Raw genomic sequence first — 55,361 nt, forward strand, 5'->3', positions numbered from 1 at the left:
CCGCACGCCCGAGAGGGAAAATCCAACCGTCAGGGCGAACTCACAGCTGGATAGAAGTTGGGGGCAACGTCACGACGATCCCAACAGGCGGGTCCAGCCAGTACCGAGCTGCCGTCTCACTCATATAATCCACGTAGGCGGTGGTTGGATTGCCGCTGGAAATGAGATCAAAATCCCCGCGATGCAGTGGGGCGTCGCTGCCAAATTCTACCGCCAGAATCGCCGCCTCTGGACCACGCCGCTCGCGAAATAAGCGCGCGGCCTCAAGCGTTTCCCAAGCATAGACACTTGCGAGGCGTGAGGGTTTGTTCGGAGCTCCAGCAGCACGCGCAGCCTCCAGCGCCAACTCCCATAGAAGGTTCGCGATGAAATCCGGTGCCGGCATGGGCCCGCCTGGCCGAAACTGCCGATAAAGGGCTGCGTGACGCTCCGGCCTGATGACGTCGCCGGGGAACAGGCTCGCTATCGTGACGTGATAGGCGTTGCGTTTAGACATCTGCTATTCGCCACGCTGCGTTATCATCGCTCGATAATGCGTGAGTGGAGAAAACTCGCCTCACTTAGCTAAACAGTACCCGCTTGTATCTCCGCAGCAAGAGATAATATTATTGCTTTGGCCTCTTCTCTCAATCGACTACGCTCGTGATCGTTTGTTTCGCTCCCGACAACTGGCGTCATTATCTTTACAGTTACTGACGATCCCGTTGTGCCTGATGGGGACTTTACTTGAAATTTAACGTTACCATGGCGACCTAAAATCTCTGAAAACTGGATGGTGGGGCCTGAAAATTTGTATGTCATACCTGTCCTCCGTCAGAGGTAGCAGCGTGCCACGTCTGCAACCTGGTGGGAAGGGGGCGGAGTACCTGCTCGCGGACTGATTCGGGGGTGAAGCGGTCGGCTTTGGCAGAGTCGCCATTATGGCGACTCTGCTGGTGTCCGCCGCCTATGGCGCCATGCACCGTCTCCGGATGGATCAGTTCGTAAAGCTCCTTCCGGCGGGGCGTGGCGTAGGCTCCAGGTGCGCCGACTCTGCTATCCCTCCCGCTCCATACAGGAGCGCGCCATGGCCAACCCCGCCCCCAACCAGATCCGCTTTGCCGTAGAGCCGCGTCTCGTGCCGCCGACGAAGGCGGCGCGGCGGCTGCATCTCACGCTTGCCGAGTTCAACCTGAAGCGGGAAGCTCTGTACCGCGCCGGCTTCCCGCAGGCGTGCAGCGTCACGGGGCACTACGACCTGGTGGCGATCGACGCCTGGCTGGATCGGCGGAGTGGTGTTGGCGCCGTCGAAGATGTGATGGCGGAGGCGCGGCGGAAGCTGGACGCGAGGCGAGCGGCACGTGGCTAACATCAAGCTCCCCCACTACGTCGTCCGCAAGGGCAAGTACGGCTATTGGCTGCCGACACCGAAGATGAAAGCGGCCGGCTAGCTTCGCAGCGCACAACGCAAGCCCGCCGCCCATTTAGGGCAGCGCTTGCGCAATACGAGAATCGGGTTGAATGTGTCCGTGGGCTTGGAAACCCGGACGAAAGCTATAGCGCGACACCCTTGGCGGGGCTTAGCGCCGAAGCACGACGCCTCTTGGCGGAGGCATTGTGCACATGACGGCGCCTTGGCGGGCGCGTCGACCTAGCCATATTGGCCGGGAGCGATGCGCTATGTCCAGAGGGTTCGCCCTTAAAAGCGCGTTGGCCTGTCGCTTTCGCAGGTTTCCAACTCCCGGCTGCCGGTCTGTCACCGGCAACGGCCTTGGAAAGCCGATACGAAAGCCAACTCCCATGCTAATCGACCCTGACTTCGGGCAAGCCCCGATCATCGACCGCGCCAGCACACGGCGCGACCTGTCCCTCATCATCGAACGCGCCATCGAGGCTCTGGACGCCATGGATGGCGACTTGGACTTCGAGCCGGACGATGACGCCGAGGACGACGACCCGGCCGGCTGCGATATCCTCGACGAGCCGCACGACCCAGCCGACGACCTCGCTGCGGACCCGGACGCCGCTCACCTTCTGCGAGACGAATTCTGGTTCGGCCAGCGGATGTATGACACCCGCGAGGAGCGCCGGCAGGCCGCCGAACAGACGCTACAGCATCTCGCTAACATCACGGGCCGTCCGTTTCAGGCGACCAGCTTCCCGCGGGTGACGTTCTATCCGCCGCGCCGCCCCAGAGGTGACGTGCCGCTGCGCGAAGCCGTGCTGGTCAACGGCGTGCTTGTGGAGGTGCGGAAATGAACGTTCACGCCCCCATAGACGCCGACAACGGCACGATGGCGCGCGCCACGCAGAGCGAGCTCGCCGCCATCGCGAGCCGCGTGAGGTCGGCCATCCGCCTCGCCAAGCTCGCTTTGGATGACGGGCAGGATCGTAGCGACGCCTGGAACCTTATCGACGACGCCCTGGCTTTTGCCGTCGAGGAGGCGCAGAGGATGGAAGACACGGCCTTCAAGGGCCTCTGACCGGCCGGCGGGCCACCGAACGGACGTATCCCATTGCCGGCGTGCCCGCCTGCTGCACCCCGTCGCTCGAAAGGGCGGCGGGGTTTTCTTTTCGGTTCGACTCCCATGCGGAGCCAAAAGTGCGTGGGAGGGGATGTGTCCGGCGTCAGAGCCAGCAGATTCGCTACTTCAAGCGGGGCATACGCCGTAGGGAAATCGATAGGGTTGCGCCGAGGACGATCGGCGAAAACTCAACAATATCAATGTCTTGTAGAGAAAGATTGGCTCCCTGAGCAGGACTCGAACCTGCGACCATTCGATTAACAGTCGAACGCTCTACCAACTGAGCTATCAGGGACCGGGGACGCCGGGGCGTCTCGGAGGCCGGCGATATAGCAACGCGGGACCGGTTTGTGAAGCCGGTTCCGCGTGGCATGTGGATATCCTCACGCGCTGAGGCGTTCCTGCTGCCCGGCGAACTGCAGCTGGTGGAAGGTGAAATAGCGCCCGCGCTTGGTGATCAGCTCGTCGTGGCGGCCGCTCTCGACCACGCGGCCCTTCTCCACCACGCAGATGCGGTCGGCGTTGATCACGGTCTGCAGGCGGTGCGCGATCACTAGCGTGGTGCGGTTGCGCTGCAGCTCGTAGAGCGCCTTCTGCACCTCCGCCTCGGATTCGCTGTCGAGCGCGGCGGTAGCCTCGTCGAGCAGCAGGATCGGCGCGTCCTTCAGGAAGGCGCGGGCGATGGCGATGCGCTGGCGCTGGCCGCCCGACAGCTCGGCGCCGTGCTCGCCGACGCGGCTGTTGTAGCCGTCCTTGAAGCCGGTGATGAAGTCGTGCGCATGCGCGGCCTTGGCGGCGGCGACGATCTCCTCCTCGGTGGCCGAGGGGCGGCCGGCCGCGATGTTGTCGCGCACCGAGCCGGAGAACAGGAACACGTCCTGGCTCACGAAGCCGATGGCCTGGCGCAGCGAGCGGCGCGTCACCTCAGTGATCTTCTGCCCGTCGATGGCGATGGTGCCCGATTCGATCTCGTAGAAGCGCTCGAGAAGGCTCATGACTGTGCTCTTGCCGCCGCCCGAGGGGCCGACCAGCGCCGTCGTGCGGCCGGGCTCGGCGATGAAGCTCAGGCCGCGCAGCACCGGCTCGTCGGCGCGGTAGCCGAAGAACACGTCGTCGAACTCGATCTTGCCGCCCTCGACCCTGAGCGCCGGCGTGCCGGGCGCGTCGACCTCGACCGGCGGGCGGTCGAGCAGGTCGAACAGCATGCGCGCGCCGAGCAGATGGGTGGTCAGGTCGATGTTGAGGCGGGCCAGCCGCTTGGCGGGCTCGTAGCTGAGCAGCAGCGCGGTGATGACCGAGAAGAACTCGCCCGGCGTGCGCCCGCCATGCAGCACGCCCCAGCCGGCATACATGACGACGAGGCCGATCGCGACGCCGCCGAGCGCCTCCATCAGCGGACCGGACTGCGACTGGGCGCGGATCATCCGGTTGGAGGCCTTCTCCAGCCGGTCGATGCGCTCGTAGATGCGGGTGCGCTGGTCGTCCTCCATGGTGAAGGACTTGATCGTGCGGATGCCCTGGAAGGCCTCGATCGACTCCGTCATGATCTGGATGGCGGTGTGGAACTCGCGGCTGAAGATCTTCTGCACCTTGCGGATCAGCGAGCGCACGCCGACCACCGCGATGGGCATGACGACCAGGCCGATGCCCGCCATGAACGGGTCCTGGATGATCATCACGGCGGTCAGGCCGATCACCGACAGCAGGTCGCGGCCGAGGCTGGTGATGATGAGGTTCAGCACGTTGCGCGCCGCCTGCGCGCCCGTGTTGAAGCGCATCATGATCTCGGCGGTGTGGCTGCGGGTGAAGAAGGCGACGTCCTGCGAAAGCAGTCGGTCCAGAACCTTCTTCTGGTTGTCGGCCACGATGCGGTTGCCGACCCTGGCGAGCGTCACCGCCTGCCCATAGGCGGAGAAGCCCTTGACGAGGCTGAGCAGCACCACCGCGCCGGACAGGATCCAGATCGCCGACGAATTCTGCTCGACGAAGATGCGGTTGATGACAGTGCCCATCAGATAGGCAAGCCCCGAGGTCGTCCCGGCCATGATGCCCATGAAGAGGAAGGAGAGCGTGTAGCCCTTCCAGTGCCGGCGGCCATCGGTCATGAACAGCCGACTGACCGTATCGCGGGTCTCCGCGCTGACCATGTTGCGAAGCGCGTTGGCCGTCTTGGGGGGCAGCATCAGGCTCTTTCCTTTGTACATCGGCCCGGATCGGCGCCCGGGCAGTCCCGTGTCGGCACGCCGAAAGGGCGGGCGCGGAACGGCGGGATCATCAACGACGAACCCGGCGTGTTGTCAAACCGAGCGGTTCTGCCGGCCGGCAAACCCTGATCGACACTAGCTTTCATGCGGCATCGGAATATGTCGGCAACCTTGACTTGCCGGGGCCAGCGACACGCGCCGCCGGCGCGGTAAGCAGCCGGCGGCGCGTGCGTGAACTGGAGGCCACGCCCGGAATCGAACCGGGGTGCACGGATTTGCAGTCCGCTGCGTAACCACTCCGCCACGTGGCCGACCGGGCGTGCGAGGCATCGCCCGATGGACCGGCGGCCTCATAACAGAGCTGTTCGCGATGAGCAACGCGCTCCGTCGGGAAGCGCGCCGCATGTGCCTCTGGACGACGCTGCCTGTGGATGGCGCCGCCGGGCGCTCTCCCGCCTCTGCGGCAGCTTGGCGCGGCGAGGGGGCGCGAGGCTGGAAATCTTCGAGACAGGGCCGTCACGACGCTTGCATTGGGCGCGCTGCTGCCGCAATTCTGCGCTCGCGTCCCGCTGCGCCCTGCGGCGCGGTGGCCCGTGGGCGCTCGTGGGCGCCATGCCCGTTTCGTTTCGAGGTTGTCGCCGAATGATCGATTTCGCCGAGATGCGCCGCGCCATGGTCGACGCGCAGGTCCGCGCCAACGACGTCACCGACCTGCGGATCGTGGCTGCCATGCTGGAGACCCCGCGCGAGCGCTTCGTGCCGGCGGCCCTGCGCAACTTCGCCTACATCGACGACGATCTGCTGGTGAAGGAAGGCGCGCCCGCGCGCTACCTGATGGAGCCGATGGTGCTGGCCCGGCTGCTGCAGGCGGCCGAGATCGGGCCGGACGCGCTGGTGCTCGACGTGGGCGCGGCGAGCGGCTACTCGACCGCCGTGCTGGCGAAGCTGGCCGGGCAGGTCGTGGCGCTCGAAGAGGACGCCGAACTGGCGGCGCAGGGCTCGGCGGAGCTCGTCGGGCTCGGCCTGCTCAATGCGGCCTATGTGCAGGGCCCGATGACCGCCGGCTGGCCGGCGGAGGCGCCCTATGACGTCATCCTGCTCAACGGCTCGATCGATTCGGCGCCCGAATCGCTGCTGGCGCAGCTCAAGCCGGGCGGGCGTCTCGTGGCGGTGGTCGGGCGCGGCCGGGCCGGGCGCGCGACCGTGTTCACGCACACCTCCGGCGGCATCGGCTCGCGCGTGGTGTTCGACGCCGCCGTGCCGCCGCTGCCGGGCTTCGAGGCGCGGCCGGGCTTTGTTTTCTAAGGGTTTTCGTCCACCCCTGTGGCTGATCTGCCGCGTGTCCGATTAAATCGCTCGTCTAACCAAACCGAACGGTTCACAGCCCCTCTCCGAGCACCTATCCTGCATACGCGTCATCAGAGACAAGAGAGTCGCGGGGCAGGCGACTCCACCCAGTGAAGCGTTCGCAGAGGTTTGGACCATGTGGCTGTCGGCTACCGGGGGTAAGGTCGTCGCATTCGCGGCGGTCATTTTTGCCATGGGCATTTCAGTTCCGGCGACGGCTCAGACTCTTGAGCAGGCCTTGGTGGCCGCGTACCGTAACAATCCCACACTCAATTCGCAGCGCGCCGCGACGCGCGCCACCGACGAATATGTGCCGATCGCCCTGTCGGGCTATCGTCCGCAGATCTTCGGCAGTGCCTATGCGGGGCAGCAATGGACCGAGACGCGGCTTGATCCGGGTTCGGCGGCGGCGCTGAGCGGGGGCTCGCTCTCCGTCACCAAGACCTCGCCGACCGGCTTCGGCATCACGATCAGCCAGACCATCTACAACGGCCTGGCGACCGCGAACTCGGTGCGCAGCGCCGAATCGCAGGTGCGCGGCCAGCGCGAGCTGCTGCGCAACACCGAGCAGCTCGTGCTGCTCGACGCCTCCACCGCCTATATGAACGTGCTGCAGAACGCGGCGCTGGTGGACCTGCAGAAGCAGAACCTCGAAGCGCTGAAGGAAGAACTGCGCGCGGCCCGCGACCGCTTCTCGGTGGGTGAGATCACCCGGACCGACGTCGCCCAGGCGGAAGCCTCGGTCGCCAATGCGCAGAGCGACCTCGCGCTTGCCGATTCCAACCTGAACACCGCCAATGCCGTGTTCTTCCGCGTGATCGGCCTCAAGCCGGTCAAGCTGTCGCCCGGCCGGCCGATCGACCGGCTGCTGCCCAGGAACCTCGACGCCGCCATCGCGCAGGGCATCGGCCACCATCCGGCGGTGAAGGCGGCGGAATTCGCCGTCGATGCGGGCCTGTCCAACGTGAAGGTCGCCGAGGCGGCTCTGTCGCCCACGCTCAGCCTGAACGGCTCGGCGTCGTCCGACTACAACAGCTCGACCAATACCGAGCGGCAGACCTCGGCGGCGGCGACGCTGAACCTCACCGTGCCGATCTATCAGGGCGGCGCCGAATACGCGACGATCCGGCAGTCCAAGGAGACGCTGGGCCAGCTGCGTATCGAGGTCGACGTGAATCGCGACCAGGTGCGCTCCAATGTGGTGCAGTACTGGGGCGCGCTGGAAGCGGCCAAGGCGGCCATCGAATCGGCGCAGGCCTCCGTCGCCGCCAACGAGATCGCGCTGCGCGGCGTGCGCGAGGAATGGCGCGTCGGCCAGCGCACTACGCTCGACGTGCTGAACGCGCAGACCGCGCTGTTCGACGCCCGCGCCAGCCTCGTCATCGCCCAGCGCGACCGCGTGGTGGCCTCTTATGCGGTGCTCTCCGCCAGCGGCGAGCTGAACGCCGTGCGGCTCGGCCTCAAGGTGCCGGTCTACAATCCGCAGGTTCACTACAACCAGGTCCGCGACGCCTGGATCGGCGTGCGTACGCCCGGCGGCCAGTGAGGGCGCCACCGGCCCCGATCCGCGTTCCGGGGCCGGTTAACCATACGCACCAATCTCCGGGGGGCGTCGAGATGTTACGGCTTGGCGCGCGACGCCGGGCAGTACACACTTTACGAAGTCTTAACGCATGATTCGCGCGACGCGGCTGCTGGGCCTGCGCCGTGTCGGCTCGATGATCGGAATCAGCGCAATGTCGGCGAATGCGAGGGCGAACGAACCGTCCATGGAGGAGATACTGGCCTCCATCCGGCGCATCATCTCCGACGAGGTGGCCGCCGAGCCGATGCCGCAAGCCTCAGTCCGCGCCGAGCCGGCGCGTTCCGAGTTCTCGCGTTCCGAGTTTTCACGCAGCGAGCCGTCGCGCCCTTCGTCCGGGCGGGACAATTATGTCCCCCGCGAGATGTCGGGTCGTGACGCCTCCCGCGAGGCGCCTCGCGATCCCTATGCGCGCGATTCCTATGCGCGGGAGCCGTTCGGCCGCACGGCGACACCCGGCCGCGAGGGGCTTGCCGGCTCGTCTTCGCGCGCCGCACCGCCGGTCCCTGCGCCGCGTAGCCGCGCGTCCGAGCCTTTCGCGCCCGCGCCGGCCGCCTCCCCGACGACACGGCCGGTGCCGCCCTCGGGCAGCTTTGCCGCGCCGTCCAGCGCTGCGCTGCGCCCCGGCGCGGCCCCGGTGAACTATGTGCCGCCCGGCCGCGCCCCGGCCGCCGACCCGTTCATGCCGCGTGCGCGCGGTGTCGCTACCTCCGCCGCGTATGCGATGGCGCCGGAGCCCGCGTTCGATATGCCGGCGGTCGGCACCCGCGCTTCCGATCCGCGCCCGTCTGACCTTCGCGCCCCCGATCTCCGCGCGGTGGAGCCGCGCCCGTCCGTCGTGCCGCGTGCGCCGCTGCCTGACACCAGCGGTCTCGACGCACCGCTGGCGAGCGCGCTGCTCGATCTGGCGCTGGTGGAGCAGGCGGTGCAGGCCGAACTGGCGCAGGTTCCGTTCGCCGCCGCCCGCACCGCCGTGTCTCAGCCCGTCGCGTCCCGGCCCGCCGAGGCGCCTGTGCGCCCGGCGGCCGTCGAGGCGAAGACCGCCCCGGCGGAAGTGAAGGCCGTATCCGCCGAACCGCAGGCCTCGCGTGCGGCCGAGCCGGTGGCGCCCGTTCTGCCGTCCGCGCCGTCCGACGCCTTTTCCGCCGTGCCGGCCGTCGCGGCGCCTGCCGAGACCGTGGCCGTCGTGGGGAGCGTGCCTCCCGCCTCTGCCGAGAGCGCGCCGGCGGTTGCCGCGCCGGTGGAGGCCGCGTCTGCGGTCATCATCGCTGCGTCGAAGCCCGCCGAATCCGCTCCGGTGGTGGCGCCTGCGGCCGGGCTTGAAGATGCCGCTCCGGCGCCTGACGCGTCCGTACGTACCGAACTCCCGGAAGAGCCGGCTTCCGTGCCGGCCGCCGAAGCCGCTTCTGTTGAAACCCCGGCGGCGTCCGTGCCGGCAAGCGTTCCCGTGCAGACAAGCGTTCCCGCGCCGCGTTCATCGGCGCCGCTGTCGCGACTGGAGGCCCGCCTGGTGGAATCTCGCCTTTCCGAACCCCGCCATTCCGAGACCCGTCCCGCCGAGCCGCGCTACAGCGCTGCCCGCCATGCCGTCGCCGAGGCGCCGGCCTCCGCCGGGGAGGGCGCGCGCGAGCGTCTCGTATCGACGCCGGCCAGCACGGCGGTGTCGGCCGCCTTCGGCTCGCTGCAGCGCTCGGTCGCCGCGCCCGCGCGTACGGTCGACGATCTCGTCGCCGAGGCGCTCAAGCCCATGCTGAAGGCGTGGCTCGACGAGAACCTGCCGGCGCTGGTGGAGCGCCTGGTGCGCGCCGAGATCGAGCGCGTCGCCCGCCAGGGCCAGTGAGCGCCGGCGCGCCGGCGCCGCCCGCCTTCCGCCCCTCTTCCTGACAGCTCTAGCCGCGCGAAGCCACGCGCGGCGCGCGGGCCAGCCCGATCGCTTCGCTTGGGTTGACTTGCGCCACCGGCTCCGCTTTCTCTCGCACCCGTTCACAGGAAGGTGCCGGAGCCAAAATGCTCGATAACAGGTTCGATCCCGCTGCCGTCGAAGACCGCATCTACCAGGCATGGCTGGAGGCGGGCGCCTTCAAGGCCGGGCGGCCGGAGCGGGCCGGGGCCGAGCCCTACTGCATCGTCATTCCCCCGCCCAACGTCACCGGCTCGCTCCATATGGGGCACGCGCTCAACAACACGCTGCAGGACATTCTCTGCCGCTTCGAGCGCATGCGCGGCAAGGACGTGCTCTGGCAGGTCGGCACCGACCATGCCGGCATCGCCACCCAGATGGTGGTCGAGCGCCAGCTCGCCGAGCGCAAGCTCCCCGGCCGGCGCGAGATGGGCCGCGAGGCCTTCGTCGAGCGCATCTGGGCGTGGAAGGAAGAATCCGGCGGCACCATCATCAACCAGCTCAAGAAGCTGGGCGCCTCGGCCGACTGGTCGCGCGAGCGCTTCACCATGGACGAGGGCCTGTCGCGCGCCGTCCTCAAGGTGTTCGTGCGGCTCTACAAGGAAGGGCTGATCTACAAGGACAAGCGGCTGGTGAACTGGGACCCAAAGTTCCAGTCCGCCATTTCCGATCTCGAAGTGCTGCAGGTCGAGGTGAAGGGGAATCTCTGGCACCTGCGCTACCCCCTCGCCGACGGCGTCACCTATGAGCACCCCATCGCCTTCGACGAGAACGGGCTGCCCTACGAGTTCGAGACCCGCGACTACATCGTCGTCGCCACCACGCGGCCCGAGACCATGCTGGGCGACACGGCGGTCGCGGTGCACCCGGAAGACCCGCGCTATCAGGGACTTGTCGCGGCGAACGCGAAGGTGCGCCTGCCGCTGGTCGGCCGCCTCATCCCTATCGTGCCCGACACCTATTCCGACCCGACCAAGGGCACCGGCGCGGTGAAGATCACCCCGGCGCACGACTTCAACGATTTCGAGGTCGGCCGCCGGCACGGCCTGCCGATGATCAACGTGCTCGATTCGGAAGCGCGCGTGACGCTCGTCGGCAATGAGGACTTCCTCGCCGGAACGTTCCCGGGCGCCGATCTGGACGCCGCGCTGGCGCTCGACGGGCTGTCGCGCGAGGCGGCGCGCAAGGCCATTGTTGCGCTGCTGGAGGAGCGGGGCGTGCTCGACCGCATCGAGCCGCACACCCACATGGTGCCGCATGGCGACCGTTCGAACGTTGTCATCGAGCCGTGGCTGACCGACCAGTGGTATGTCGATGCCCACACCCTCGCACAGCCGGCGCTCGCCGCCGTGCGCGAGGGGCGGACGAACTTCGTGCCGAAGAACTGGGAGAAGACCTATTTCGAGTGGCTGGAGAACATCCAGCCATGGTGCGTCTCGCGCCAGCTCTGGTGGGGCCACCAGATCCCGGCCTGGTACGGGCCGGACGGCTCGATCTTCGTCGAGGAGACCGAGGAGGCGGCGGTCGCCGCGGCGCTGGCGCATTGCGTGCAGGCCGGCATCATCAGCGATGCCGAGGCGCAGGAACTCGCCGTCGACGCGGAGAAGCGCGCGGCGCTGATCACCCGCGACGAGGACGTGCTCGACACCTGGTTTTCCTCCGCCCTGTGGCCGTTCTCGACGCTCGGCTGGCCCGACGAGACGGCGGAGCTCAAGCGCTTCTACCCGACTTCGGTGCTGATCACCGGCTTCGACATCATCTTCTTCTGGGTCGCCCGGATGATGATGATGGGCCTGCATTTCCAGGACGACGTCGTTCCCTTCAAGGACGTCTACATCCACGCCCTCGTCCGCGACGAGAAGGGCGCCAAGATGTCGAAGTCCAAGGGCAACGTCATCGACCCGCTCGACCTCGTGGAGAAATACGGCGCCGATGCGCTGCGCTTCACCCTGGCGGCGATGGCGGCGCAGGGGCGCGACATCAAGCTCGCCACCTCGCGCGTCGAGGGCTACCGCAACTTCGCGACCAAGCTGTGGAACGCCGCCCGCTTCGCCGAGATGAACGGCTGCGGGCGCGATCCGGCCTTCGATCCCCATGCGGTCAGCTCGACGCTGAACCGCTGGATTCTCGGCGAGACGCAGAAGGCCGGTGCTGAGATCACCGCCGCGCTGGTCGACTACAAGTTCAACGAGGCGGCGGGCGCGGCCTATCGCTTCGTCTGGAACATCTACTGCGACTGGTACCTCGAACTCGCCAAGCCGGTGTTCACCGGCAATGACGAGGGCTGGAAGGCGGAGACGCGGGCGACGGCGGCCTTCGTGCTCGACGAGATCCTCAAGCTGCTGCACCCCTTCATGCCCTTCCTCACCGAGGAGCTGTGGGCGCGCACCGCCGAGACCGGCGCGCCGCGCGGCGAGATGCTGGTGCTGGCCCAATGGCCGGCGCTGACCGGGCTGGAGGCACCGGAGGCGGAGGCCGATATCGGCTGGCTGATCGACCTCGTGACCGAGATCCGCTCGGTGCGCGCGGAGATGAACGTGCCGGCCGGGGCGCAGATCCCGCTCGTGCTGGTCGCGGCGGGCACCGGCACGGTGGACCGCGTCGGGCAGTGGAACGACGTGCTGCTGCGCCTCGCCCGCCTGTCGGGCATCACCTTCGCCGACGAGGCGCCGGCGGGCTCGGTGCAGATCGTGGTGCGCGGCGAGACGGCGGCGCTGCCGCTGGTCGGCGTCATCGACATGGACGCGGAAGGTGCGCGCCTCGCCAAGGAACTCGCAAAGGCGCGGGACGACATCGCCAAGGTCGACGCCAAGCTCGGCAACGCCGACTTCATCAAGCGGGCGCCGGAAGAGGTGATCGAGGAGCAGCGCGAACGCCGCGACGTGGCGTCGGCGCGCGCCGAGAAGATCCGCGAGGCGCTGGCCCGGCTCGGCAAGGCTGGCTGAGCGGACTGGCTGATCCGGCGGGACGACGACTGCACCGGCCGCGACGCCAACGGGCGCGGCGGGCTTGTCATCGAAGCGTCATGCGATCCGGGCTAGAGCCCGTCGCTTCAGGGCGGGAGAGCGCGCGTGCCGTTCATCGAGAGTTTCGAGGCGGGCGACTTCGTCTCGACCATCATCAGCCTCGTCGTCGCCTTCGCGATGGGCACGCTAATCGGTGCCGAGCGCCAGTACCGCCAGCGCACGGCCGGACTGCGCACCAATGTGCTGGTCGCGATCGGCGCCGCGCAGTTCGTCGACATGGCGATGCACCTGGCCGGTCCCGAGGGAGCGGTGAGGGTGGTGGCCTACGTCGTCTCCGGCATAGGCTTCCTCGGTGCCGGCGTCATCATGAAGGAAGGCACCAATATTCGCGGCCTGAACACGGCGGCGACTCTGTGGTGCTCGGCGGCGGTGGGCGCCTGCGCGGGTGCCGACCTGATCGCGCAGTCCGTGCTGCTGACCCTCTTCGTGCTGGCCGGCAACACCATGCTGCGCCCGCTGGTGACGGCGCTGGAGCGGCTTCCGCGCGACGACGAATCGACCGAGGCGACCTATGGGGTGAGCGTCATCTCCAGCGCTTCCGCCGCCGACGGGCTGCGCGCCGAGGTCGCGAAGCTGCTGGAGGCGGCGAAATTTCCGGTCGAGGACGTGGAGCTGCAGGACCGCGCGGACGGTTCTGCCGAACTGCACGCCACGCTGGTGAACACCTCCGTGCGGGTCGCCGAGCTCGACGCCGCCGTGGCGCGGCTGCGCCACCTTCCCGGTGTCACCGCCGCCAACTGGACGCGCTCGGCGGTCGACTGAAAGCCGGCGAGGGCGGGGCTCAGCCGGCCGGCGACGCACCCCCGGCGCGGGACGCCTCCAGCAGCGCCTCCAGCCGGTCGAGCTCGGCGCGCAGGCGCTCGATCACGTCGGCCGCTTCCGACAGTTCGTCCTCCACCTTGTCACGGCGGAAAGAGTCCAGATCGGCCGCCATGGCCCTCAGGCGCTCGACGATATTACCGCTCGACATGCTCGTCTCCCTGTGGCGCGGTCGGGCGCGTGGCGAACGGCCGGCCGGCCTTTGCCAGCCTGGGCGACGGCTGGCAGTCGATGATGAAAACCCTATTCGGGCCAGTGGCTTGCGGCACACCGGCGCTGCCTTGCGGGCGGCCGGCGCGAGCGGCCAGACCTAGCGCGGTTTTGTGACCGGGCGGCAACAGTGTCACGCATTCGCAACCATAAGCCCAGACGCTCCGGCTGGCGCCGCGATGCCGCCACAAACCGGCACGAAATCCGACTGATAGACGGGGGATAAAGAGTACGGGCGCGGTTGCCCGAAGAACCTCCGCGCCGGGATGCGTGCAGACATGGACGTCAAGACCATCATCGACAAGCGCAATCTGCCGAGCCGCCACGTGACGGAGGGTCCGGCGCGCGCGCCCCACCGCTCCTATCTCTACGCGATGGGCCTGACCCGCGAGCAGATCCACCAGCCGCTGGTGGGTGTGGCTTCGTGCTGGAACGAGGCCGCGCCGTGCAACATCTCGCTGATGCGCCAGGCGCAGGCGGTGAAGAAGGGCGTCGCCAGCGCGAACGGCACGCCGCGCGAATTCTGCACCATCACCGTCACCGACGGCATCGCCATGGGGCACGAGGGCATGAAGGCCTCGCTGGCCTCGCGCGAGGTGATCGCGGACTCGGTCGAGCTCACCATGCGCGGCCATGCCTATGACGCCCTCGTCGGCCTCGCCGGCTGCGACAAGTCGCTGCCCGGCATGATGATGGCGATGCTGCGCCTCAACGTGCCGTCGATCTTCATCTATGGCGGCTCCATCCTGCCGGGCTCTTTCCGCGGCCAGCCGGTGACGGTGCAGGACCTGTTCGAGGCGGTCGGCAAATATTCCGTCGGCGGCATGTCGCTCGACGATCTCGACGAACTGGAGCAGGTGGCTTGCCCTTCGGCGGGCGCCTGCGGCGCGCAGTTCACCGCCAATACCATGGCGACGGTTTCCGAGGCCATCGGCCTCGCTCTGCCCTATTCGGCCGGCGCGCCGGCGCCCTACGAGATCCGCGACAAGTTCTGCATGGCCGCTGGCGAGCAGATCATGGACCTCGTGGCCCGCAACATCCGCCCGCGTGACATCGTCACCCGCAAGGCGCTGGAGAACGCGGCGACCGTGGTCGCCGCTTCGGGCGGCTCGACCAATGCGGCGCTGCACCTGCCGGCCATGGCGCACGAGGTCGGCATCGAGTTCGACCTGTTCGACGTCGCCGAGATCTTCAAGCGCACGCCCTACATCGCCGATCTCAAGCCCGGCGGGCGCTATGTCGCCAAGGACATGTTCGAGGCGGGCGGCATTCCGCTGCTGATGAAGACCCTGCTCGACCACGGCTTCCTGCACGGCGACTGCCTCACCGTGACCGGCCGCACCATCGCGGAGAACCTCGCCTCGGTGAAGTGGAATCCGCACCAGGACGTGGTGCGCCCGGCCAACGATCCCATCACCGTCACCGGCGGCGTGGTCGGCCTTCAGGGCAACCTCGCGCCGGATGGCGCCATCGTGAAGGTGGCGGGGCTCAAGAACCAGAAATTCTCCGGCCCGGCCCGCTGCTTCGACGGCGAGGAAGCCTGTTTCGAGGCGGTGACCAACCGCGCCTACAAGGACGGCGAGGTTCTGGTGATCCGCTACGAGGGCCCCAAGGGCGGCCCCGGCATGCGGGAAATGCTGTCCACCACCGCCGCCCTCTACGGACAGGGCGCCGGCGACAAGGTGGCGCTGATTACGGACGGGCGCTTCTCGGGCGCTACGCGCGGCTTCTGCATCGGCCATGTCGGGCCGGAGGCGGCGGTCGGCGGCCCGATCGGGCTGATCCGCGACGGCGACATCATCACCATCGACGCAATCGAGGGCACGCTGGACGTGGCGCTCTCGGACGAGGAACTCGCCGCCCGCAAGGCGGAGTGGAAGCCTCGTCCCTCGCCCGTCGGCTCGGGGGCCATCTGGAAGTTCGCGCAGGCCGTGGGACCCGCCCGTCAGGGCGCGGTCACCCACCCCGGCGGCGCGGCCGAGACGACGTGCTATGCGGATATTTGACCCCTCGGCCCTCCGGCCGCTCCTCCTTCTGGCTGCCGTCGCGCTCGCGCCGGCTTTGGGCCCGACGTTGGCCTTTGCCTTCGACGGCACGCCCGACACCTCGGCGCGGTCCCCCGCGACGGGCAAGCCGCGCACGGTCGACGAGATCGTGCGGCTGGGCACGCAGGCGCTGCGCTCGGGCGAGACCGCCAAGGGCATCGACTCGCTGCGCTACGCCGCCGATCAGGGCCATGCCGGCGCGCAGTGGAAGCTCGGGCGCATGTATGCCGAAGGCGAAGGCGTCGAGCGCAACGACATCAAGGCGTTCGAGTATTTCAGCCAGATCGCCAACATGCACGCCGACGACAACCCGGCGGCACCCGAGGCGCGCTTCGTCGCCGATGCCTTCGTGGCGCTCGGCGCCTATTATCTGGTGGGCATTCCCAACAGCAAGGTGCGCCGCGACGCGACGCGGGCGCGCGACATGTTCGCCTATGCGGCCTCCTATTTCGGCGACCCGGACGCGCAGTACAACCTCGCCCGCCTCTATATTGACGGCGACGGCGTGAACCGCGACCCACGCTTCGCCGCCCGCTGGCTGGGGCTCGCCGCCCATAAGGGCCAGTATCAGGCGCAGGCGGCGCTCGGGGGGCTGCTGTTCAAGGGCGACGAGGGCATTCCGCGCCAGGCCGCGCGCGGCCTGATGTGGCTGACGCTCGCGCGCGACGGCGCCGCCGGCCCGGACGACAAATGGGTGGTCGATCTCTATGACGACGCCTTCACCAATGCCTCGTCCGACGAGCGCGCCATGGCGCTGGTCTATCTCGAACAGTACATGAAGGCCGACCGCTGAGGCGCAGATGCTTCAGCCGGGACGAAGGTCAGGAAAGGCCGGGCACGAGCCCGGCTTTTTCGTTGTTGCGGCTCAGAGCGCGGCGTTCAGCGCCAGATCGACCCAGACCGGCACGTGGTCGGAGGGTTTCTCCCAGCCGCGCACATGCTTGTCGATTCCGACCGCCTTCAGCCTGTCGGCGGCCTGCGGCGACAGCAGCAGATGGTCGATGCGGATGCCGTTGTTCCGCTGCCAGGCACCGGCCTTATAGTCCCAGAAGCTGTAGAGGCCGGGCGCGTCGGTGACGGCGCGCAGCGCGTCGGTCATGCCGAGATTGATGAGTTCGCGAAAGGCCGCCCGCGTCTGCGGCAGGAACAGCGCGTCGTTCGTCCAGGCTTCCGGATGCGCGGCGTCCTCGGGGGCGGGGATGACGTTGTAGTCGCCGCAGACGATCAGCGGCTCCTCATAGGCGAGGCGGTTCGCGATATGCGCCTTCAGCCGCTTCATCCAGCCGAGCTTGTAGGGGTACTTCTCGGTATCGACCGGGTTGCCGTTCGGCAGGTAGATGCCGCACACCCGCACCACGCCCTGCGCCGTCGACACCACCACCTCGATGAAGCGCGACTGCACGTCCGCCTCGTCGCCCGGCAGGCCGGTCGTCACCTCGTCGAAGGGATGGCGCGAGAGCACGGCGACGCCGTTGAAGCCCTTCTGCCCATGCACGGCGACATTGTAGCCGAGCGCCTCGAACGCCTCGCGCGGGAACGCCTCGTCGACGCACTTGATCTCCTGCAGGCAGACGAGGTCCGGCTTCGTCTCGGCAAGCCACGCCACGGCGTGCTCCTGACGCTGCTTGATCGAGTTGACGTTCCAGGTGGCGATGCGCATGCGGGCGTCCGTTGTCACGAGTCGGGCGCAGCATGCCGTCTCGCCCAGTCCGGCGCAAATGGCCGCCGCCGCCACTATGGCTTCAGTGGCCGTCGCGCGGGCGGATCTTCAGGTCGCCGATGCAATAGCAGCCGTGACGGTAGGTGGCCTCGGTGAGGCGCCGGTCTATCCGCCGGAACATCGCCGCGAGGGCGGTGCGCAGGGTAAGCAGGATCATCGCAATCTCCATCGGCCGGGGTCGGCCGTGCCGCTAATCTGGGCGGCGCGGCATCAGGCTTCGAGAGGGATTGCAGGCGCGGAACGTAAGGGCGCGATAAGGGCGCTACAGCACCGGCAGCAACCGGCGCACGATAAGGGCGGAGGACAGCGACACTTCGTCGACGAACTGGCGGAAATCGAAATGGGACTGGCTGCCCGCGAGGTCCGACAACGCGCGCACGACCAGCCACGGCACGCCGAAGGCGTTGCACGCCTGCGCCATCGCCGCGCCCTCCATCTCCACCGCCGCGCCGCCGAGCTCGCGGAACAGCCGCTCGCGCAGCGTCCCGGAGTTCACGAACTGGTCGCCGGTGAGCACGCGGCCGAAATGCAGCCGCGGCGGGCGGTCGCTGCCGGCGGCGGAGATCGGGTTGAGGGTGAGATCGGCCAGCGCCGCCCGTACCCGCGCCATCAGCGCATCGTCGGCGGCGTGGCCGAGACCGTCATGCGGGCTGAAGAAGGGCAGGTGCCCGGCCTGATAGACGACGAAGCCTTCCTCGGAGGTGTAGCCGGCGTCGTGCTGCACCACATGCTCGGCGATCACCACGTCGCCGATCGACAGCTCGGGGTCGAGCCCGCCGGCAATGCCGGAAAACAGCAGCAGGCGGCAGCCGAATCGCTCGATCAGCAGCGTGGCGGCGATGGCGGCGTTGACCTTGCCCATGCCGGCGCGGGCGAGCACCACGCGATGCCCGTCGAGCCGGCCGGCATGGAAGGCCATGCCGGCGCGCTCGGTGATCTCGGCATTGGCGAGATTGTCGGCGAGAAACGCGAATTCCTGCGGAATCGCGCAAAGGACGCCGACGGGACCCATCAGAGGGCGAAGCTGGTGCCGCAGCCGCAAGAGGCGGTCGCGTGCGGGTTGGCGATGCGGAACGAGGCGCCGATCAGGTCGTCGACGAAATCGATGTTGGAGCCGGACATATATTCCAGCGACACCGGGTCGATCACGACGGTGGCGGCGCCCTCGGCGATGATCACGTCGTCCGCCTCGCGCTCGCGGGTGACGTCGAACTTGTACTGGAAGCCGGAGCAGCCGCCGCCCTCGACGCTGACGCGCAGCATGCTCTGCGGCGGCTCGGCGCTGAGGATTTCGGCGATGCGCCGGGCGGCGCTGGCGGTGACGCCCACGGAGGAGGTTTCTGTCATCGGACGGTCTTCGGTTGAAGGCATCGGTGGGAGGCCTCCGGGTTGAATATGGGTTGCCTCAATAGTTAAGTGCTGCCGGCCCCGAGTCAAAGGGGTCTCGCAGCGGATCGGGCAGGGGAGACGTGCATGGCGGTGGCCGGAGCGAAGCCGCGCGCGCCATGGGCGTCGAAGGCCGAGGAGAGCCGCGGTCGGCTGCACGCCGAGCCGGGCGGCGACACGCGCAGCGCCTTCCGCCGCGACGCCGACCGCATCATCCATTCCAGCGCCTTCCGCCGGCTCGCCTACAAGACGCAGGTCTTCTCCTATCACGAGGGCGACCATTACCGCACCCGGCTGACCCATACGCTGGAGGTGGTGCAGGTCGCCCGCTCCATCGCCCGCGCGCTCGGCCTCGACGAGGATCTGAGCGAGGCGCTGGCGCTGGCGCACGATCTCGGCCATCCCCCCTTCGCCCATGCCGGCGAGCGGGTGCTCGACGCCTGCATGAGCGCCTATGGCGGCTTCGATCACAATGCGCAGTCGCTTCGCGTCGTCACCCGGCTGGAGAATCGCTATCCCGGCTTCGACGGGCTGAACCTCTCCTGGGAGGTTCACGAGGGCATCGTAAAGCATAACGGCCCGCAGCCCGGCCCGCTGCCGCACGCCATCGAAGTGCATGCCGAGCGGCAGGATCTGTGGCTGTGGAGCTGGCCGTCGGCCGAGGCGCAGGTCGCCGCCATTGCCGACGACATCGCCTATGACGTGCACGACCTCGACGACGGGCTGCGCGCCGGGCTGTTCGGCATCGAGGAACTCTCGGCCCTGCCGCTGGTCGGGCCGATCATCGCCGGTATCAAGGCGCAATGGCCGGGGCTCGACCGGCCGCGCTTCATCCATGAGCTCGGCCGGCGCATGATCACAGCCCTGATCGCCGACGCGGTGGCCGAGAGCGAGCGCCGCATCGGACTGGCGCGCCCCGCCAATGCGGACGCGATCCGCCAGCTCGGTGCCCCGATGGTCGGCTTCTCGGAAGGCGTCGCGCAGGCGGAGAAGGCGGTCAAATCCTTCCTGTTCCCGCGCATGTACCGCCATCCCCGCGTGATGGAGGAGATGGCGGCGGCCGGCGACGTGGTGCGCGACCTGTTCCACCGCTATATGGCCGACACCGGCGCGCTGCCGGAGGAATGGCGCGCCAGTGTCGAGGGGCGCACCGAGGCGGCGCGGGCGCGGCGCATCGCCGATTTCCTCGCCGGCCAGACCGACCGCTACGCGCGTGCCGAGCACGCCCGGCTCTTTGACAGGGCATCGGAACTGCGGTAGCGCCGCTCGTCGACGCCGGATCATACCGATCCCCGCGCCCTGCCGTGCCGGGAGCTTTCCAGATGAACCTCTTCGCGCTCTTCGCCGATCACGTCCGCGATGCCGTGAGCCAGCTCGTCGCCGAGGGCGCCGTGCCCGCCGGCATCGACACGGCGCGCGTCGTGGTGGAGCCGCCGCGCGAGGCGAGCCATGGCGACCTCGCCACCAATGCGGCGATGGTGCTGGCGAAGGAAGCCGGCATGAAGCCGCGCGACCTCGCGGAGAAGCTGACGGGCAAGCTCGCCGCGCTGCCCGGCGTGGCGCGGGTGGAGGTGGCCGGCCCTGGCTTCATCAACATCGCGCTCGACGGCTCGTACTGGCCGCGCGTCCTCGCCGCCGTGCTCACTGCCGGGCGGGATTTTGGCCGTGCCGATGCGGGCGGCGGGCAGAAGATCAATGTCGAGTACGTCTCGGCCAACCCGACCGGCCCGATGCATGTCGGCCATTGCCGGGGCGCGGTGTTCGGCGACGCGCTCGCCAACCTGCTGGCCTTCGCCGGCTGGCAGGTAACGCGCGAATACTACATCAACGACGCCGGCGCGCAGGTCGACGTGCTCGCCCGCTCCGCCTATCTGCGCTACCGCGAGGCGCTGGGCGAGGCGATCACCATTCCCGAGGGGCTCTATCCCGGCGACTATCTCGTGCCGGTCGGCAAGGCGCTGGTGACGAAGTACGGCAACACCCTGCTCGGCAAGAGCGAGGAGGAGTGGCTGCCGCCCGTGCGGGCCATCGCCATCGACGCCATGATGGGGATGATCCGCGACGATCTCGCCGCGCTCAACATCCATCACGAGGTGTTCTTCTCCGAGCGTACGCTGCATGCGCGCCCCGAGGGCGGGTCGAGCATCATCGACCGCATGCTGGAGAGCTTGCGCGCCCGCGATCTCGTCTATGAGGGCCGCCTGCCGCCGCCCAAGGGCCAGCCGGTGGAGGACTGGGAGGATCGCGAGCAGACGCTGTTCCGCGCCACCCAGTTCGGCGACGACGTCGACCGGCCGCTCATGAAGTCGGACGGCGCCTATACCTATTTCGCCGCCGACATTGCTTACCACAAGGACAAGTTCGACCGCGGCTTCAAGCGCATGATCGACATCTGGGGCGCCGACCATGGCGGCTATGTCAAGCGCATGCAGGCGGCGGTGAAGGCGGCCTCGGACGGCCAGGCGAGCCTCGATGTCGAGCTGTGCCAGCTCGTGCGCCTGCTGCGCAACGGCGAACCGGTGAAGATGTCGAAGCGCGCCGGCGATTTCGTCACCTTGCGCGACGTGGTCGAGGAGGTGGGCCGCGACGCGGTGCGCTTCATGATGATCAACCGCAAGAACGACGCGGTGCTCGACTTCGATCTCGCCAAGGTGATCGAGCAGTCGCGCGACAACCCGGTCTTCTATGTCCAGTACGCCCATGCCCGCGCCAGCTCGATCCTGCGCAATGCGAAGGAGGCCTTTCCGGACCTGCCGGCCGAGGCGGGAGCCTTCGCCGATGCCGAGCTTTCGCGGCTGGATGACGAAGGGGAGATCGCGCTCGTCAAGCTGCTGGCCAGCTATCCCCGAATCGTCGAGCAGGCGGCGGCCGCGCGCGAGCCGCATCGGCTGGCCTTCTACCTCTACGAACTCGCCAGCGGCCTGCACGGACAGTGGAATCGCGGCAAGGACATGCCACATTTACGCTTCATTATCGAAGATGATCGAAAGTCCACTTATGCGCGGCTGGCTCTTGTGCACGCGGTCGCGCTGATCATCGCTTCAGGGCTTTCCATTCTTGGAGTCGATGCGCCCGAAGAAATGCGGTGAGCGCGTCGCGCGAGGCTTCGTTCGGCCAGCTCCGCCGCGAATGCCGCCTTCCCGGCGGTGATGTCTGGTTCTACTGCGAACGGGTTCTGTGAAATGGCCAACGAGACCATGCGCAATCGGCCGGAAGTGCCCGCCGAGGATCCGCTCGCGGAACTCGCCCGGCTGATGGGGCAGGAGGACGAGTTCGGCGACCTGCTGCGACAGGCGCATGCCGCGCCCGATCCTGCCGCCCGCCGCCCCGCGCCCCCCGCTCCGCAGGCGCCTTCTCCGCAGTCCGCGGCGCCGCGTGCCCCGCAGCCGCGTCCCGCGACGCCGCGCGCGCCGGAGCCGGGCCGTCCGGCGCCCGGCTCCTTCGCCGCTCTGGCCGCCGAGGTCTATAACGAGGGCGCCCGCCATTCATCCGCTGCCCGCAGCCCGGTCGACGACAGCGCCCGCGATCTCGGCCGGCCGCCGCGCCCGCAGCCGCCGCGCCCGGCGGATCCCCGGTTGGCCGATCCGCGTCAGTTCGAGGCCCGCCAGCCCGAGCAGCGTGCGCCGGAATACCGTGCCCCAGAGACCCGCATTCCCGATCCCCGTGCCGCAGATCCCCGTGCCGCCGATCCGCGGGCTCCGCAGGAACGGACCCCGCAGGAGCGTGCCCCGCAGGACCGCGCGCCCTTCGTGCCGCCGCGTCCGCAGCCGACCGAGCCGCCGCGCCGTTCGGCGCCTGCGGCCTCGCAGCCCGAGGCCGGCTTCGATCGCGGCGTGAACGCAGTGTCGCGCGCGCTGGCCCAGTCCTTCGATCCGCTTCCGGAGACGCCGCGCGCCGCGCCTCCGCGTCCCGAACCGGCTCGCCCCGAGCAGTCTCGCCCTGAGGCCGCTCGTGCCGACGCGAGCCGCATCGATGCCGCGCATGCCGATATCCTGCGCGGCGCCGCCCCGGCGCGCGCGTCTCAGGCGCGCGACCTGGACGAGGACGCTCTGCCGCCCGCCGAATCGCGCCTGCCGTCCTGGATGCAGCGCGAGGGCACCCGCGCGCCGGCGCCGACCCCGGCCCAGCCGGCCGCGCGTGGCCCGGCTCCGCAGCCCGGCCAGCCCTTCGATCTCGACGAGGAAAGCTACGATTACGGCCGCTCGGCTGCGGACTACAACCCGGCCGACGCCTATGATTCCTACGAGGTCGAGGACGAGGTGCCGGAGCGGCGCGGCCGCCGCCGGCTGTTGCTGGTCGGCGGCCTGATCGCGGTCTTCGTCGTCGCGGCTGCGGCTGGCTATATGCTGGTCGGCGGCCACAAGGGCACGCTGATCGCCTCAGGCGAGCCGCCGGTGATCCGCGCCGAGCAGGGGCCGAACAAGGTGGTGCCGGCCCAGCCGGCCAAGGAGCCGGCCACCTCGGACGGCCAGAAGCTGATCTATGACCGCGTCGGCGGCAATGCCACGACCGGCAACGAGCAGGTGGTTTCCAGCGAGGAGCAGCCCGTCGACATGTCGCAGGCCGCCCAGCCGCAGCCGCGCGTGATCACGACGGCGCCGGCCTATTCCGGCTCCTCGTCGCAGGCGGGCGGCAATCCGAACGCTGCCGAGCCCAAGCGCGTGCGCACGCTCACCGTGCGCGCCGACGGCACCATCGTCGAGGATTCGCCGCCGCCGTCGCCGCCGCCCTCTGCTGCTCCGGTGCAGTCCTCGGCCCAGCCGACCAGCACCGCGCCGATCCCGCTCAACACCGGCAGCGGCGGGCCGGTCTCCACCAACCCGACCCCGCTCTCCGCCACGCCGTCCATCGTCGATAACGTACCGGCACCCGCGCGCGTCGCGGCCGCCCCGGCCATGCCGGCTGCGGTCCAGACCCCGGCCGCCGCTCCCCGCCCGGCTGCCGCGCCTGCGTCGGCCGCCGGCGCCACGGCTCCCGCCGGCGCTTATGTGGTGCAGATCGCCTCGGTGCGCTCGGAAGCGGAAGCGCAGGCGACGTGGCGCAGCATGCAGTCGAAATATGCCGGCCTGCTCGCCAACCAGCCCTTCGGCGTCAAGCGCGCCGACCTCGGCGATCGCGGTGTCTATTACCGCGCTCAGGTCGGCTCCTTCGGCTCGCGGGACGAAGCGGTCAGCCTCTGCGAGGCGCTTCGCGCCCAGGGCGGCGACTGCATGGTCCAGCGCAACTGAACGGCATTCATCCGACCATGAGCGCCGCATCGGCCCCCCGTGCCTTCATCACCGGCTGCGCCGGCATTGCGCTGACGCCTGACGAGACGGAGTTTCTGCGCGCTTCCGCGCCGTGGGGCCTCATCATCTTCCGCCGCAATATCGAGACGCCGGCGCAGGTCGCCGCGCTGGTCGAGGCCTTCCGGGCTGCGGTCGGCCGGCCCGACGCCCCGGTGCTAGTCGACCAGGAAGGCGGGCGCGTGCAGCGGCTCGGCCCGCCGCACTGGCCGGCCTACCCCGCAGCCGAGGTGTTCGCCCGCCGCGCCGAGGCCGGCGACAGGGAGGGGGCCGCCGAGGCGGCCCGGCTCGGCGCGCGCCTGATGGCCGAGGACCTGGCAGCGCTCGGCATCAATGTGGATTGCGTGCCCTGCGCCGATCTGCGCCTGCCGGAAGGCCACGGCATTATCGGCGACCGGGCCTATGGTACGACGCCCGCGCAGGTCGCCCGTCTCGCCGGCGCGGCGGCGCGGGGGCTGATGGAGGGCGGGGTGCTGCCCGTGCTCAAGCATATTCCCGGCCATGGCCGCGCCCGTGCCGACAGCCATCTCAGCCTGCCGGTGGTCGAGACGTCGCGCGCCGAGCTGGAGGCGACCGATTTCGAGCCGTTCCGCCTGCTGGCCGACCTGCCGCTCGGCATGACGGCGCATGTGGTCTACGCCGCGATAGATGCCGAGCGCCCGGCGACCACCTCGAAGCGCGTCATCGACGAGATCATCCGCGGCCATATCGGCTTCGACGGCGCGCTGATGAGCGACGACCTCTCCATGGGTGCGCTGGCGGGCTCGCTGGCGAGCCGGGCAGAGTCCTCCTTCGCCGCCGGCTGCGACCTCGCACTCCACTGCAATGGCCGGCTCGACGAGATGGCGGAGGTCGCCTCCCGCGCGCCGCTGCTGGAGGGCGAGGCGGCCCGGCGCTGCGCGGCGGCGCTGGCACGGCTGGGTGCGCGCGAAGAAATCGCGCTGGACGAGGCGCGGGCGCGTTTTTCCGATATGATCGCGGCGTCCTGAACGACGTCAGCGCTCCCCATGGTTCAAAGCCAGTTCACTTTCGATGCCGATTCCGTACGCCAGGCGGGCGATCCCGCGCTGGTGGTGGATGTCGACGGCTTCGAGGGACCGCTGGACCTGTTGCTGGCGCTGGCGCGGACGCAGAAGGTCGACCTGTCCCGCATCTCCATCCTCGAACTCGCCGAGCAATATCTCGGCTTCGTCGAGGAGGCGCGGCGCATCCGGCTGGAGCTTGCCGCCGATTATCTCGTGATGGCGGCGTGGCTCGCCTATCTCAAATCCCGCCTGCTGCTGCCCGATCCGCCGAAGGAGGAGGGGCCGAGCGCCTCCGACCTCGCCGCCGACCTTGCCGAGCGCCTGCGCCGGCTGGAGCGCATCCGCGCTGCCGCCGCGCATTTGGCCACCCGCGACCGCATCGGTCACGAGGTGTTCGCGCGCGGGGCGCCCGAGCCGCTCGTGCGGGCCGGCCCTGTCGTCTATGAGGCGACGCTCTACGACCTGTTGGCCGCCTATGGCGCGCAGCGCCAGAAGATGGCGCTGTCGCAGGTGCGATTCCCGCCGCGCAACGTCATCTCCCTCGCCGATGCCCGCGAGCGGCTGGAGCGGCTGATCGGCCGGCTGGCGCTGCATGGCGAATGGGCCCGGCTCGACGGTTTCCTGCTCAACTGGATCGCCGATCCGAAGATGCGCGCCACGGCGCTCGCTTCCGGCTTCTCGGCGACGCTGGAAATGGTGCGCGAAGGACTGGTCGACGTGCAGCAGGAGGATGCTTTCGCGCCGATCTGGATTCGCAGCCGCGTCCCGCCGCCGGAGGAGGGCGCATGAGCGCGGAAGCCGCCCGTTCGATGCCCGTCGAGCACGACGAGGTCGCTGCTCCCCCACGCGAGGCCCGTGACCCGGCGCTGCGCCTGCTTGAGGCCATGCTGTTCGCCGCCGGCGAGCCGCTGGACGAGGCGATCATCGCCGCGCGCCTGCCGGAAGGCTCCGATATCCGCGCCCTGCTGGCGCAGCTTTCCGCCGATTATGCCGACCGGGGCTTCAACCTCGTGCGCGTCGCCGGCAAATGGATGCTGCGCACGGCACCCGACCTCGGCTTCCTGCTCGCACGCGACAAGCCCGAGCCGCGCCGCCTGTCGCGCGCGGCGCTGGAGACGCTGGCCATCATCGCCTACCACCAGCCGGTGACGCGCGCCGAGATCGAGGAGATTCGCGGCGTCTCGACCAACAAGGGCACGCTCGACGTGCTGCTGGCGGCCAGCTGGGTGCGGCTGCGCGGGCGGCGGCGCAGCCCGGGGCGGCCGGTGACCTACGGCACCACCGAGACCTTCCTCGTCCATTTCGGCCTCGATGCCATCCAGGACCTGCCCGGCCTCGACGAACTGCGCGGCACCGGGTTGATCGACGCGCGCGTGTCGGCGGGTCTCACCGTGCCGCTGCCGAGCGACGATCCCTCGCTGAAGGACGACGAGGACCCGCTGGAGCCGGAGTTCGACCTCTCCTTCTCGCCCGAGCCCGGCGACGACGATGATTTTGCCGGCGGCGGCCTCTCGGGCGACGATGACGGCCGCTGAGCGCGCTGCGTCCGGCCACAGGAGAAGCTGATGTATCACGCGCCGGCCCGCACGCCCGTTTCGCTCGCCAGCCGCCTGACGCTGGAGGCGGTGCGGCACGGCTATGACGAGGTGGAGGCGGTGCGCGGTGTCTCGCTCACCGTCGAGCCGGGGCAGATACTGTGCCTGCTCGGCCAGTCCGGGTGCGGCAAGACCACGCTGCTGCGCCTGATCGCCGGCATCGAGCGGCCGAGCAGCGGGCGCATCCTGCTCGACAAGCAGGTGATTGCCGGGCCAGGGGCCTTCGTGCCGCCGGAGAAGCGCAATATCGGCCTCGTCTTCCAGGACTATGCGTTGTTTCCGCACCTGACCAATCTGGAGAACGTCGCCTTTGGGCTGCGCGCGCTGTCGGCCGGGGATGCCCATGACGAGGCGCTGCGGGCCCTCCAGCGGGTGCGGCTGGAGGACCATGCGCAGGATTATCCACACGCTCTTTCCGGCGGCGAGCAGCAGCGCGTGGCGCTGGCCCGCGCGCTCGTGCCGCGCCCCGGCATTCTCCTTATGGACGAGCCGTTCTCCGGGCTCGACAGTCGGCTGCGGGGCAGTGTGCGCACCGAGACGCTGAACGTGCTGCGCGACGCCCGCGCCACCTGCATCATCGTGACCCACGATCCCGAGGAGGCCATGCGGCTCGGCGACCGCATCGCGCTGATGCGCAAGGGCGAGCTGGTGCAGGTGGGCACGCCGGAGCAGCTCTACCGCCAGCCGGCGGACCTCGACGTGGCGCGTTTCTTCTGTGAAATCAATGAGGTGCCGGGCGAGGTGAGGGGCGGCCGGATGGTCACGCCGATGGGCAGCTTCCCGGCGCCCGGTCTGGCCGAGGGCGCTTCCGGGGTGGCGGCGATCCGCCCGCAGGGCATCGAGCTGCTGGCACCCGGTTCGGGCGTGCCGGGCCGAATCGTCGCCCACCGTTTCCTCGGCGAACTCGATCTCTACGAGGTCTCGGTGAACGGTCTGGACCGTCCATTGGTCGCACGCCGGCGGACGCGGGCCGGCCTGTTGCGTGGGCATGACGTGGGCGTGAGCATCGAGCCGGCGGAGGTTCTTGTCTTCGCCACGGCCCGGCCCTAGTGTCCGGTTTCAATTGCGATGCGCGGCCGCGAGGGGCCGGCGGCGCTTCGATAAGGGAGTTGGTGTTATGGGTTCATTGAGCATCTGGCATTGGATCATCGTGCTGGTTGTCGTTCTGCTCCTCTTCGGTCGCGGCAAGCTTTCCGAGCTGATGGGCGACGCCGCCAAGGGGATCAAGGCGTTCAAGAAGGGCATGGCGGACGAGGACGAGACGCCGGCGAAGCCGGCCGAGCCCGTGCGCTCGCTCGATCACCAGTCCCAGGTGGAAGCCGAGCGGACCAAGGTCGGCTGATTCCGGCCCTGCTGCTCCCACGGATCGGGGAGGGCCGCGGATCGCGGCCCCGTCTTAACGCATGTTCGACATCGGCTGGTCCGAACTACTTGTTGTCGGCGTCGTCGCCCTCGTGGTGATCGGCCCGAAGGAGCTTCCGCGCGTGCTGCGCACCGTGGGGCAGGGCGTGAACAAGCTGCGCCGGATGGCGGGCGAGTTCCAGGGGCAGTTCAACGAGGCGCTGCGCGAGGCGGAACTCACGGACCTCAAGGACAGCGTGAGCGGCCTGAAGAACGATCTGTCGGGGCTGGCGAGCGACGCGCGCAACTCGATTTCGAACGCGCTGCCGACCAACCCGCTGCAGGACATCGCCACCGACGTGAAGGCGCCGACGGGCAGCGTCGAGCGCACCGACCTGCCGGCCGCCGACGCGCTGGCCGACCAGCTTCCCCCGCCGGGCGATCTCGATCCGCACCCGTTCGAGACCATCGAGCAGGAGGTGCGGGCGGCCACCGCTGCGGTGGAACCGGCGAAGCTCGAGCCGGCCAAGGCCGCGGCCGCGCCGGCCGTATCGACGCCGGCATCGCCGGCCGCCGCGACAGCGGCGCCGACGGTGGCGAGTGACGAGCCGGCGAAGCCGAAGCGTGTCCGCGCGGCCACGCCGGCCGCGACCGGTGAAGACGCCGCCGCGCCGAAGAAGCCGACCGTCCGGCGGGTCGCGAAGAAGCCGGCTGCCGAGCCGGAGGTCGCCGAGGCGGTCGCCGCGCTGGATGCGCCGGCGACACCGGCAACTCCCGTCAAGCCCAAGGCGCCGCCCAAGCCGCGCATCAAGGCCAAGCCCGGCACCAAGACGGAGCCGACCTCCGGCAATGAAGGGCCGGCCGCATGAGCCAGGACGATATCGACGCCTCCAAGGCTCCGCTGCTCGAACATCTGATCGAGCTGCGCTCGCGGCTGATCAAGTCGCTGATCGCGTTCTTCATCGCCTTCTTCGCCTGCTTCATGCTGGGCAAGTTGATCTACAACATCCTGCTGTGGCCCTATGAGTTCGCGGCCGGCGGCACCGAGCACGTGAAGCTCATCTACACCGCGCCGCAGGAATTCCTGTTCACCCAGATCAAGCTCGGCATGTTCGGGGCGGCGTTCATCTCCTTCCCGGTGGTGGCGACACAGATCTATATGTTCGTCGCGCCGGGGCTCTACAGCCACGAGAAGAACGCCTTCCGCCCCTATCTGATCGCGACGCCGGTGTGTTTCCTGCTGGGGGCAGCCTTCGTCTATTTCGTCGCCATGCCGCTGGCGATGACCTACTTCCTCTCCATGCAGCAGATGGCCGGGCCGGGTACGCCCGAGATTTCGATGCTGCCGCAGGTCAGCGAATATCTGTCGCTGATCATGACGCTGATCTTCGCCTTCGGCATCTGCTTCCAACTCCCGGTGATCCTCACTTTGCTGGCGCAGATCGGCGTCGTCACCTCCGACCAGCTCAGGAAGGCGCGGCGCTACGCCATCGTCGGCGTGTTCGTCGCGGCGGCGGTGCTGACCCCGCCGGACGTGGTGAGCCAGTTCGCGCTCGCCATCCCGACCCTGCTTCTCTACGAGGTGTCGCTGGTGCTGGTGCGCATGGTCGAGAAGAAGAAGCGCGTGGCGGAAGCGGCGGCCGACGCCGCCGTCTGAGGCAGCGCCGCCGTCATCGCGGAACGGCCGGCGGGTCGTATCCGGGATCGTGTGACAATAGGCGGCGGACGATCCCGGCTCTCGCTGTGCTCGGCCGGGATGACGGCCGGGCGTGGCGGCTGATCGCACGCGCGCGCTTTCGCCCGTGGCGCACTTGTCCCCGCCTTCCCGATTGGCTACGTCCCTGCTGTCCCGGCGCCCGGCCGGGCGCGGCGCGTTTGAAGGCGAGACTGCCATGCACGACATCAAGTGGATTCGCGAGGAGCCGAACGGGCTCGTCAACGCGCTGGTGCGGCGCGGGACGTCGGAGGCCGAGGCGCAGGCGCTGGTCGACGGGCTGATCGCGCTCGACGAGAAGCGCCGCTCCGGCATCGGCCGGCTTGAGGAGCTTCAGGCCCGCCGCAACGCCGCCTCCAAGGAGATCGGCGCCGCCAAGAAGGCTGGCGAGAACGACCGGGCCGAAAGCCTGATGGCCGAGGTCGGCAAGCTCAAGACCGACATTCCCGCGCTTGAGGAAGAGGTGAAGGCGGCCGAGGGCGAACTGCACGCCCGGCTTTCCGCCATCCCCAACGCGCCGCTTGCCGAGGTGCCGTTCGGCAAGGACGAGCACGACAACGTGCCCCATGAGGCGAAGCCGCACCCGGAGGCGCCGGGCAGCGCGCTGCCGATGCCGGCGCTCCGCGACTATGCCTTCACGCCGAAGCAGCATTTCGAGATCGGCGAGGCACTCGGCCAGATGGATTTCGAGGTCGCCGCCAAGCTCTCCGGCGCGCGCTTCGTCGTGCTGAAGAACCGGCTGGCGCGACTTGAGCGCGCCATCGGCCAGTTTTTCATCGACACCCACACCGAGGAGCACGGCTACATGGAAGTCGCGCCGCCCGTGCTGGTGAAGGACGAGGCGATGTTCGGCACAGCGCAGTTGCCGAAATTCAGAGATGATCAGTTTGAGGCTCGGCGAGTTCCGAGCGACAGCGAAAGTGCCGACGCATTTCGGCGAGTCACCGAAGAATATAAAATTGATCGCGCCAGAAAAGGCGTTGCCCATACTTATTGTGAAGTACGTTTGGCTGATGGTGTGGAGCTTCTCCTTCTGACAGAGGATGGCATTAGACGTTACGATCAGGTTCTGGGTGAGGCTTCACGCCTCTGGCTCATCCCCACCGCTGAAGTCCCGCTGACCAATCTCGTCGCGCAGTCCATCCTCTCGGAAGACGAACTGCCGATGCGGCTGACCGCGCTCACGCCCTGCTTCCGCGCCGAGGCGGGGTCGGCGGGGCGCGATACGCGCGGCATGATCCGCCAGCACCAGTTCAACAAGGTGGAGATGGTCGCCATCACCACGCCGGAGAAGGCGCTGGAGGAGCAGGAGCGCATGCTCGCCTGCGCCGTCGCGGTGCTCAAGAAGCTCGGCCTGCACCATCGCGTGGTCACGCTGTGCACCGGCGACATGGGCTTCGCCTCCGCGCGCACCTTCGACATCGAGGTGTGGCTGCCGGGGCAGGGGGCCTATCGCGAGATTTCCTCGGTCTCGACCTGCTCGGACTTCCAGGCCCGGCGCATGAACGCGCGCTACCGCCCGAAGGACGCGAAATCCCCCCGTTTCGTCAACACGCTCAACGGTTCGGGCGTGGCGGTCGGGCGCGCCATGGTGGCGATCCTCGAAAATTACCAGAACGAGGACGGCTCGGTCACGGTGCCGGATGTGCTGGTGCCCTATATGGGCGGCGCGACGAAGATCGAGCGCGCCTGATCGCCGTCGTTCCGGACGGCCGAAGGCCGATCCGGGAACGCGTGCAGGTTTCGTCATGGCCGGGCTTGGCCCGGCCATCCATGACTTCCGATATGCCATGCCGAGAACGACGTGGATGCCCGGCTCAAGGCCGGGCATGACGTGATGAGGAGATGGACAGATGCGCATTCTGGTGACGAACGACGACGGCATCCATGCCCCCGGCCTCGACGTCGCCGCCCGCATCGCGCGCGCCCTGTCGGACGATGTGTGGGTGGTGGCGCCGGAGACCGACCAGTCCGGCGTCTCGCATTCGCTCTCGCTGTCCGATCCGCTGCGGCTGCGGCAGGTGGAGGAGCGGCGCTTCGCCGTGAAGGGCACGCCGACCGACTGCGTGATCATGGCGGTGCGCCACATCCTCGCCGACGGCAAGCCCGACCTCGTTCTGTCCGGCGTCAATCGCGGCCAGAACGTCGCCGAGGATGTCGGCTACTCCGGCACGGTGGCGGGCGCCATGGAAGGCACGGTGCTGGGCATACCCTCCATCGCGCTGTCGCAGGCCTATGGCTTCGAGACCAAGAAGGCGCCGCCCTACGACGCCGCCGAGCACTGGGGGCCGAAGGTGGTCCGCACGCTGCTGGAGGAGGGGCTCCCGGACGGCGTGCTGGTGAATGTGAACTTCCCCAACCGCCGGCCGGAAGAGATCGCCGGCATCGCAGTGACGGCGCAGGGCCGGCGCAACCAGGACCTGCTGCGCATCGACCAGCGAGCCGACGGGCGCGGCAATCCCTATTACTGGATCGCCTTCGAGAAGCGTATCTTCGACACGGTGAACGGCTCGGACCTGCACGCGCTCGACGGCGGCTTCATCTCGGTCACGCCGCTGCGGCTCGACATGACGGACGAGCCGATGATGACCCGGCTGGCGCAGGTGTTCCGCCGCTGACCGGCCGGGAGGGAGGCCGCCCGTGACCGGAGACGAGAACGAGGACGCCATCGAGCGCGCCGCGTTGCTGCTGTCGCTGCGCAAGCGTGGCCTGCGCGACCCTGCGGTGATGCGCGCCGTCGAGCAGGTGCCGCGCGAGATGTTCGTCGAGCCCGCCTTCCGCCGGCAGGCATGGCGCGACCAGGCGCTGCCGGTCGAGTGCGGCCAGACCATCAGCCAGCCGACCGTCGTCGCGCTGATGACCGAGGCGCTGGAGCTCGAGCCCGCGCACAAGGTGCTCGAAGTCGGCACCGGCACCGGCTATCACGCTGCCATCCTCGGCAATATCGCCGGCCATGTCGTGACGCTGGAGCGCTTCCGCACGCTGGCGGAGGCGGCGGCCCGGCGGCTCGCCCGGCTGGGGCTCACCAATGTCGAGGTGTTCATCGCCGACGGCCGGCTCGGCTACCCCGCCGGCGCGCCGTTCGACCGCATCGTGCTCAATGCGGCGGTGAGCGAGGTGCCCCTGGCGCTCCTCGCCCAGCTCGCCCCGGGCGGCATACTGGTCGCCCCGGTCGGCCCTCCCGAGGGCACGCAGGTACTCACGCGCCTCCGGCTGGGACCGGACGGAATGGAAAAGCGGGACCTGTCGCCCGTGCGCTTCGTGCCGATGCTGGCCGGAGTCGCCGCCGTGCTCTGAAAACGCCGGGAATCCGCCATTTTTCCTGAGCGTCTGCTGCGGACTTAAGCCGGTGTTTACCTGTACGCCGCATTAATCCCGATGAGTCTAGCGTTCGGGTGGTGCGATGCGTAATCTTTTGTCGACGTCCGGTTCCGGCCCGCTTTGGCGGCTTTCCATCGTTGCCCTCGTCGCCAGCGGCGCGGCGGCGTGCAGCTCGGATACGAGCCGCTTCAACGACCCCAACGCCAATCCCTTCTCCGCCCAGAGCGCGCCCTCCTATACGGGCTCGGTCGCCGCCGCGCCGACCGGCGCGGTGCAGGGCGGGGCGATCGCCAGCGCGCCGATGGCGCCGCCGGCAGGGCAGGTCGCTGGCACCTACCCCGCCCCCTATGGTAGCCCGGCGCCCTACGGCGCTCCGGCGGCCAATGCGGCCCCCTACGGCGCGCCGCGCCAGCTCGCCTCCGCCACCCCGACCTACACGCCCCCGCCCGCGCAGCCGACCTATGGCGGCACGCAGCCGCTCTACGGCACGCAGCCCCAGCCGCTCGCCGCCGCGCCCCGTCCCGCGCCGCAGGTGGCGGCGGCAGGCGGCTCCCATGTGGTCGCGCCCGGCGAGACGCTGAGTTCCATCGCCCGCAACTACGGCGTGACGCGCGGCGCTCTGGCCGCCGCCAACGGCATCGACATCAACACGCAGGTGCGCACCGGCCAGAAGCTGGTCATGCCGGTGGCCGGGGCCCCGGCGGCGCCTGCCCCGGTGGTCGCCGCCGCGCCCAAGCCCGCCGCTCCTGCCGTCGTCGCGGCGGCGCCGGCCGCTGCGCCCAAACCGGCCCCGGTCGCCGCGACCGCTCCTGCCTCCGCCCCCGCCAACGCGCCGAAGCCGCAGACCATCGCCGCCGTGAAGGCCTCCGAGACGCCGGACGAGATCCGCGAGGCCGCCGCCGGCCCGCAGTTCCGCTGGCCGGTGCGCGGGCGCGTCATCTCGGGCTACGGCCCGAAGCCGGGCGGCCAGCAGAATGAGGGCATCAACATCTCGGTGCCGGAAGGCACGGCGGTGAAGGCCGCCGAGGATGGCGTGGTCGCCTATGCCGGCAGCGAGCTGAAGGGCTACGGCAACCTCGTGCTCATCAAGCACGCCGACGGCTGGGTGACGGCGTACGCCAACAACAGCGCGCTCGACGTGAAGAAGGGCGACACGGTCAAGCGCGGCCAGGTGATCGCCAAGGCCGGCCAGACCGGCAACGTCACCTCCCCCCAGCTGCACTTCGAGATCCGCAAGGGCTCGCAGCCGGTCGACCCCTCGCAGTATCTCGCCGGCCTCTGAGGCCGGCTTCCCTCCGGCGCGACGTTCGGACCTTGGCGCCGGTCAGCGCGGGGTGGCTGGCGGCTCTGACAACGAAACGCCCAGCCGCCCCGCGACATCCTGCACATATTGCCAGGCGGTGCGGCCCGAGCGGGCGCCGCGCGTGGTGGACCACTCCAGCGACTCGCGGCGCAACGTTTCGGCATCGACCGGGATGCCGAAATGGGCGACATAGCCCTCGACCATCGCGAGATACTCGTCCTGCGTGCACTTGTGGAAGCCGAGCCACAGGCCGAAGCGGTCCGACAGCGAGACTTTCTCCTCGACCGCCTCGCCGGGATTGATCGCCGTGGAGCGCTCGTTCTCCACCATCTCGCGCGCCAGGATGTGGCGACGGTTCGAGGTGGCGTAGAAGATCACGTTCTCCGGCCGGCCCTCGATGCCGCCTTCCAGCACCGCCTTCAGCGACTTGTACGAGGTGTCATCGGCATCGAAGGACAGGTCGTCGCAGAAGATGATGAAGCGGAAGGGCGCCGGGCGCATCAGCGCCATCAGCGCGGGCAGCGATTCGATGTCCTCGCGGTGGATCTCCACCAGCTTGAGCGGCGGACGGCCCTCGCTTGTCGCCTCGCGGTTGACCGAGGCGTGCGAGGCCTTCACCAGCGAGCTCTTCCCCATGCCGCGCGCGCCCCACAGCAGGGCGTTGTTGGCGGGCAGGCCGCGCGCGAAGCGCAGCGTGTTGTCCACCAGCTGGTCGCGCGTGTTGTCGATGCCCTTCAGCAGATCCATCTCGACCCGGCTGACGCGCGGCACGGCTTCAAGCCGGCGGTCCTCGGCGTGCCAGACGAAGGCGTCGGCGGCGGTGAAGTCCGCGCTGGCCGCGCGGTTTGGGGCGATGCGCTCCAGCGCCTCGGCGATGCGGGCGAGAACGGCGCCGAGGTCGTCGGGTGTATGGCTCATGATGTGCTCCTCCGTCCGCCCGGAATACCCATAGGCGGGCGGCGCGACAAGCAGAACCGTAACGTCTGTTACGCCCTGTCGCGCATGTGAGGTGCACGGGAGGTGGCGACGTGCCGACGGCGTTTGCAATCGGCGGGCGCGTCAGTATAGTCCGCGCCGCTTCGCCGGGCCTTTCGCCCGCCTTTGATCGACGGACAAGGAACCGACATGTTCATTACGCCAGCCTTTGCGCAGGGTGCCCCCGCCGCGGGCGGCACCGACATGCTGATGTCGCTGCTGCCCTTCGTGCTGATCTTCGTCATCATGTACTTCCTCATCCTGCGCCCGCAGCAGAAGAAGGTGAAGGCGCATCAGGAGCTGGTGAAGAACGTGCGCCGCGGCGACACGGTGGTGACGTCCGGCGGCCTCATCGGCAAGGTTTCGCGCGTGATCGATGATTCCGAGATCGAGCTTCAGCTCGCGGAAGGCGTGAAGATCCGCCAGGTGCGCGGCCTGATCTCCGAGGTACGCGCCAAGGGCGAGCCCGCCAAGGAAGAAAGCGAATCCTGACGCTGACCTCTTGCGGCCGAACCGCCACGGGCGGCCGGAAGGAACCCCATGCTTTACTTCTCGAAATGGAAGGCCCTCGCGATACTGGCGGTCTCCGCCATCATCTGTCTGATGGTGGTGCCGAGCCTGCTGCCGTCGAAGGCCTATGACCACCTGCCGGGCTTCCTTCAGCGCAAGATCGTTCTCGGTCTCGATCTGCAGGGCGGTTCCTACATCGTCCTCCAGGTCGACTCCGCCGAGGTGCGCAAGGCACGGCTGGAGCAGCTGCGTGACGACGCGCGCCGGGTGCTGCGCGACGCCAAGGTCGGCTATACCGGCCTGAACATCCAGGGCGACGCGGTGCAGGTGCGCATCCGCGACGGGCAGGACGCGGAGGCCGCCTACACGCAGCTCCGCACGCTGTCGCAGCCGATCGGCGGCGCGATGTCGACCTCCGGCCAGCTCGACACCGACGTGACGCGCGACGGCAACCTCATCTCGCTGTCGCCGACCTCGACCGGCGTTCAGGCGCGCACCATCCAGGCGGTGTCGCAGTCCATCGAGATCATCCGCAAGCGTATCGACCAGCTCGGCACGACCGAGCCCTCGATCCAGCGCCAGGGCGCCGACCGCATCCAGGTGCAGGTGCCGGGGCTTCAGGATCCCTCGCGCCTCAAGGCGCTGCTGGGCCAGACCGCCAAGCTCACCTTCCGCCTCGTCGACAACACGATGAGCCCGCAGCAGGCGCTGCAGGGCCGTCCGCCGGCCGGCACCGACGTTCTCTATTCGGATTCCAACCCGCCGGTACCCTATCTGATCGAGCAGCGTGTGCTGGTGGCCGGCGAGGACCTCACCGACGCCCAGCCGAGCTTCGATCCCACCACCCGCGAGCCGGTCGTCACCTTCCGCTTCAACACGAACGGCGCGCGCCGCTTCGCCGAGGCGACGCAGGCCAATGTCGGCCGGCCCTTCGCGATCATCCTCGACAACAAGGTGATCTCGGCGCCGGTGATCCGCGAGCCCATCCTCGGCGGCTCGGGCCAGATCAGCGGCAGCTTCACCGTGCAGGCGGCGAACGACCTCGCCATCCTGCTGCGCGCCGGCGCCCTGCCGGTGCCGCTGCAGGTGGTGGAAGAGCGCACCGTCGGCCCCGGCCTCGGCGCGGATTCGATCCGGGCGGGCCTGATCGCTTCCATCGTCGGTGCAATTGCCGTCGCGCTGTTCATGATCGCCACATACGGCATCTTCGGCGTGGTGGCGGTGCTGGCGGTCGCGGTCAACGTCGGCATGATCTTCGGCGTGCTCGCCATGCTCGGCGCCACGCTGACGCTGCCCGGCATCGCCGGCGTGGTGCTCACCGTCGGCATCGCGGTCGATTCGAACGTGCTGATCTACGAGCGCATCCGCGAGGAGGCGAGGGCGGGGCGTTCGGCCATCTCGGCCATCGACGCCGGCTTCACCCGTGCGCTGGCGACCATCCTCGATTCGAACATCACGACCTTCATCGCGGCGGCGGTGCTGTTCTATATCGGCTCGGGCCCGGTGCGCGGCTTCGCGATCACCTTCGGCATCGGCATCATCACCACCGTGTTCACCGCCTTCACGCTGACCCGCCTTATGGTCGCGCTCTGGGTGCGCTGGCGGCGCCCCCAGCGCGTGCCGATCTGAGAAAGGCGAGAGCCAATGCGTCTGCTCCGCATCGTCCCGGACGATACCAAATTCGACTTCATGCGCTTCCGGCGCATCAGCTTCCCGATCTCGGCCCTGCTGTCGATCGTGGCGCTGGTGGCCTTCTTCACCCTCGGGCTGAATTTCGGCATCGACTTCAAGGGCGGCACGCTGCTTGAGGTGCGCTACCCGAACGCCGCGCTCAATATCGGCGATGTGCGCTCCAAGCTCGAAGCGCTCGAACTCGGCGAGGTGCAGATCCAGGAGATAGGCGGCGATGGCGAGGTGCTGATCCGCGTCGCCCAGCAGCCCGGCGGCGAGCAGGCCCAGCAGGCCGTCGTCGGCAAGGTGCGGGCCGCGCTCGGCGACGGTGTCGAATACCGCCGCGTCGAGGTGGTGGGCCCGCGCGTGTCGCAGGAACTGCTCAGCTACGGCATCGTCGGCCTGATGCTCGCCGTGGTGTGCATCCTCGTCTATCTTTGGTTCCGCTTCGAGTGGCAGTTCGCGCTCGGTGCCTCGATCGCCAACTTCCACGACATCGTGCTGACCATCGGGTTCATGTCGATCTTCCAGATCGACTTCGACCTGACCAGCGTGGCGGCGCTGCTGACCATTCTCGGCTACTCGCTGAACGACACCATCGTCATCTACGACCGCATCCGCGAGATGCTGCGTCGCTACAAGAAGATGCCGACCGACGAGCTGCTGAACGCTTCGATCAACTCGACGCTGTCGCGTTCGGTGATCACCCATGTCACCGTCACCCTTGCGCTGCTCGCGCTGGTGCTGTTCGGCGGCCGGGCGATCCACTCCTTCTCGGTCACGATGATGTTCGGCGTGGTGCTGGTCGGCACCTACACCTCGATCTTCATCGCCTCGCCGCTGCTGATCTATCTCGGCGTCACCACGCGGACGATGGCCGAGCGCGCTGAGAAGGAAGCCAGCTCCAGGGCCGAGCGCATCACGCCCTGACGGCACAGGCCGTCGGGACAGCGGGTGAGGGAACGCCGATGGCGAGCGCGGACGCCCATCTGCCCTATCAGGTGCCGATCGACGGCTATGGCCGCGGCGCGTTCCATTTCGCCGGCATGGCGTCGGACGGCTCGGTGCTGGCCCTGCCGAGCGGCATCCACGCCTGGGCGCCGCGCCTTCCTGCCGAGATCGACGCGGCGGCGCTGGCGCAGGTGTTCGCGCAGGCCGGCGCCATCGAACTGCTGCTGATCGGCACCGGCCCGGACCCTTGGCCGGTTCCGGAGGCGCTGCGCTGGCGCTTGCGCGACGCCGGCGTCGCGGTCGACGCCATGCCGACGCGCGCCGCCGCCTCGACCTACAACGTCCTGCTCGCCGAGGGCCGGCCCGTCGCCGCCGCGCTGCTGGCGCTGCCATGAGAGAGCACGCATGAGTGCCTCCAGACCCATGCCGGCGGTCGATTACTGCGCCGCCCTCGTCCGCGACCTCGACCGCGACCGCTATGTCGCCGATCTGTTCGCCCCGGCGGCGCGGCGCGGCGCGCTGTTCGCGCTGCACGCCTTCAATATAGAGGTGTCGCGGGTGCGCGAGGCGATCACCAACCCGATGGCGGGCGAGGTGCGCCTGCAATGGTGGAGCGAGGCGCTGATCGGCAACGGGCGCGGCGATGTGCGCGCCAATCCGGTGGCCGGCGCTCTGCTCGATGCCATAGAGACGCACCGCCTGCCGCGCGAGACCTTTTTCGCGCTGCTCGATGCCCGCATCTTCGATCTCTACGACGACGCCATGCCGACGGTGAATGACCTCGAAGGCTATGCGGGGGAAACGTCCTCGGCGCTGATCCGGCTGGCGACGCTGATCCTGTCGGGCACCGCCGGCGCCGCCTCGGCGGAAGCCGCCGGCCATGCGGGCGTGGCCTATGCGGTGACGGGCATATTGCGCAGCTTTCCCATCCATGCCCGGCGCGGCCAGTGCTACGTGCCGCTCGACGTGCTCGCGGCGCACGGTCTTACGCGCGAGGACGCGGTGTCGGGCCGCTCCAGCTCGGCGCTGGTGGCGGCGCTGGCCGATCTGCGGGCGCTGGCGCAGCGCCATTACGAAGCGGCGCTGGGCGCGCTTTCCGGCGTCGAGGCGTCGGAGCTGCCGGCCTTCCTGCCGCTGATGCTGGTTCCCGGCGATCTGGCGGCGCTGGAGCGGCCGCACGACCCGTTCGCGGCCGTGCCGGCCACCAGCGCGCTCAGCCGGCTGTGGCGGCTCTGGCGGGGCGCAGGGGCCCTCCGGCGCGCCGCGAGTGCCGGCTAGATCGGCCCGATCAGTTCGACGTGCCCTTGGCCACGCGGTCGAAGGCTTGAAGCCGGGCGACCAGATCCTCGAACTGGCTGAGCGGCACCATGTTGGGGCCGTCCGAGGGCGCCTTGTCCGGGTCGGGATGGGTCTCGACGAAGACGCCGGCGATGCCCACCGCCACCGCCGCCCGCGCCAGCACCGGCACGAATTCGCGCTGGCCGCCCGAGGACGTGCCCTGTCCGCCGGGCTGCTGCACGGAATGGGTGGCGTCGAAGATCACCGGCGCGCCGGTCGTCTCCGCCATGATCGGCAGCGCCCGCATGTCGGTGACGAGCGTGTTGTAGCCGAAGGACACGCCGCGCTCGGTGACGAGCACGTTGGGATTGCCGCTCTCGGTGAGCTTGGCGACCACATTCTTCATGTCCCAAGGCGCGAGGAACTGGCCCTTCTTCACATTCACTGTCCGCCCCGTGGCGGCGGCGGCGATCAGAAGGTCGGTCTGCCGGCACAGGAAGGCGGGGATCTGAAGGATGTCGACCACCTCACCGACCGGGGCGCACTGGTCGTTCTCGTGCACGTCGGTGAGCACCGGCATGCCGTAGCGCTCGCGGATCTCGGCGAAGACGGGCAGGGCGGCGTCCAGCCCCATGCCGCGCGCGCCCTTGATCGAGGTGCGGTTGGCCTTGTCGAACGAGGTCTTGAACACCACGCCGATGCCGCGCCGGGCGGCGATCTCCTTGATCGCGGCGGCACATTCGAGAGCGTGCTCGCGGCTTTCCATCTGGCACGGGCCGGCGATCAGCGCCAGCGGCAGGTCATTGCCGAAGCGCACATCGCCGACGGACACAACGGGGTTGGCGCGCTCGCCGCTCATGGGGTGGTTCCTCGGGGAAGGGCGGCGCGGCGTCAGAGGACGCCGGCGCGCAGGATGTCGTGAATGTGCAGGATGCCGACCGGCGCGTCCTCGGCCACCGCGAAGACCACGGTGACGGGACGCCGGTTCATCAGCCCCAGCGCGGCACTGGCGAGGTCCGCCGGGCGCACCACCAGCGGGGCGTGCGTCATGACGTCCTCGACCGGCAGGGCCAGCAGCTCGCCGCCCATGTGCCGGCGCAGGTCGCCGTCGGTGACGATGCCGGCGAGCCGGCCCGCGCCGTCGACGACGCCGCAGCAGCCGAAGCGCTTGCCGGTGATCTCGATGAGCACGTCGCTCATCGGCGTGCCGACGCGCACCAGCGGCATCTCGGGGCCCTGATGCATGAGGTCGGCGACCTTGAGCAGCCGCGCGCCAAGCTTGCCGCCGGGGTGGAAGACGCGGAAATCGGAGGCCGAGAAGCCGCGCCGTTCCAGCAGCGCCACCGCCAGCGCATCGCCGATGGCGAGCTGCATGAGAGTGGAGGTGGTCGGCGCCAGCCCGTTGGGGCAGGCTTCCTCGACGCGCGGCAGGACGAGCGCGATGTCGGCGGCGCGGCCGAGCGTGCTGTCGGCGTTGGAAGTGATGGCCAGCAGCGGCACGGCGAAGCGGCGCGCATAATGCACCACGTCGCCGAGCTCGGCGGTCTCGCCCGACCAGGAGATGGCGAGCAGCACGTCGTCCGGCGTCACCATGCCGAGGTCGCCATGGCTGGCCTCCGCCGCGTGCAGGAACAGGGCAGGGGTGCCGGTGGAGGCGAGCGTCGCGGCGAGCTTGCGGCCGATATGCCCGCTCTTGCCCATGCCGGTGACGATGACGCGCCCGCGCGCCTCCTCGACGAGCCGGGTCGCGCGCTCGATGGCCTCGCCCAATTCGCCCTCGACCGACGCGCTGAGGGCGGCGAGACCCTTAGCCCCGACGGCGAGGGTACGCCGCACGCTCTCGCGCAGCGCGTCGTCCCGACCGGGCGTCTCGGCGACGGAAATATTCTGCGACTGGGCCACGCCCACAGCCATTCTCCCTTGCTTGCGGCGCCCCGCCGGCGCGAACGCCCCGGTGCGCCCTTCAGGGCCACGCCCGGCGGTCAATAAGCGCCAATCGTCCGCGATGCAATGGAGGCCCGCGCGGCAAGGGCGCGTGGAACCATGGAGTACCCGTTCTCGTTGTCGCGGTCGGAGTGCGCGGGCACTTGTGGGGATGGCAGAATGGACATGTGGCGCGGCGTGACTCAGGCGGGGGGCGAGGCCGCACATATGCAGAGGCCGGAGAGCCGGAACGACAGGCTTTGGCGGCGCGTCACCCAGGTGGCGATGATCGCGGCTTCGGTCGTGATTCTTTCCGGCGCGCTCGTGGTGGCGCGCGCCGTGCTCATTCCCATTGTGGCCGCCGTCATCATGGGCAGCGTCATCGGGCCGGCCATAGAGGGCATGTCCAAGCGCGGCATTCCGACCGTGCTGGGCGCGACGTTGATCATCGCGGCGATTGTCGGCCTGCTCTACGGGACCGCCATGGCGCTCGCCGGGCCGCTCGCCGACTGGATCGCACGCGGACCCGAGATCGGCGGCATCCTGCAGGAGCGATTCGCCGCGCTGAAGCCGAGCCTCCAGACCCTCGCCTCGGTCATCGGCTCCATCCAGTCGATCGGTCGCGTGGCCGAACCGCCCATGGTGGTGGAGATCGCCAACTCGCAGATGCTGGAGAGCATGGTGACCGTGATCACGCCGGTGATCGGCGAGTTCATCCTTTTCCTCGGCTCGCTGCTTTTCTTCCTCGCGGGGCGTGTGCAGATCAAGCGCCGGGTGGTGAAGGTGATGACGCCGCGGACCACGCGGCTCGCGACGTTGCGTGTGTTCCGCGAGATCGAGGATCGGCTGGGCGCCTACCTCGTCACTGCGACCTTCATCAATATCGGGCTGGGCATCGCTACCGGGGTGATGACCTGGGCGGTCGGACTACCCAATCCGCTGCTCTGGGCCGTGCTCGCCTGCGTGCTGAACTACGTTCCCTATGTCGGCCCGGCGGTGATGACCCTGATTCTCACCCTCGCCGGCGTGGTCACCTTCCCCGGCATCTTCCAGGCATTGCTGCCGGCAGCGTCCTTCCTCGTCATCACCAGCATCGAGGGGCAGCTGCTGACGCCGCTCATCGTCGGCCGGCGCGTCTCGCTGAACCCGTTCGCCGTGTTTCTTTCCATGGCGCTGTGGACATGGCTGTGGGGACCGGCAGGCACGTTCCTTTCGGTTCCGCTGCTCATTGCGGCGATGGCGCTTGTGGATGGCGTGCTCGCCAAACAGCGTCCGCAGCTCCCCGGTTGACACTTATCGTGGGAAGCCAGTCCACCCCGCTTGACACCCGGCGGGGGCTGCCTTAACACCCGCCGCACTCGACGCGCGGCCCACACGGCCCGTCGTTGGGGGTGTAGCTCAGTTGGTTAGAGCGCCGGCCTGTCACGCCGGAGGTCGCGGGTTCGAGCCCCGTCACTCCCGCCATTCAATTTCATGTCATCGTTGATGTTCTGGAACGGCCGGCCCGGTAGCGGGGGGATCGCTTGCGTGCGGGTCGCCTTGCGCGCTGTCTCCTCGCCGGATCGAGCATTGGCACGCCTTTGCGGCATGCCTGCCGAGTGCCGGGCCGGATCGCTGCGCCGCTCTGCCCGCGGGTGCGGATGCCGGTGGGCGGTCCGTGCACTATCGGACGTTCCGGCGGATCGGATGGTGTTAACCTATGCGTCACTCGCCGGAGCGCCGTGACGCCCGGATCTGAACCGGAGCAGCTTCCCCGGTGATGCCGGTTTCCGGATCGGCAGTACGGAGGCTTTACAATGACGACGAACAGCGAAGATCGTGCCCGCGCCGTCTGTGCCGTCGACGCCAAGCTTGCCTCCGTGCCCACCCAGCTGATTCCCGCTCTCGTCGAACGGCTCTGGCCGGTAGCGGCGCTTGAGATCAACGGCGGGCTGGTCGATCCCGACCTGCCTCGCCCGCCGGACCTCGTCGAGAGAATCTCGGAATACCGTCTGCTCAAGCGTTGAGTTCGTCGCAAGTCGCTACCCGGCCCGACCGCTGCGCGCACCGGCACCCGCGCGCGGGCTCGCGGGTTGACTAGCGCCCCGCGCCGGCGACGCGGCTCGTGAGCAGGGCGCCGCTGCGCTCCAGCACCGGATAGGCGGCAGCGGCGACGATGTGGCTGTTGATCTGCTTCATGTCGCGCAGAAGATCGAGATAGAGGGCGTTCGCCTGCATGGCGAGCTGCGGCCCGGCCCGCAGGCGCGTCACATTGAGCCGCGTCGCCCGCGCCTCGGCATCGCGGAAGGCGACCTTCTCGTCGGCCAGCAGGCGGGCGGCGCGCGGATCCTCGGTCATGAAGAGCGAAGCGGCAGTGCGCAGATTGCCGATCAGCCGGTCCATCAGCGCGATAAGCTCGTCCTCCTGCTCGCGCGGGATCGAAAGGCCGCGCTTGGCGCGTTTCGAGGCGTGCGGCAGCAATTGCCGGTCGATGATGTCGCCGGCCTGCTCGATGTTCATCGCAAAGGCGAGGATCTCCTCCATGCGGCGCAGGTCGTGCGGGCCGAGCTCCTCCGTGTCGATGGAGGTGAGGTAGGCGCGGATGGCGAGGTTGAGCCGGTCGAGCACATCGTCGCCGCGCCGGGTTTCGGCGATGAGCCGGCGGTCGCCGCTGCGCAGCCCGTCGCGCGCACCCGCCAGCATCGCCTCCAGCGCGTCGGCGAGTCGCAGCGTCTCGCGCGCTGCCCCGCCGAGCGCGACGATGGGCGTCTCCTTCGCCGCCGGATCGAGGTAGAGCGGGCGGGACGGGTCGGCCGGCGCCTTCTGGTCCGGCAGCAGCCGGCACAGAAGCCGGGCGAGGGGGCCAAGCAGGGGAAAGAACAGCACGGCCGTGCTGAGGTTGAACAGCGTGTGGAAATAGGCGACCGCGAGCGCGTCGTCCGGCTGCAGCGTCACCATGAAGCGCCCGATGGGGCCGAGGGCGGCGAGCGCGACGGCGATGCCGGCGAGCCGCGTCAGCAGATTGCCGAGCGGCACGCGCCGCGCGGTCGGGTCGCCCGCCGTCGCGCCCTCCAGCAGCGGGTTGATGGCGGTGCCGAGATTGGCGCCGAGCACCAGCGCGAAGGCGGCGTTGGGCGGCACCACGCCGTTCGCCGCCATCGACATGACCAGCAGGACCACCGCGACGCTGGAATGCGCCGCCCAGGTCAGCCCCGCGCCGATCAGCACGGCGAGCAGCGGCAGGGTGACGATGCTGCCCATGAGCAGGCGCAGGCTCGGCGCGTCGTCATAGTCGTGCATCAGGTCGATGAGTTGGTGGAGCGCCAGCAGCATCAGGCCGAGGCCGATCAGCACCCGGCCGAGATCGTGGGTCTGGGTGGAGGAATCGCGGCGGAACATCAGCACGCCGACGAGGATGAGCGCGGGGGAGAGCGCGGCGATGTCGAGCGAGAGCACCTGCACGATCAGCGTCGAGCCGACATTCGCCCCCAGCATGGCCGACAGCGCCGGCACCAGCGCCACAAGGCCGCCGGCGGCGAAGCCCGTCACCATCAGCCCGGTCGCCGTGCTGCTCTGGAGAAGGGTGGTGACGCCGAGCCCGGCGAGGAAGGCGCGGCCGCGATTGGCCATGGCATGGCCGAGAATGGTCTTCAGCCGGGGGCCGAAGGCGCGCTGCACCCCGGTCTGCACCATGTGGGTGCCCCACAGCAGCAGGGCGATGAAGCCGGCGAGGTCGACGAGCGTGGCTGGAAAGATCATGCGCGGCACACTCCGGAAAGCGGCGTCGCCCCACGGCGCCCAATGCGGTGGACAGGCCAGTTTCATGCCGGCGACCGGCTTTGTCGATCATGCCGCAGGGTCAGACGGCAGTTCCGCCCGCAAAGACAATCGAACCGGGCGGCGCCTGGATCGTTGTCCCTCAGACAAGGAGGCACCGATGCTGCACCATTCCGCCATGCCGCCGGATGACCTGCCCGAACGCCGGAGCGTTCGCTTCCACTTTCGCGGCGACAAAGACCTCGTCGACTGCCTGGTGAGCTGGGACGCGCTCGACCGGCTGGAGAATCATCCCGCCGCCACCCGAGCGGAACGCCTGGCCCGCTTCGAGCAGCATCGCGCGCGCATCGAGGCGGCGGCTCTGCGCAAGCTGGACGCCGGGAGCGGCCAGGGCGAGCTGACATTGGCCACTGAGGATGTGATGTCCGAAACGGGACGCTGACGTCCCGGTCGCGGACATGTCATGCGCGGGGCGTAGGCAGTAGGCCGATCCTGTCGGCGGCCGGCCGTTTCACGGGATGCGCATGGCTGCCGCGCTCTGGCGTGCGCTGCCAGAAAATAGGCGCTAAGCCACGCTGATTGCCTCTATTTTGGAACCCGGCGCGCCATCCTGCATCGGGGAAGGCAGCTCTCGCCGCCAAGCTGTGAATTCTGTATGCCAGTCCTGCGCGATTGGCTCCGCATGCCCTTGCCTCGGTCATGGTGGTGAGATAAGCCTGCCGCGTGCTTTGAATATTTCGCAACTGCGATGGGCACGATCGATGACGTATGCTGGCACGGGAGGATCCCATCCATGAGCAGCCTGCTGCAGGATTACCTGCCCGTCGTCATCTTCATCGGCGTCTCGGCGGTCATCGGTCTGGCGCTTCTGGTGGCGCCGTTCCTGGTCGCCTACAGCCGGCCCGATCCGGAGAAGATGTCGGCCTATGAATGTGGCTTCAATGCGTTCGACGACGCGCGCATGAAGTTCGACGTCCGGTTCTATCTGGTCTCCATCCTCTTCATCATCTTCGACCTCGAAGTCGCGTTCCTGTTTCCGTGGGCAATTACCTTCCGCGAGCTGGGCGGCTTCGGCTTCTGGTCGATGATGGTGTTCCTCGGCGTGCTGACCGTCGGTTTCGTTTACGAGTGGAAGAAGGGGGCGCTCGAATGGGATTGAGCGCGAATAGCCCCCTCGTCGCCCCGGCGGCGAAGGGCATCATCGACCCGAATACCGGCAGGCCGGTCGGCGCCACCGATCCGTTCTTCGTCGAGATCAACGCCGAGCTGGCCGACAAGGGCTTCCTCGTCACCGCCACGGACGAACTCATCAACTGGGCGCGCACCGGCTCGCTGATGTGGATGACCTTCGGCCTCGCCTGCTGCGCGGTCGAGATGATGCAGACCTCGATGCCGCGCTACGACGTGGAGCGCTTCGGTTTCGCGCCGCGCGCCTCGCCGCGCCAGTCCGACGTAATGATCGTCGCCGGCACGCTGACCAACAAGATGGCCCCGGCGCTGCGCAAGGTCTACGACCAGATGCCGGAGCCGCGCTACGTCATCTCGATGGGCAGCTGCGCCAATGGCGGCGGCTACTATCACTACTCCTATTCCGTGGTGCGCGGCTGCGACCGCATCGTGCCGGTGGACATCTATATCCCCGGCTGCCCGCCCACGGCGGAAGCCCTGCTGTACGGCGTGCTGCTGCTGCAGAAGAAGATCCGCCGCACCGGAACGATCGAGCGCTGAGGGTTCGAGGCGATATGGACGAGACGCTGAAAGAGCTGGGCGCGCATGTGCAGGAAGCCCTTCCCGACGCGATCGGGGAGGTCGTCGTCGCGCATGGCGAGCTGACGCTGGTCGCCGACGCGGCGCAGGTGATCCGTGTGCTCACCTTCCTGCGCGACGACCCGTCCAGCCGCTTCGTCAGCTTCATCGACGTGTGCGGCGTGGACTACCCCAAGCGCGAGAAGCGCTTCGACGTGGTCTACCACCTGATGTCGCCCACCCTGAACGCCCGCGTGCGCATCAAGGTGGCCACCGACGAGACGACGCCGGTCGCCTCTGCCACGCCGGTGTTTCCGGGTGCCTTCTGGTTCGAGCGCGAGGCGTTCGACATGTACGGCATCCTGTTCTCGGGCCATCCCGAGCTGCGCCGCATCCTCACCGACTACGGTTTCGACGGCTATCCCTTGCGCAAGGACTTCCCGACCACCGGCTTCGTCGAGGTGCGCTACGACGACGAGCGCAAGCGCGTGGTCTACGAGCCGGTGAAGCTCGCCCAGGAGTTCCGCAACTTCGACTTCCTGTCGCCGTGGGAGGGGCCGGAATACGTGCTCCCGGGCGACGAGAAGGCAACCGGCCCGAAGGCGGGCTGAGGGACGAGCGATGAACGCACCCGGCAAGATCGATCCCGCCGTCCGCAACTTCCAGATCAACTTCGGCCCGCAGCATCCTGCCGCGCACGGCGTGCTGCGCCTCATCCTCGAACTCGACGGCGAGATCGTCGAGCGCGTCGACCCGCATATCGGCCTGCTGCATCGCGGCACGGAGAAGCTGATCGAGGCCAAGACCTATCTGCAGGCCGTGCCCTATTTCGACCGGCTCGACTATGTCGCGCCGATGAACCAGGAGCACGCCTTCTGCCTCGGCATCGAGCGCCTGCTGGACATCGAGGTGCCCAGGCGCGGCCAGCTCATCCGCGTGCTGTATTCCGAGATCGGCCGCATCCTCTCCCACATGCTCAACGTGACGACGCAGGCGCTCGACGTCGGCGCGCTCACCCCGCCGCTGTGGGGCTTCGAGGAGCGCGAGAAGCTCATGGTGTTCTATGAGCGCGCCTCCGGCTCGCGCATGCACGCCGCCTATTTCCGCCCCGGCGGCGTCCATCAGGACCTGCCGCGCGCGCTCGTCGAGGACATCCTCGCCTGGACGCACACATTCCCGGCCTTCATGGACGACCTCGAAGGTCTGCTCACCGACAACCGCATCTTCAAGCAGCGCAATGTCGATATCGGCATCGTCTCGCTGGAGGACGCGTGGGCGTGGGGCTTCTCGGGCGTGATGGTGCGCGGCTCGGGCGCCAAGTGGGACCTGCGCCGCTCGCAGCCCTACGAGTGCTATGACGAGCTCGATTTCTCGATCCCGATCGGCAAGAACTGCGACAATTACGACCGCTACTGCATCCGCATGGAAGAGATGCGGCAGTCGGCGTACATCATGCAGCAGTGCTGCGAGCGCCTGCTCAAGGAGACCGGCCCGGTCTCGGCGGTCGACAACAAGATCGTCCCGCCCAAGCGCGGCGAGATGAAGCGCTCGATGGAATCGCTCATCCATCACTTCAAGCTCTACACCGAGGGCTTCCACGTCCCCGCCGGCGAGGTCTACGCCGCGGTCGAGGCGCCCAAGGGCGAGTTCGGCGTCTATCTCGTCGCCGACGGCACCAACAAACCCTATCGCTGCAAGATCCGCGCGCCCGGTTTCGCGCATCTTCAGGCGATGGATTTCCTCTGCCGCGGCTACATGCTCGCGGACGTCTCGGCGATCCTCGGGTCGCTGGACATCGTGTTCGGAGAAGTGGACCGCTGAGTCCCGCGCGGACGAGCGGTTCGATCGGAAGGGTACGGCATGTCTGTCCGTAGGCTTGCGCCAAAGGAGGTTCAGCCCGAGAGCTTTGCTTTCACGGCTGAGAATCTCGACTGGGCCGAGAAGACCATCGCGAAATATCCGGCCGGCCGTCAGGCCAGCGCGGTGATTCCGCTTCTCATGCGTGCGCAGGAGCAGGCGGGCGGCTGGGTTTCCGAGCCGGCGATGCGCTATGTCGGCGACATGCTCGGCATGGCGCCGATCCGCGTCTACGAGGTCGCCACCTTCTACACCCAGTTCCAGCTCAACCCGGTGGGCGCCAAGGCGCATATCCAGGTCTGCGGCACCACGCCCTGCATGCTGCGGGGCGCGGGAGACCTCATCAAGGTCTGCCAGCGGCGCATCCATGAAGAGCCGTTCCACGTCTCCGAGAACGGCGCGCTGTCGTGGGAAGAGGTGGAATGCGCCGGCACCTGCGTGAACGCGCCGATGGTGCAAGTGTGGAAGGACGTCTACGAGGACCTGACGCCGGAGGATCTGGAGAAGATCCTCGACGCCTTCGAGCGCGGCGAGCATCCCGCTCCCGGTCCGCAGAACGGCCGCGTCACCTCCGCACCGGTGACGGGCCTGCGCGTGCTGACCTCGCCCGAACTGTTCGACGGCTCGATGGTCGGGCAGGGCGCCGGTCTGGCGCTGGCCCGCGAGGCGATCGCCGCCCGTGCCAATGGCGATGCGGCCCCGTCCGCGCCGCCGCCGGCCGCCGCTGCCGCCGCGCCTCCCGCTCCGCCCAAGAGCGACCCGGCCCCCGCCGCGCCGCCGCCGGCCAAGGCGGTCGAGGCGGCCGGCAATGCCGACAGCGAGAAGCCGAAGAAGCCCGTCGCTCCGCCTCCGGGCGGGAAGGCGGATTGAGGAGCGAACCATGCTTGCCGACAAGGATCGCATCTTCACCAACATCTACGGCCACCACGACTGGGGGCTGCAGGGCGCGCTCAAGCGCGGCTCGTGGGATGGCACCAAGACCATTCTCGACGCCGGCCGCGACTGGATTATTGAGCATATGAAGGCCTCGGGCCTGCGCGGGCGCGGCGGCGCCGGCTTCCCGACCGGCCTCAAGTGGTCGTTCATGCCCAAGAACAATGACGGGCGCCCGCATTACCTCGTCGTCAACGCCGACGAATCCGAGCCCGGCACCTGCAAGGACCGCGAGATCCTGCGCCACGACCCGCACCATCTGGTCGAGGGTTGCCTGATCGCCGGCTTCGCCATGGGCGCCCACGCCGCCTACATCTATGTGCGCGGCGAGTTCATCCGCGAGCGCGAGAACCTCCAGGCGGCGGTCGACCAGGCCTATGAGGCCCGGCTGATCGGCAAGAACAACGTGCATGGCTGGGACTTCGACGTCTTCGTCCACCACGGCGCCGGCGCCTATATCTGCGGCGAGGAGACCGCGCTGCTCGAAAGCCTCGAAGGCAAGAAGGGCCAGCCGCGCCTCAAGCCGCCGTTCCCGGCCAATGTGGGCCTGTATGGCTGCCCGACGACGGTCAACAACGTCGAATCCATCGCCGTGGCGCCGACCATCCTGCGGCGCGGCGCGGCGTGGTTCTCCTCCATCGGCCGGCCGAACAATGTCGGCACCAAGCTCTATGGCATCTCCGGCCATGTGAACACGCCCTGCGTCGTCGAGGAGGCGATGGGCATCCCGTTCAAGGAGCTGATCGAGAAGCATGGCGGCGGCATCCGCGGCGGCTGGGACAATCTGCTGGCGATCATCCCCGGCGGCGCCTCCTGCCCGATCATCCCGGCGGACCAGTGCGACGACCTGATCATGGACTTCGACGGCTGCCGTGCCGTGAAGTCCAGCTTCGGCACCGCCGGCGTGCTGGTGATGGACAAGTCCACCGACGTGGTGAAGGCCATCGCCCGCATCTCCTACTTCTTCCGGCACGAGAGCTGCGGCCAGTGCACGCCCTGCCGCGAGGGCACGGGCTGGATGTGGCGCGTGCTCGACCGCATGGTCGAGGGCCGCGCCCAGAAGCGCGAGATCGACCTGCTGCTGCAGGTCACGACGCAGGTCGAGGGCCACACCATCTGCGCGCTCGGCGACGCGGCGGCCTGGCCGGTGCAGGGCCTGATCCGGCATTTCCGTCCCGAGATCGAGAAGCGGATCGACCAGTACGCGGCGAATCCGCATTCCGATCCGGTGCCGGTCGCGGCGGAGTGAGAGAGCATCATGGCCAAGATCATCGTTGACGACGTCGAGCTGGATGTTCCGCCGGAATACACGCTCCTCCAGGCCTGCGAGGCGGCCGGCGCGGAGATTCCGCGCTTCTGCTTCCACGAGCGCCTGTCGATCGCCGGCAATTGCCGCATGTGTCTCGTCGAGGTGAAGGGCGGCCCGCCCAAGCCGACGGCGAGCTGCGCCCAGAACGTGCGCGACCTGCGCCCCGGCCCGAATGGTGAGCCGCCCGTCATCCTCACCAAGTCGCCCATGGTGAAGAAGGCGCGCGAGGGGGTGATGGAGTTCCTGCTCATCAACCACCCGCTGGACTGCCCGATCTGCGACCAGGGCGGCGAGTGCGACCTGCAGGACCAGGCCATGGCCTATGGCGTGGACACCTCCCGCTACGCCGAGAACAAGCGCGCGGTCGAGGACAAGTATATCGGCCCGCTGATCAAGACCTCCATGACGCGGTGCATCCAGTGCACCCGCTGCGTGCGCTTCACCACCGAGGTGGCGGGCGTCGCCGAGCTCGGCGCCATCGGGCGCGGCGAGGACATGGAGATCACCACCTATCTGGAAGCGGCGCTCTCCTCCGAGCTGCAGGGCAATGTCGCCGACCTCTGCCCGGTCGGCGCGCTCACCCAGCGCCCCTATGCCTATCACGCCCGCCCGTGGGAGCTGGTGAAGACCGAGTCCGTCGACGTGATGGACGCGGTCGGCTCCAACATCCGCATCGACACGCGCGGCCGCGAGGTCATGCGCGTCCTTCCGCGTCTCAATGAGGACGTGAACGAGGAGTGGATCTCCGACAAGACCCGCTACATCTGGGACGGCCTGAAGACCCAGCGCCTCGACCGCCCCTATGTGCGCGTCGGCGGCAAGCTGAAGGCCGCGAGCTGGCCGGAGGCCTTCGCCGCCATCGCCGCGAAGGTGAAGGGCGTGCCGGGCAACCGCATCGGCGGCCTGATCGGCGACCTTGCCTCGGTCGAGGAGAGCTTCGCGTTGAAGTCGCTGCTGGCCTCGCTCGGCTCGGCCAATATCGACGCGCGCCAGGACGGGGCGAAGCTCGATCCCGCGCTCGGCCGCGCCTCCTACCTGTTCAACGCCTCCATCGCCGGCATCGAGCAGGCCGACGCGCTGCTGATCGTCGGCGCCAACCCGCGCCTTGAGGCGAGCGTGCTAAATGCCCGCATCCGCAAGCGCTGGCTGCAGGGCAATTTCCCCATCGGCCTGATCGGGCCGCATGTCGACCTGACCTACCCCTATGACTATCTCGGCGCCGGCACCGACACGCTGCTCGACCTCGTCGGCAGCGGCACCTTCGCCGAGACGCTGAAGGGCGCGCAGCGCCCGATGATCCTGGTCGGCCAGGGCGCTCTCGCACGCCCGGACGGCGCGGCGGTGCTGGCGCTGGCGGCGCGGCTCGCGGTGGCGGTCGGTGCGGTCAAGGACGGCTGGAACGGCTTCAGCGTGCTGCACACCGCGGCCTCGCGCGTGGGCGCGCTCGACATCGGCGCGGTGCCGGGCGAGGGCGGGCTCGACGCGGTGGCGATGACCAATCCGGGCGGCGTCGACGTGCTGTTCTCGCTCGGCGCGGACGAGATCGACATCGCGCCGGGCGCCTTCGTCGTCTATCTCGGCACCCATGGCGACCGCGGCGCCCATCGCGCCGACGTCATCCTGCCGGGCGCGGCCTATACCGAGAAGTCCGGCACCTATGTGAACACGGAAGGCCGGGCCCAGCTCGCCAACCGCGCCGCCTTCCCGCCGGGCGAGGCCCGCGAGGACTGGGCGGTGCTGCGCGCGCTGTCCGACGTGATCGGCCACAAGCTGCCCTTCGACACCCTCGGCGAGCTGCGCGCCGCGCTCTACAAGGCCTATCCGCATCTCGCGCGGATCGACCATGTGGAGCCGGCCGACCCGGCCGCGGTGATCGCGCTGGCGGGCACCGCCGGCACACCGGCGAGCGGCCCGTTCGTGTCTGCCGTGACCGACTTCTATCTGACCAACCCGATCGCACGCGCGTCCGCCGTGATGGCCGAATGCTCCGCGCTCGCGCACAGCCGCCTTGCGGCGGCGGCCGAGTGAGGGGAGGGGGAGCATGACCGAAACTAGCTGGCTCGACACTCTCATCCAGGTCGTCATCATCGTCGCCCAGAGCCTCGCGCTGCTGGTCGGCCTGCTGATCGTCGTCGCTTACGTGCTGCTGGCCGACCGCAAGATCTGGGCGGCGGTGCAGCTTCGCCGAGGGCCGAACGTGGTCGGGCCGTTCGGCCTGTTCCAGTCCTTCGCGGACCTGATCAAGTTCGTCCTCAAGGAGCCGGTCATCCCCGACGGCTCGAACAAGGGCGTGTTCCTGCTGGCGCCCTTCGTCACCTGCCTGCTGGCGCTCGCCGCCTGGGCGGTGGTGCCGCTGGACGCCGGCTGGGTGGTCGCCGACATCAATGTCGGCGTGCTCTACATCTTCGCCATCTCGTCGCTCGGCGTGTACGGCGTGATCATGGGCGGCTGGGCCTCGAACTCGAAATACCCCTTCCTGTCGGCGCTGCGCGCGGCGGCGCAGATGGTGTCCTACGAGGTCTCCATCGGCTTCGTCATCGTCACCGTGCTGCTCTGCGCCGGCTCGCTGAACCTCTCGGCCATCGTCGAGGCGCAGAACTCCCAGTGGGGCCTGCTGGGCTGGTACTGGCTGCCGCTGTTCCCGATGTTCGTGATCTTCTTCATCTCGGCGCTGGCCGAGACGAACCGCCCGCCCTTCGATCTGGGCGAAGCGGAATCCGAGCTGGTGGCCGGCTTCATGGTGGAGTACGGCTCCACCCCGTACATGATGTTCATGCTCGGCGAGTACGTGGCCATCATGACCATGTGCGCGCTGACCACGATCCTGTTCCTCGGCGGCTGGCTGCCGCCGGTGCCGGTGGCGCCCTTCACCTGGGTGCCGGGCATCGTGTGGTTCCTGCTCAAGGTGCTGTTCGTCTTCTTCATGTTCGCCATGGTGAAGGCGATGGTTCCGCGCTACCGCTACGACCAGCTCATGCGTCTGGGCTGGAAGGTGTTCCTGCCGATCTCGCTGGCGATGGTGGTGATCGTGGCGAGCGTGCTGCACTTCAGCGGCCTCGCCGCGTCGGGGGGCTGAGATGGACGAGGGCACGCTGAACGCCCTGATGGAAGCCTCCGCCGTCGGTTGGACCGGGGCGCTCGCCGGAGCCCTGTTCGGGGCGCTGGAATGGTTCATCCTGCCGCGCGTCGTCGAAACGTCGATCCGCGGTTCCCGTGAAGCCCGCAAGCTGAATGCCGATCAGCTGGAGGGCGTGATTTCCTGGTGGAAGACGGTCATCCGCGTCTTCGCCGTCTCGATGCCGCTGCTGGGCTTTGGCCTCGCGGTCGGCATGGCCGAATGAGGAGCGCGACATGAGGTTGGACCTGGCCGCACGCCAGCTGCTGCTCACCGAGTTCGTCTCGGCGTTCTTCCTGGCCATGCGCTATTTCTTCAAGCCCAAGGCGACGCTGAACTACCCCTTCGAGAAGGGACCGGTCAGCCCGCGCTTCCGTGGCGAGCATGCGTTGCGCCGCTACCCCAACGGGGAAGAGCGCTGCATCGCCTGCAAGCTGTGCGAGGCGATCTGCCCGGCGCAGGCCATCACCATCGAGGCCGGCCCGCGCCGCAACGACGGCACGCGCCGCACCACGCGTTACGACATCGACATGGTGAAGTGCATCTATTGCGGCTTCTGCCAGGAAGCCTGCCCGGTCGATGCCATCGTCGAGGGGCCGAACTTCGAGTTCGCCACCGAGACGCGCGAGGAACTCTACTACGACAAGGCCAAGCTGCTCGCGAATGGCGACCGCTGGGAGCGCGAGATTGCGCGCAACATCGCGCTGGACGCGCCGTACCGTTGAGCGCGCGGGGGACTGGGGACGTGACGACCGTAACGATGCGAGCCGCAACGGCTCTTCGCGCCGCGCCCGCCGGGAAGGCGCGGCAGGGGACGATCTGGGAGTGCCGGGCATGAGCCTCGCTGCGCTGTTCTTCTATCTGTTCGCGGGTGTCGCGGTCGCCTCGGCCTTCATGGTCATCGCGTCGCGCAATCCGGTGCACTCGGTCCTGTTCCTGATCCTGACCTTCGTGAACGCCTCTGGCCTGTTCATCCTGATCGGCGCCGAGTACCTCGCGATGCTGCTGGT

General features: G+C 68.7%; 55 protein-coding genes and 3 tRNA genes (1 of these 58 running past the window's edge). 44 read left to right on the forward strand and 14 right to left on the reverse strand.

From position 1 onward, the window contains the following. Window positions 1-40 precede the first annotated feature (40 nt). Complete coding sequence (locus MWN33_RS09965; RefSeq protein WP_247200352.1) at window positions 41-496, reverse strand: hypothetical protein; 456 nt, start codon at window positions 494-496, stop codon at window positions 41-43. A gap of 570 nt (window positions 497-1,066) precedes the next feature. On the opposite strand from MWN33_RS09965, the gene MWN33_RS09970 reads away from it, so the two are divergent. The 3 genes from MWN33_RS09970 (at window position 1,067) to MWN33_RS09980 (ending at window position 2,462) form a co-directional block, all read left to right on the forward strand. Beyond that, complete coding sequence (locus MWN33_RS09970; RefSeq protein ID WP_247200353.1) at window positions 1,067-1,348, forward strand: hypothetical protein; 282 nt, start codon at window positions 1,067-1,069, stop codon at window positions 1,346-1,348. Window positions 1,349-1,779: 431 nt separating this feature from the next. After that, window positions 1,780-2,238 carry a hypothetical protein gene (locus MWN33_RS09975; protein ID WP_247200354.1) on the forward strand — a complete coding sequence of 153 codons (459 nt, stop codon included), beginning with the start codon at window positions 1,780-1,782 and terminating at the stop codon, window positions 2,236-2,238. Then, window positions 2,235-2,462: a hypothetical protein gene (locus MWN33_RS09980; protein WP_247200355.1), complete on the forward strand. Its 228-nt coding sequence runs from the start codon at window positions 2,235-2,237 to the stop codon at window positions 2,460-2,462. Before MWN33_RS09975 ends, MWN33_RS09980 begins: the two co-directional genes overlap by 4 nt. Before the next feature lie 261 nt (window positions 2,463-2,723). Here the strand turns inward: MWN33_RS09980 and MWN33_RS09985 are convergent. The 3 genes from MWN33_RS09985 to MWN33_RS09995 all read right to left on the reverse strand — a co-directional run bounded on the left by MWN33_RS09985 (window position 2,724) and on the right by MWN33_RS09995 (window position 5,019). After that, window positions 2,724-2,799 (reverse strand) — tRNA-Asn (locus tag MWN33_RS09985). A gap of 88 nt (window positions 2,800-2,887) precedes the next feature. Continuing rightward, window positions 2,888-4,687 carry an ABC transporter ATP-binding protein gene (locus MWN33_RS09990; protein ID WP_247200356.1) on the reverse strand — a complete coding sequence of 600 codons (1,800 nt, stop codon included), beginning with the start codon at window positions 4,685-4,687 and terminating at the stop codon, window positions 2,888-2,890. Between the two features lie 258 nt (window positions 4,688-4,945). Further along, window positions 4,946-5,019, reverse strand: a tRNA-Cys gene (locus tag MWN33_RS09995). Between the two features lie 331 nt (window positions 5,020-5,350). On the opposite strand from MWN33_RS09995, the gene MWN33_RS10000 reads away from it, so the two are divergent. Further along, window positions 5,351-6,013 (forward strand): protein-L-isoaspartate O-methyltransferase family protein, encoded by a 663-nt coding sequence (locus MWN33_RS10000; protein ID WP_247200357.1) that lies wholly within the window; start codon window positions 5,351-5,353, stop codon window positions 6,011-6,013. A 178-nt stretch (window positions 6,014-6,191) separates the two neighbouring features. After that, window positions 6,192-7,601: a TolC family outer membrane protein gene (locus tag MWN33_RS10005; RefSeq protein ID WP_425531990.1), complete on the forward strand. Its 1,410-nt coding sequence runs from the start codon at window positions 6,192-6,194 to the stop codon at window positions 7,599-7,601. 120 nt (window positions 7,602-7,721) lie between these two features. Here the strand turns inward: MWN33_RS10005 and MWN33_RS10010 are convergent, their stop codons facing one another. Next, window positions 7,722-7,985 (reverse strand): hypothetical protein, encoded by a 264-nt coding sequence (locus MWN33_RS10010; RefSeq protein WP_247200359.1) that lies wholly within the window; start codon window positions 7,983-7,985, stop codon window positions 7,722-7,724. Window positions 7,986-8,211: 226 nt separating this feature from the next. On the opposite strand from MWN33_RS10010, the gene MWN33_RS10015 reads away from it, so the two are divergent. From MWN33_RS10015 to MWN33_RS10025, 3 genes are all read left to right on the forward strand, one after another. After that, entirely contained in the window at window positions 8,212-9,477 is a 1,266-nt protein-coding gene (locus tag MWN33_RS10015) for a DUF2497 domain-containing protein (protein WP_247200360.1), read from the forward strand. Between the two features lie 167 nt (window positions 9,478-9,644). Next, window positions 9,645-12,482 (forward strand): valine--tRNA ligase, encoded by a 2,838-nt coding sequence (locus MWN33_RS10020; protein WP_247200361.1) that lies wholly within the window; start codon window positions 9,645-9,647, stop codon window positions 12,480-12,482. Between the two features lie 126 nt (window positions 12,483-12,608). Beyond that, entirely contained in the window at window positions 12,609-13,325 is a 717-nt protein-coding gene (locus MWN33_RS10025) for an MgtC/SapB family protein (RefSeq protein WP_247200362.1), read from the forward strand. A gap of 19 nt (window positions 13,326-13,344) precedes the next feature. Here MWN33_RS10025 and MWN33_RS10030 read toward each other — a convergent pair whose 3' ends face one another. Continuing rightward, a complete protein-coding gene (locus MWN33_RS10030; protein ID WP_247200363.1) occupies window positions 13,345-13,533 on the reverse strand; it encodes a hypothetical protein in 189 nt (62 codons plus the stop codon). 337 nt (window positions 13,534-13,870) lie between these two features. On the opposite strand from MWN33_RS10030, the gene ilvD reads away from it, so the two are divergent. Further along, window positions 13,871-15,598, forward strand: coding sequence for a dihydroxy-acid dehydratase (gene ilvD / locus MWN33_RS10035; RefSeq protein WP_247200364.1), 1,728 nt, complete (start codon window positions 13,871-13,873; stop codon window positions 15,596-15,598). Then, on the forward strand, window positions 15,585-16,430 hold the full coding sequence (locus MWN33_RS10040) for a tetratricopeptide repeat protein (RefSeq protein ID WP_247200365.1): 846 nt from the start codon (window positions 15,585-15,587) through the stop codon (window positions 16,428-16,430). Before ilvD ends, MWN33_RS10040 begins: the two co-directional genes overlap by 14 nt. Before the next feature lie 72 nt (window positions 16,431-16,502). Here MWN33_RS10040 and xth read toward each other — a convergent pair whose 3' ends face one another. The 4 genes from xth to MWN33_RS10055 form a co-directional block, all read right to left on the reverse strand. Next, a complete protein-coding gene (gene xth, locus MWN33_RS10045; RefSeq protein WP_247200366.1) occupies window positions 16,503-17,297 on the reverse strand; it encodes an exodeoxyribonuclease III in 795 nt (264 codons plus the stop codon). Between the two features lie 82 nt (window positions 17,298-17,379). Next, window positions 17,380-17,514 carry a hypothetical protein gene (locus tag MWN33_RS19065; protein ID WP_281493730.1) on the reverse strand — a complete coding sequence of 45 codons (135 nt, stop codon included), beginning with the start codon at window positions 17,512-17,514 and terminating at the stop codon, window positions 17,380-17,382. 105 nt (window positions 17,515-17,619) lie between these two features. Further along, window positions 17,620-18,369: a 5'-methylthioadenosine/adenosylhomocysteine nucleosidase gene (locus tag MWN33_RS10050; RefSeq protein WP_247200367.1), complete on the reverse strand. Its 750-nt coding sequence runs from the start codon at window positions 18,367-18,369 to the stop codon at window positions 17,620-17,622. Further along, entirely contained in the window at window positions 18,369-18,704 is a 336-nt protein-coding gene (locus MWN33_RS10055; RefSeq protein ID WP_247200368.1) for a HesB/IscA family protein, read from the reverse strand. The genes MWN33_RS10050 and MWN33_RS10055 overlap by 1 nt, the downstream gene beginning before the upstream one ends. Before the next feature lie 126 nt (window positions 18,705-18,830). On the opposite strand from MWN33_RS10055, the gene MWN33_RS10060 reads away from it, so the two are divergent. From MWN33_RS10060 to MWN33_RS10125, 14 genes are all read left to right on the forward strand, one after another. Further along, the gene (locus MWN33_RS10060; RefSeq protein WP_247200369.1) at window positions 18,831-20,003 is read left to right on the forward strand and encodes a deoxyguanosinetriphosphate triphosphohydrolase; all 1,173 of its coding nucleotides are present in this window, start codon (window positions 18,831-18,833) and stop codon (window positions 20,001-20,003) included. A gap of 62 nt (window positions 20,004-20,065) precedes the next feature. Next, entirely contained in the window at window positions 20,066-21,832 is a 1,767-nt protein-coding gene (gene argS / locus MWN33_RS10065) for an arginine--tRNA ligase (RefSeq protein ID WP_247200370.1), read from the forward strand. Window positions 21,833-21,925: 93 nt separating this feature from the next. Then, window positions 21,926-23,971, forward strand: coding sequence for an SPOR domain-containing protein (locus MWN33_RS10070; RefSeq protein ID WP_247200371.1), 2,046 nt, complete (start codon window positions 21,926-21,928; stop codon window positions 23,969-23,971). A gap of 17 nt (window positions 23,972-23,988) precedes the next feature. Beyond that, window positions 23,989-25,017, forward strand: a complete 1,029-nt coding sequence (gene nagZ / locus MWN33_RS10075; RefSeq protein WP_247200372.1) for a beta-N-acetylhexosaminidase — start codon at window positions 23,989-23,991, stop codon at window positions 25,015-25,017. A gap of 18 nt (window positions 25,018-25,035) precedes the next feature. Next, complete coding sequence (locus MWN33_RS10080) at window positions 25,036-25,842, forward strand: segregation and condensation protein A (RefSeq protein ID WP_247200373.1); 807 nt, start codon at window positions 25,036-25,038, stop codon at window positions 25,840-25,842. Continuing rightward, the gene (scpB, locus tag MWN33_RS10085) at window positions 25,839-26,588 is read left to right on the forward strand and encodes an SMC-Scp complex subunit ScpB (protein ID WP_247200374.1); all 750 of its coding nucleotides are present in this window, start codon (window positions 25,839-25,841) and stop codon (window positions 26,586-26,588) included. The genes MWN33_RS10080 and scpB overlap by 4 nt, the downstream gene beginning before the upstream one ends. A 30-nt stretch (window positions 26,589-26,618) precedes the next feature. After that, complete coding sequence (locus tag MWN33_RS10090) at window positions 26,619-27,698, forward strand: ABC transporter ATP-binding protein (RefSeq protein ID WP_247200375.1); 1,080 nt, start codon at window positions 26,619-26,621, stop codon at window positions 27,696-27,698. 67 nt (window positions 27,699-27,765) lie between these two features. Next, entirely contained in the window at window positions 27,766-27,990 is a 225-nt protein-coding gene (locus MWN33_RS10095) for a twin-arginine translocase TatA/TatE family subunit (protein ID WP_247200376.1), read from the forward strand. 61 nt (window positions 27,991-28,051) lie between these two features. Beyond that, a complete protein-coding gene (tatB, locus tag MWN33_RS10100) occupies window positions 28,052-28,858 on the forward strand; it encodes a Sec-independent protein translocase protein TatB (RefSeq protein ID WP_247200377.1) in 807 nt (268 codons plus the stop codon). Continuing rightward, window positions 28,855-29,646, forward strand: coding sequence for a twin-arginine translocase subunit TatC (gene tatC / locus MWN33_RS10105; protein WP_247200378.1), 792 nt, complete (start codon window positions 28,855-28,857; stop codon window positions 29,644-29,646). Before tatB ends, tatC begins: the two co-directional genes overlap by 4 nt. Window positions 29,647-29,881: 235 nt before the next feature. Beyond that, entirely contained in the window at window positions 29,882-31,396 is a 1,515-nt protein-coding gene (gene serS, locus MWN33_RS10110; protein WP_247200379.1) for a serine--tRNA ligase, read from the forward strand. A gap of 160 nt (window positions 31,397-31,556) precedes the next feature. Continuing rightward, entirely contained in the window at window positions 31,557-32,321 is a 765-nt protein-coding gene (surE, locus tag MWN33_RS10115; protein ID WP_247200380.1) for a 5'/3'-nucleotidase SurE, read from the forward strand. 22 nt (window positions 32,322-32,343) lie between these two features. Next, a complete protein-coding gene (locus MWN33_RS10120) occupies window positions 32,344-33,000 on the forward strand; it encodes a protein-L-isoaspartate(D-aspartate) O-methyltransferase (RefSeq protein WP_247200381.1) in 657 nt (218 codons plus the stop codon). A 106-nt stretch (window positions 33,001-33,106) separates the two neighbouring features. Next, the gene (locus MWN33_RS10125; protein WP_247200382.1) at window positions 33,107-34,306 is read left to right on the forward strand and encodes a M23 family metallopeptidase; all 1,200 of its coding nucleotides are present in this window, start codon (window positions 33,107-33,109) and stop codon (window positions 34,304-34,306) included. Window positions 34,307-34,348: 42 nt separating this feature from the next. Here the strand turns inward: MWN33_RS10125 and MWN33_RS10130 are convergent, their stop codons facing one another. Beyond that, a complete protein-coding gene (locus MWN33_RS10130) occupies window positions 34,349-35,245 on the reverse strand; it encodes an ATP-binding protein (RefSeq protein ID WP_247200383.1) in 897 nt (298 codons plus the stop codon). Window positions 35,246-35,452: 207 nt separating this feature from the next. On the opposite strand from MWN33_RS10130, the gene yajC reads away from it, so the two are divergent. From yajC to MWN33_RS10155, 5 genes are read left to right on the forward strand one after another with little or no spacing between them, the layout of a single operon-like run. Next, window positions 35,453-35,794 carry a preprotein translocase subunit YajC gene (gene yajC, locus MWN33_RS10135; RefSeq protein ID WP_247200384.1) on the forward strand — a complete coding sequence of 114 codons (342 nt, stop codon included), beginning with the start codon at window positions 35,453-35,455 and terminating at the stop codon, window positions 35,792-35,794. Window positions 35,795-35,842: 48 nt separating this feature from the next. Then, window positions 35,843-37,441 carry a protein translocase subunit SecD gene (secD, locus tag MWN33_RS10140; RefSeq protein ID WP_247200385.1) on the forward strand — a complete coding sequence of 533 codons (1,599 nt, stop codon included), beginning with the start codon at window positions 35,843-35,845 and terminating at the stop codon, window positions 37,439-37,441. 15 nt (window positions 37,442-37,456) lie between these two features. Next, window positions 37,457-38,413, forward strand: coding sequence for a protein translocase subunit SecF (gene secF / locus MWN33_RS10145; RefSeq protein WP_247200386.1), 957 nt, complete (start codon window positions 37,457-37,459; stop codon window positions 38,411-38,413). Window positions 38,414-38,451: 38 nt separating this feature from the next. After that, on the forward strand, window positions 38,452-38,829 hold the full coding sequence (locus MWN33_RS10150; protein ID WP_247200387.1) for an Mth938-like domain-containing protein: 378 nt from the start codon (window positions 38,452-38,454) through the stop codon (window positions 38,827-38,829). A 10-nt stretch (window positions 38,830-38,839) separates the two neighbouring features. Continuing rightward, window positions 38,840-39,712: a phytoene/squalene synthase family protein gene (locus MWN33_RS10155; protein ID WP_247200388.1), complete on the forward strand. Its 873-nt coding sequence runs from the start codon at window positions 38,840-38,842 to the stop codon at window positions 39,710-39,712. Between the two features lie 10 nt (window positions 39,713-39,722). Here MWN33_RS10155 and kdsA read toward each other — a convergent pair whose 3' ends face one another. Beyond that, window positions 39,723-40,571, reverse strand: a complete 849-nt coding sequence (kdsA, locus tag MWN33_RS10160) for a 3-deoxy-8-phosphooctulonate synthase (RefSeq protein ID WP_247200389.1) — start codon at window positions 40,569-40,571, stop codon at window positions 39,723-39,725. Between the two features lie 32 nt (window positions 40,572-40,603). Next, window positions 40,604-41,626, reverse strand: coding sequence for a KpsF/GutQ family sugar-phosphate isomerase (locus tag MWN33_RS10165; RefSeq protein WP_247200390.1), 1,023 nt, complete (start codon window positions 41,624-41,626; stop codon window positions 40,604-40,606). Between the two features lie 189 nt (window positions 41,627-41,815). Between MWN33_RS10165 and MWN33_RS10170 the strand changes: the two genes are divergently transcribed. From MWN33_RS10170 to MWN33_RS10180, 3 genes are all read left to right on the forward strand, one after another. Next, window positions 41,816-42,925 carry an AI-2E family transporter gene (locus MWN33_RS10170; RefSeq protein WP_247200391.1) on the forward strand — a complete coding sequence of 370 codons (1,110 nt, stop codon included), beginning with the start codon at window positions 41,816-41,818 and terminating at the stop codon, window positions 42,923-42,925. Between the two features lie 97 nt (window positions 42,926-43,022). Next, a tRNA-Asp gene (locus MWN33_RS10175) sits at window positions 43,023-43,099 on the forward strand. Window positions 43,100-43,431: 332 nt separating this feature from the next. Next, window positions 43,432-43,641 carry a hypothetical protein gene (locus MWN33_RS10180; RefSeq protein WP_247200392.1) on the forward strand — a complete coding sequence of 70 codons (210 nt, stop codon included), beginning with the start codon at window positions 43,432-43,434 and terminating at the stop codon, window positions 43,639-43,641. Between the two features lie 70 nt (window positions 43,642-43,711). Here the strand turns inward: MWN33_RS10180 and MWN33_RS10185 are convergent, their stop codons facing one another. After that, a complete protein-coding gene (locus MWN33_RS10185) occupies window positions 43,712-45,373 on the reverse strand; it encodes a Na/Pi cotransporter family protein (protein ID WP_247200393.1) in 1,662 nt (553 codons plus the stop codon). A gap of 178 nt (window positions 45,374-45,551) precedes the next feature. Here MWN33_RS10185 and MWN33_RS10190 point away from each other — a divergent pair, with 178 nt between their 5' ends. The 12 genes from MWN33_RS10190 to MWN33_RS10245 form a co-directional block, all read left to right on the forward strand. Beyond that, the gene (locus tag MWN33_RS10190; protein WP_247200394.1) at window positions 45,552-45,833 is read left to right on the forward strand and encodes a DUF1488 family protein; all 282 of its coding nucleotides are present in this window, start codon (window positions 45,552-45,554) and stop codon (window positions 45,831-45,833) included. Window positions 45,834-46,184: 351 nt separating this feature from the next. Further along, on the forward strand, window positions 46,185-46,550 hold the full coding sequence (locus tag MWN33_RS10195) for an NADH-quinone oxidoreductase subunit A (RefSeq protein ID WP_247200395.1): 366 nt from the start codon (window positions 46,185-46,187) through the stop codon (window positions 46,548-46,550). Further along, window positions 46,541-47,119, forward strand: a complete 579-nt coding sequence (locus tag MWN33_RS10200) for a NuoB/complex I 20 kDa subunit family protein (protein WP_247200396.1) — start codon at window positions 46,541-46,543, stop codon at window positions 47,117-47,119. The genes MWN33_RS10195 and MWN33_RS10200 overlap by 10 nt, the downstream gene beginning before the upstream one ends. Window positions 47,120-47,133: 14 nt before the next feature. Then, window positions 47,134-47,748 (forward strand): NADH-quinone oxidoreductase subunit C, encoded by a 615-nt coding sequence (locus MWN33_RS10205; protein ID WP_247200397.1) that lies wholly within the window; start codon window positions 47,134-47,136, stop codon window positions 47,746-47,748. A gap of 10 nt (window positions 47,749-47,758) precedes the next feature. After that, a complete protein-coding gene (locus MWN33_RS10210) occupies window positions 47,759-48,958 on the forward strand; it encodes an NADH-quinone oxidoreductase subunit D (protein WP_247200398.1) in 1,200 nt (399 codons plus the stop codon). Between the two features lie 39 nt (window positions 48,959-48,997). Beyond that, a complete protein-coding gene (nuoE, locus tag MWN33_RS10215; RefSeq protein WP_247200399.1) occupies window positions 48,998-49,864 on the forward strand; it encodes an NADH-quinone oxidoreductase subunit NuoE in 867 nt (288 codons plus the stop codon). 10 nt (window positions 49,865-49,874) lie between these two features. Next, entirely contained in the window at window positions 49,875-51,176 is a 1,302-nt protein-coding gene (gene nuoF / locus MWN33_RS10220; protein ID WP_247200400.1) for an NADH-quinone oxidoreductase subunit NuoF, read from the forward strand. 9 nt (window positions 51,177-51,185) lie between these two features. Beyond that, complete coding sequence (gene nuoG / locus MWN33_RS10225; RefSeq protein WP_247200401.1) at window positions 51,186-53,264, forward strand: NADH-quinone oxidoreductase subunit NuoG; 2,079 nt, start codon at window positions 51,186-51,188, stop codon at window positions 53,262-53,264. A gap of 13 nt (window positions 53,265-53,277) precedes the next feature. Next, the gene (nuoH, locus tag MWN33_RS10230) at window positions 53,278-54,312 is read left to right on the forward strand and encodes an NADH-quinone oxidoreductase subunit NuoH (protein ID WP_247200402.1); all 1,035 of its coding nucleotides are present in this window, start codon (window positions 53,278-53,280) and stop codon (window positions 54,310-54,312) included. 1 nt (window position 54,313) lies between these two features. Beyond that, window positions 54,314-54,577, forward strand: a complete 264-nt coding sequence (locus MWN33_RS10235; protein WP_247200403.1) for a hypothetical protein — start codon at window positions 54,314-54,316, stop codon at window positions 54,575-54,577. A 10-nt stretch (window positions 54,578-54,587) separates the two neighbouring features. Then, window positions 54,588-55,076 (forward strand): NADH-quinone oxidoreductase subunit NuoI, encoded by a 489-nt coding sequence (nuoI, locus tag MWN33_RS10240; RefSeq protein ID WP_152302253.1) that lies wholly within the window; start codon window positions 54,588-54,590, stop codon window positions 55,074-55,076. A 109-nt stretch (window positions 55,077-55,185) separates the two neighbouring features. Next, window positions 55,186-55,361, forward strand: partial view of an NADH-quinone oxidoreductase subunit J gene (locus tag MWN33_RS10245; RefSeq protein ID WP_247200404.1) — the start only. Its footprint extends 430 nt past the window's final position; the window shows 176 of its 606 coding nt (coding positions 1-176); it begins with the start codon at window positions 55,186-55,188; its stop codon lies off the right edge, out of view.

This window comes from Ancylobacter koreensis (genome assembly GCF_023016525.1).
Taxonomy (GTDB): Bacteria; Pseudomonadota; Alphaproteobacteria; order Rhizobiales; family Xanthobacteraceae; genus Ancylobacter; species Ancylobacter koreensis.

Bases quoted from the DNA above. Each gene is read 5' to 3' on its own strand.
- MWN33_RS09965 (WP_247200352.1), bottom strand. From the start codon at position 496: ATGTCTAAACGCAACGCCTATCACGTCACGATAGCGAGCCTGTTCCCC.
- MWN33_RS09970 (WP_247200353.1), top strand. From the start codon at position 1,067: ATGGCCAACCCCGCCCCCAACCAGATCCGCTTTGCCGTAGAGCCGCGT.
- MWN33_RS09975 (WP_247200354.1), top strand. From the start codon at position 1,780: ATGCTAATCGACCCTGACTTCGGGCAAGCCCCGATCATCGACCGCGCC.
- MWN33_RS09980 (WP_247200355.1), top strand. From the start codon at position 2,235: ATGAACGTTCACGCCCCCATAGACGCCGACAACGGCACGATGGCGCGC.
- MWN33_RS09990 (WP_247200356.1), bottom strand. From the start codon at position 4,687: ATGCTGCCCCCCAAGACGGCCAACGCGCTTCGCAACATGGTCAGCGCG.
- MWN33_RS10000 (WP_247200357.1), top strand. From the start codon at position 5,351: ATGATCGATTTCGCCGAGATGCGCCGCGCCATGGTCGACGCGCAGGTC.
- MWN33_RS10005 (WP_425531990.1), top strand. From the start codon at position 6,192: ATGTGGCTGTCGGCTACCGGGGGTAAGGTCGTCGCATTCGCGGCGGTC.
- MWN33_RS10020 (WP_247200361.1), top strand. From the start codon at position 9,645: ATGCTCGATAACAGGTTCGATCCCGCTGCCGTCGAAGACCGCATCTAC.
- MWN33_RS10030 (WP_247200363.1), bottom strand. From the start codon at position 13,533: ATGTCGAGCGGTAATATCGTCGAGCGCCTGAGGGCCATGGCGGCCGAT.
- ilvD (WP_247200364.1), top strand. From the start codon at position 13,871: ATGGACGTCAAGACCATCATCGACAAGCGCAATCTGCCGAGCCGCCAC.
- MWN33_RS10040 (WP_247200365.1), top strand. From the start codon at position 15,585: ATGCGGATATTTGACCCCTCGGCCCTCCGGCCGCTCCTCCTTCTGGCT.
- xth (WP_247200366.1), bottom strand. From the start codon at position 17,297: ATGCGCATCGCCACCTGGAACGTCAACTCGATCAAGCAGCGTCAGGAG.
- MWN33_RS19065 (WP_281493730.1), bottom strand. From the start codon at position 17,514: ATGATCCTGCTTACCCTGCGCACCGCCCTCGCGGCGATGTTCCGGCGG.
- MWN33_RS10050 (WP_247200367.1), bottom strand. From the start codon at position 18,369: ATGGGTCCCGTCGGCGTCCTTTGCGCGATTCCGCAGGAATTCGCGTTT.
- MWN33_RS10055 (WP_247200368.1), bottom strand. From the start codon at position 18,704: ATGACAGAAACCTCCTCCGTGGGCGTCACCGCCAGCGCCGCCCGGCGC.
- MWN33_RS10060 (WP_247200369.1), top strand. From the start codon at position 18,831: ATGGCGGTGGCCGGAGCGAAGCCGCGCGCGCCATGGGCGTCGAAGGCC.
- argS (WP_247200370.1), top strand. From the start codon at position 20,066: ATGAACCTCTTCGCGCTCTTCGCCGATCACGTCCGCGATGCCGTGAGC.
- MWN33_RS10070 (WP_247200371.1), top strand. From the start codon at position 21,926: ATGGCCAACGAGACCATGCGCAATCGGCCGGAAGTGCCCGCCGAGGAT.
- nagZ (WP_247200372.1), top strand. From the start codon at position 23,989: ATGAGCGCCGCATCGGCCCCCCGTGCCTTCATCACCGGCTGCGCCGGC.
- MWN33_RS10080 (WP_247200373.1), top strand. From the start codon at position 25,036: ATGGTTCAAAGCCAGTTCACTTTCGATGCCGATTCCGTACGCCAGGCG.
- scpB (WP_247200374.1), top strand. From the start codon at position 25,839: ATGAGCGCGGAAGCCGCCCGTTCGATGCCCGTCGAGCACGACGAGGTC.
- MWN33_RS10090 (WP_247200375.1), top strand. From the start codon at position 26,619: ATGTATCACGCGCCGGCCCGCACGCCCGTTTCGCTCGCCAGCCGCCTG.
- MWN33_RS10095 (WP_247200376.1), top strand. From the start codon at position 27,766: ATGGGTTCATTGAGCATCTGGCATTGGATCATCGTGCTGGTTGTCGTT.
- tatB (WP_247200377.1), top strand. From the start codon at position 28,052: ATGTTCGACATCGGCTGGTCCGAACTACTTGTTGTCGGCGTCGTCGCC.
- tatC (WP_247200378.1), top strand. From the start codon at position 28,855: ATGAGCCAGGACGATATCGACGCCTCCAAGGCTCCGCTGCTCGAACAT.
- serS (WP_247200379.1), top strand. From the start codon at position 29,882: ATGCACGACATCAAGTGGATTCGCGAGGAGCCGAACGGGCTCGTCAAC.
- surE (WP_247200380.1), top strand. From the start codon at position 31,557: ATGCGCATTCTGGTGACGAACGACGACGGCATCCATGCCCCCGGCCTC.
- MWN33_RS10125 (WP_247200382.1), top strand. From the start codon at position 33,107: ATGCGTAATCTTTTGTCGACGTCCGGTTCCGGCCCGCTTTGGCGGCTT.
- MWN33_RS10130 (WP_247200383.1), bottom strand. From the start codon at position 35,245: ATGAGCCATACACCCGACGACCTCGGCGCCGTTCTCGCCCGCATCGCC.
- yajC (WP_247200384.1), top strand. From the start codon at position 35,453: ATGTTCATTACGCCAGCCTTTGCGCAGGGTGCCCCCGCCGCGGGCGGC.
- secD (WP_247200385.1), top strand. From the start codon at position 35,843: ATGCTTTACTTCTCGAAATGGAAGGCCCTCGCGATACTGGCGGTCTCC.
- secF (WP_247200386.1), top strand. From the start codon at position 37,457: ATGCGTCTGCTCCGCATCGTCCCGGACGATACCAAATTCGACTTCATG.
- MWN33_RS10150 (WP_247200387.1), top strand. From the start codon at position 38,452: ATGGCGAGCGCGGACGCCCATCTGCCCTATCAGGTGCCGATCGACGGC.
- MWN33_RS10155 (WP_247200388.1), top strand. From the start codon at position 38,840: ATGAGTGCCTCCAGACCCATGCCGGCGGTCGATTACTGCGCCGCCCTC.
- kdsA (WP_247200389.1), bottom strand. From the start codon at position 40,571: ATGAGCGGCGAGCGCGCCAACCCCGTTGTGTCCGTCGGCGATGTGCGC.
- MWN33_RS10165 (WP_247200390.1), bottom strand. From the start codon at position 41,626: ATGGCTGTGGGCGTGGCCCAGTCGCAGAATATTTCCGTCGCCGAGACG.
- MWN33_RS10170 (WP_247200391.1), top strand. From the start codon at position 41,816: ATGGACATGTGGCGCGGCGTGACTCAGGCGGGGGGCGAGGCCGCACAT.
- MWN33_RS10180 (WP_247200392.1), top strand. From the start codon at position 43,432: ATGACGACGAACAGCGAAGATCGTGCCCGCGCCGTCTGTGCCGTCGAC.
- MWN33_RS10185 (WP_247200393.1), bottom strand. From the start codon at position 45,373: ATGATCTTTCCAGCCACGCTCGTCGACCTCGCCGGCTTCATCGCCCTG.
- MWN33_RS10190 (WP_247200394.1), top strand. From the start codon at position 45,552: ATGCTGCACCATTCCGCCATGCCGCCGGATGACCTGCCCGAACGCCGG.
- MWN33_RS10195 (WP_247200395.1), top strand. From the start codon at position 46,185: ATGAGCAGCCTGCTGCAGGATTACCTGCCCGTCGTCATCTTCATCGGC.
- MWN33_RS10200 (WP_247200396.1), top strand. From the start codon at position 46,541: ATGGGATTGAGCGCGAATAGCCCCCTCGTCGCCCCGGCGGCGAAGGGC.
- MWN33_RS10205 (WP_247200397.1), top strand. From the start codon at position 47,134: ATGGACGAGACGCTGAAAGAGCTGGGCGCGCATGTGCAGGAAGCCCTT.
- MWN33_RS10210 (WP_247200398.1), top strand. From the start codon at position 47,759: ATGAACGCACCCGGCAAGATCGATCCCGCCGTCCGCAACTTCCAGATC.
- nuoE (WP_247200399.1), top strand. From the start codon at position 48,998: ATGTCTGTCCGTAGGCTTGCGCCAAAGGAGGTTCAGCCCGAGAGCTTT.
- nuoF (WP_247200400.1), top strand. From the start codon at position 49,875: ATGCTTGCCGACAAGGATCGCATCTTCACCAACATCTACGGCCACCAC.
- nuoG (WP_247200401.1), top strand. From the start codon at position 51,186: ATGGCCAAGATCATCGTTGACGACGTCGAGCTGGATGTTCCGCCGGAA.
- nuoH (WP_247200402.1), top strand. From the start codon at position 53,278: ATGACCGAAACTAGCTGGCTCGACACTCTCATCCAGGTCGTCATCATC.
- MWN33_RS10235 (WP_247200403.1), top strand. From the start codon at position 54,314: ATGGACGAGGGCACGCTGAACGCCCTGATGGAAGCCTCCGCCGTCGGT.
- nuoI (WP_152302253.1), top strand. From the start codon at position 54,588: ATGAGGTTGGACCTGGCCGCACGCCAGCTGCTGCTCACCGAGTTCGTC.